Source organism: Actinomadura chokoriensis (assembly GCF_039529475.1).
Lineage (GTDB): Bacteria > Actinomycetota > Actinomycetes > Streptosporangiales > Streptosporangiaceae > Spirillospora > Spirillospora bangladeshensis.
The window spans coordinates 56,879-113,551 of sequence record NZ_BAAAMW010000012.1 but is presented as its reverse complement, the minus strand read 5'-3'; the positions used below and the strand labels follow the sequence as shown (position 1 = coordinate 113,551).

Annotated in this window: 56 protein-coding genes (2 of these 56 only partly in view); 31 read left to right on the top strand and 25 right to left on the bottom strand. The window is 72.1% G+C overall.

The genetic code is table 11. From position 1 onward, the window contains the following. Together galK and galE are read right to left on the bottom strand one after the other, a co-directional pair. On the bottom strand, positions 1-947 hold the 5' portion of the coding sequence (gene galK / locus ABFX46_RS24970; RefSeq protein ID WP_346045681.1) for a galactokinase. It extends 190 nt beyond the left edge of the window; only the first 947 of its 1,137 coding nucleotides appear in the window; its start codon is at positions 945-947; its stop codon lies beyond the left edge, outside the window. Further along, entirely contained in the window at positions 944-1,897 is a 954-nt protein-coding gene (gene galE, locus ABFX46_RS24965) for a UDP-glucose 4-epimerase GalE (RefSeq protein ID WP_346045679.1), read from the bottom strand. The genes galK and galE overlap by 4 nt, the downstream gene beginning before the upstream one ends. A 109-nt stretch (positions 1,898-2,006) precedes the next feature. Between galE and ABFX46_RS24960 the strand changes: the two genes are divergently transcribed. From ABFX46_RS24960 to ABFX46_RS24945, 4 genes are all read left to right on the top strand, one after another. Then, positions 2,007-2,999, top strand: coding sequence for a hemolysin family protein (locus ABFX46_RS24960; RefSeq protein WP_346045677.1), 993 nt, complete (start codon positions 2,007-2,009; stop codon positions 2,997-2,999). Positions 3,000-3,019: 20 nt separating this feature from the next. Beyond that, positions 3,020-4,087 carry a tryptophan--tRNA ligase gene (gene trpS / locus ABFX46_RS24955; protein WP_346045676.1) on the top strand — a complete coding sequence of 356 codons (1,068 nt, stop codon included), beginning with the start codon at positions 3,020-3,022 and terminating at the stop codon, positions 4,085-4,087. Next, positions 4,077-4,730: a 2'-5' RNA ligase family protein gene (locus ABFX46_RS24950; RefSeq protein ID WP_346045674.1), complete on the top strand. Its 654-nt coding sequence runs from the start codon at positions 4,077-4,079 to the stop codon at positions 4,728-4,730. The genes trpS and ABFX46_RS24950 overlap by 11 nt, the downstream gene beginning before the upstream one ends. A 196-nt stretch (positions 4,731-4,926) precedes the next feature. Then, positions 4,927-5,982 carry a YihY/virulence factor BrkB family protein gene (locus ABFX46_RS24945; RefSeq protein ID WP_346045673.1) on the top strand — a complete coding sequence of 352 codons (1,056 nt, stop codon included), beginning with the start codon at positions 4,927-4,929 and terminating at the stop codon, positions 5,980-5,982. A gap of 18 nt (positions 5,983-6,000) precedes the next feature. Here ABFX46_RS24945 and ABFX46_RS24940 read toward each other — a convergent pair whose 3' ends face one another. Further along, a complete protein-coding gene (locus ABFX46_RS24940; RefSeq protein ID WP_346045671.1) occupies positions 6,001-7,281 on the bottom strand; it encodes a D-alanyl-D-alanine carboxypeptidase family protein in 1,281 nt (426 codons plus the stop codon). Between the two features lie 482 nt (positions 7,282-7,763). On the opposite strand from ABFX46_RS24940, the gene ABFX46_RS24935 reads away from it, so the two are divergent. The 8 genes from ABFX46_RS24935 to ABFX46_RS24900 all read left to right on the top strand — a co-directional run bounded on the left by ABFX46_RS24935 (position 7,764) and on the right by ABFX46_RS24900 (position 18,037). Beyond that, positions 7,764-8,930 carry a glutamate--cysteine ligase gene (locus ABFX46_RS24935; protein ID WP_346045669.1) on the top strand — a complete coding sequence of 389 codons (1,167 nt, stop codon included), beginning with the start codon at positions 7,764-7,766 and terminating at the stop codon, positions 8,928-8,930. Positions 8,931-9,264: 334 nt separating this feature from the next. Then, complete coding sequence (locus ABFX46_RS24930; protein ID WP_346045880.1) at positions 9,265-10,554, top strand: M20 family metallopeptidase; 1,290 nt, start codon at positions 9,265-9,267, stop codon at positions 10,552-10,554. A 278-nt stretch (positions 10,555-10,832) separates the two neighbouring features. Further along, positions 10,833-11,894, top strand: coding sequence for a BMP family lipoprotein (locus ABFX46_RS24925; protein ID WP_346045666.1), 1,062 nt, complete (start codon positions 10,833-10,835; stop codon positions 11,892-11,894). Positions 11,895-12,104: 210 nt separating this feature from the next. After that, entirely contained in the window at positions 12,105-13,643 is a 1,539-nt protein-coding gene (locus ABFX46_RS24920) for an ABC transporter ATP-binding protein (RefSeq protein WP_346045664.1), read from the top strand. Then, positions 13,640-14,998, top strand: a complete 1,359-nt coding sequence (locus ABFX46_RS24915; protein ID WP_346045662.1) for an ABC transporter permease subunit — start codon at positions 13,640-13,642, stop codon at positions 14,996-14,998. The genes ABFX46_RS24920 and ABFX46_RS24915 overlap by 4 nt, the downstream gene beginning before the upstream one ends. Beyond that, positions 14,995-16,350: an ABC transporter permease gene (locus ABFX46_RS24910; RefSeq protein ID WP_346045660.1), complete on the top strand. Its 1,356-nt coding sequence runs from the start codon at positions 14,995-14,997 to the stop codon at positions 16,348-16,350. Before ABFX46_RS24915 ends, ABFX46_RS24910 begins: the two co-directional genes overlap by 4 nt. 4 nt (positions 16,351-16,354) lie before the next feature. Beyond that, positions 16,355-16,759 (top strand): cytidine deaminase, encoded by a 405-nt coding sequence (locus tag ABFX46_RS24905; protein ID WP_346045658.1) that lies wholly within the window; start codon positions 16,355-16,357, stop codon positions 16,757-16,759. Positions 16,760-16,762: 3 nt separating this feature from the next. Next, a complete protein-coding gene (locus ABFX46_RS24900; RefSeq protein WP_346045656.1) occupies positions 16,763-18,037 on the top strand; it encodes a thymidine phosphorylase in 1,275 nt (424 codons plus the stop codon). Positions 18,038-18,074: 37 nt separating this feature from the next. Here the strand turns inward: ABFX46_RS24900 and ABFX46_RS24895 are convergent, their stop codons facing one another. Further along, positions 18,075-18,242: a hypothetical protein gene (locus ABFX46_RS24895; protein WP_346045654.1), complete on the bottom strand. Its 168-nt coding sequence runs from the start codon at positions 18,240-18,242 to the stop codon at positions 18,075-18,077. Positions 18,243-18,632: 390 nt separating this feature from the next. Here ABFX46_RS24895 and ABFX46_RS24890 point away from each other — a divergent pair, with 390 nt between their 5' ends. Next, complete coding sequence (locus ABFX46_RS24890; RefSeq protein ID WP_346045652.1) at positions 18,633-19,238, top strand: hypothetical protein; 606 nt, start codon at positions 18,633-18,635, stop codon at positions 19,236-19,238. 45 nt (positions 19,239-19,283) lie between these two features. On the opposite strand, the gene ABFX46_RS24885 is transcribed toward ABFX46_RS24890, so the two are convergent. Together ABFX46_RS24885 and ABFX46_RS24880 are read right to left on the bottom strand one after the other, a co-directional pair. Continuing rightward, the gene (locus ABFX46_RS24885; protein ID WP_346045651.1) at positions 19,284-20,033 is read right to left on the bottom strand and encodes an alpha/beta hydrolase family protein; all 750 of its coding nucleotides are present in this window, start codon (positions 20,031-20,033) and stop codon (positions 19,284-19,286) included. Positions 20,034-20,254: 221 nt separating this feature from the next. Continuing rightward, the gene (locus tag ABFX46_RS24880; protein ID WP_346045649.1) at positions 20,255-21,256 is read right to left on the bottom strand and encodes a zinc-binding dehydrogenase; all 1,002 of its coding nucleotides are present in this window, start codon (positions 21,254-21,256) and stop codon (positions 20,255-20,257) included. Positions 21,257-21,350: 94 nt separating this feature from the next. On the opposite strand from ABFX46_RS24880, the gene ABFX46_RS24875 reads away from it, so the two are divergent. Continuing rightward, positions 21,351-22,004, top strand: coding sequence for a maleylpyruvate isomerase N-terminal domain-containing protein (locus tag ABFX46_RS24875; protein ID WP_346045648.1), 654 nt, complete (start codon positions 21,351-21,353; stop codon positions 22,002-22,004). A 238-nt stretch (positions 22,005-22,242) separates the two neighbouring features. On the opposite strand, the gene ABFX46_RS24870 is transcribed toward ABFX46_RS24875, so the two are convergent. Then, positions 22,243-23,160, bottom strand: a complete 918-nt coding sequence (locus ABFX46_RS24870) for a LysR family transcriptional regulator (protein ID WP_346045647.1) — start codon at positions 23,158-23,160, stop codon at positions 22,243-22,245. Positions 23,161-23,448: 288 nt separating this feature from the next. On the opposite strand from ABFX46_RS24870, the gene ABFX46_RS24865 reads away from it, so the two are divergent. Next, positions 23,449-23,922, top strand: a complete 474-nt coding sequence (locus tag ABFX46_RS24865) for a hypothetical protein (protein WP_346045646.1) — start codon at positions 23,449-23,451, stop codon at positions 23,920-23,922. A gap of 30 nt (positions 23,923-23,952) precedes the next feature. Here ABFX46_RS24865 and ABFX46_RS24860 read toward each other — a convergent pair whose 3' ends face one another. From ABFX46_RS24860 to ABFX46_RS24850, 3 genes are all read right to left on the bottom strand, one after another. After that, positions 23,953-24,438, bottom strand: a complete 486-nt coding sequence (locus ABFX46_RS24860; RefSeq protein WP_346045645.1) for a DinB family protein — start codon at positions 24,436-24,438, stop codon at positions 23,953-23,955. A 22-nt stretch (positions 24,439-24,460) separates the two neighbouring features. Beyond that, a complete protein-coding gene (locus ABFX46_RS24855) occupies positions 24,461-25,264 on the bottom strand; it encodes an ArsR/SmtB family transcription factor (protein WP_346045643.1) in 804 nt (267 codons plus the stop codon). A gap of 76 nt (positions 25,265-25,340) precedes the next feature. Continuing rightward, positions 25,341-26,003 carry a maltokinase N-terminal cap-like domain-containing protein gene (locus tag ABFX46_RS24850; protein WP_346045642.1) on the bottom strand — a complete coding sequence of 221 codons (663 nt, stop codon included), beginning with the start codon at positions 26,001-26,003 and terminating at the stop codon, positions 25,341-25,343. Between the two features lie 72 nt (positions 26,004-26,075). On the opposite strand from ABFX46_RS24850, the gene ABFX46_RS24845 reads away from it, so the two are divergent. Continuing rightward, positions 26,076-26,528 carry a TIGR03618 family F420-dependent PPOX class oxidoreductase gene (locus tag ABFX46_RS24845; protein ID WP_346045641.1) on the top strand — a complete coding sequence of 151 codons (453 nt, stop codon included), beginning with the start codon at positions 26,076-26,078 and terminating at the stop codon, positions 26,526-26,528. A 1,006-nt stretch (positions 26,529-27,534) separates the two neighbouring features. Next, a complete protein-coding gene (locus ABFX46_RS24840) occupies positions 27,535-29,037 on the top strand; it encodes an acyl-CoA dehydrogenase family protein (protein ID WP_346045640.1) in 1,503 nt (500 codons plus the stop codon). 42 nt (positions 29,038-29,079) lie between these two features. Here ABFX46_RS24840 and ABFX46_RS24835 read toward each other — a convergent pair whose 3' ends face one another. The 7 genes from ABFX46_RS24835 to ABFX46_RS24805 form a co-directional block, all read right to left on the bottom strand. Then, the gene (locus tag ABFX46_RS24835; RefSeq protein ID WP_346045638.1) at positions 29,080-29,661 is read right to left on the bottom strand and encodes a GAF domain-containing protein; all 582 of its coding nucleotides are present in this window, start codon (positions 29,659-29,661) and stop codon (positions 29,080-29,082) included. 28 nt (positions 29,662-29,689) lie between these two features. Next, the gene (locus ABFX46_RS24830; protein ID WP_346045637.1) at positions 29,690-30,271 is read right to left on the bottom strand and encodes a GTP-binding protein; all 582 of its coding nucleotides are present in this window, start codon (positions 30,269-30,271) and stop codon (positions 29,690-29,692) included. Next, positions 30,252-30,617 (bottom strand): DUF742 domain-containing protein, encoded by a 366-nt coding sequence (locus tag ABFX46_RS24825; RefSeq protein WP_346045636.1) that lies wholly within the window; start codon positions 30,615-30,617, stop codon positions 30,252-30,254. The genes ABFX46_RS24830 and ABFX46_RS24825 overlap by 20 nt, the downstream gene beginning before the upstream one ends. Then, a complete protein-coding gene (locus tag ABFX46_RS24820) occupies positions 30,614-31,048 on the bottom strand; it encodes a roadblock/LC7 domain-containing protein (RefSeq protein ID WP_346045635.1) in 435 nt (144 codons plus the stop codon). The genes ABFX46_RS24825 and ABFX46_RS24820 overlap by 4 nt, the downstream gene beginning before the upstream one ends. A 30-nt stretch (positions 31,049-31,078) precedes the next feature. Continuing rightward, entirely contained in the window at positions 31,079-32,704 is a 1,626-nt protein-coding gene (locus ABFX46_RS24815; protein ID WP_346045633.1) for a sensor histidine kinase, read from the bottom strand. A gap of 307 nt (positions 32,705-33,011) precedes the next feature. Beyond that, on the bottom strand, positions 33,012-33,605 hold the full coding sequence (locus ABFX46_RS24810) for an MOSC domain-containing protein (protein ID WP_346045632.1): 594 nt from the start codon (positions 33,603-33,605) through the stop codon (positions 33,012-33,014). 117 nt (positions 33,606-33,722) lie between these two features. Continuing rightward, positions 33,723-34,472, bottom strand: a complete 750-nt coding sequence (locus tag ABFX46_RS24805; protein ID WP_346045631.1) for a TetR/AcrR family transcriptional regulator — start codon at positions 34,470-34,472, stop codon at positions 33,723-33,725. Between the two features lie 133 nt (positions 34,473-34,605). Here ABFX46_RS24805 and ABFX46_RS24800 point away from each other — a divergent pair, with 133 nt between their 5' ends. From ABFX46_RS24800 to ABFX46_RS24750, 11 genes are all read left to right on the top strand, one after another. Further along, entirely contained in the window at positions 34,606-35,571 is a 966-nt protein-coding gene (locus ABFX46_RS24800) for an ATP-binding cassette domain-containing protein (protein ID WP_346045630.1), read from the top strand. Continuing rightward, entirely contained in the window at positions 35,568-36,362 is a 795-nt protein-coding gene (locus ABFX46_RS24795) for an ABC transporter permease (RefSeq protein ID WP_346045628.1), read from the top strand. The genes ABFX46_RS24800 and ABFX46_RS24795 overlap by 4 nt, the downstream gene beginning before the upstream one ends. Positions 36,363-36,534: 172 nt before the next feature. Further along, entirely contained in the window at positions 36,535-37,107 is a 573-nt protein-coding gene (locus tag ABFX46_RS24790) for a hypothetical protein (RefSeq protein ID WP_346045627.1), read from the top strand. A 94-nt stretch (positions 37,108-37,201) separates the two neighbouring features. After that, entirely contained in the window at positions 37,202-37,816 is a 615-nt protein-coding gene (locus ABFX46_RS24785) for a class F sortase (RefSeq protein WP_346045626.1), read from the top strand. A 45-nt stretch (positions 37,817-37,861) separates the two neighbouring features. Next, complete coding sequence (locus ABFX46_RS24780; RefSeq protein WP_346045624.1) at positions 37,862-39,013, top strand: SAM-dependent methyltransferase; 1,152 nt, start codon at positions 37,862-37,864, stop codon at positions 39,011-39,013. 74 nt (positions 39,014-39,087) lie between these two features. Beyond that, positions 39,088-39,444, top strand: a complete 357-nt coding sequence (locus ABFX46_RS24775; protein ID WP_346045622.1) for a cupin domain-containing protein — start codon at positions 39,088-39,090, stop codon at positions 39,442-39,444. 97 nt (positions 39,445-39,541) lie between these two features. After that, positions 39,542-40,348 carry an SAM-dependent methyltransferase gene (locus ABFX46_RS24770; protein WP_346045620.1) on the top strand — a complete coding sequence of 269 codons (807 nt, stop codon included), beginning with the start codon at positions 39,542-39,544 and terminating at the stop codon, positions 40,346-40,348. Positions 40,349-40,422: 74 nt separating this feature from the next. Continuing rightward, on the top strand, positions 40,423-40,767 hold the full coding sequence (locus ABFX46_RS24765) for an effector-associated constant component EACC1 (RefSeq protein WP_346045618.1): 345 nt from the start codon (positions 40,423-40,425) through the stop codon (positions 40,765-40,767). After that, the gene (locus ABFX46_RS24760; protein ID WP_346045616.1) at positions 40,764-42,986 is read left to right on the top strand and encodes a caspase, EACC1-associated type; all 2,223 of its coding nucleotides are present in this window, start codon (positions 40,764-40,766) and stop codon (positions 42,984-42,986) included. Before ABFX46_RS24765 ends, ABFX46_RS24760 begins: the two co-directional genes overlap by 4 nt. Before the next feature lie 66 nt (positions 42,987-43,052). Then, positions 43,053-44,144 carry an adenosine deaminase gene (locus ABFX46_RS24755; protein ID WP_346045614.1) on the top strand — a complete coding sequence of 364 codons (1,092 nt, stop codon included), beginning with the start codon at positions 43,053-43,055 and terminating at the stop codon, positions 44,142-44,144. A 7-nt stretch (positions 44,145-44,151) separates the two neighbouring features. After that, on the top strand, positions 44,152-44,796 hold the full coding sequence (locus ABFX46_RS24750) for a PH domain-containing protein (protein ID WP_346045612.1): 645 nt from the start codon (positions 44,152-44,154) through the stop codon (positions 44,794-44,796). 78 nt (positions 44,797-44,874) lie between these two features. On the opposite strand, the gene ABFX46_RS24745 is transcribed toward ABFX46_RS24750, so the two are convergent. The 3 genes from ABFX46_RS24745 to ABFX46_RS24735 are packed head-to-tail and all read right to left on the bottom strand — an operon-like array spanning position 44,875 to position 47,837. After that, positions 44,875-46,551: a phospho-sugar mutase gene (locus ABFX46_RS24745; RefSeq protein ID WP_346045610.1), complete on the bottom strand. Its 1,677-nt coding sequence runs from the start codon at positions 46,549-46,551 to the stop codon at positions 44,875-44,877. Then, a complete protein-coding gene (locus ABFX46_RS24740; protein ID WP_346045608.1) occupies positions 46,548-47,348 on the bottom strand; it encodes a purine-nucleoside phosphorylase in 801 nt (266 codons plus the stop codon). Before ABFX46_RS24740 ends, ABFX46_RS24745 begins: the two co-directional genes overlap by 4 nt. Before the next feature lie 36 nt (positions 47,349-47,384). Then, positions 47,385-47,837, bottom strand: coding sequence for a gamma-glutamylcyclotransferase family protein (locus tag ABFX46_RS24735; protein ID WP_346045606.1), 453 nt, complete (start codon positions 47,835-47,837; stop codon positions 47,385-47,387). A 207-nt stretch (positions 47,838-48,044) separates the two neighbouring features. On the opposite strand from ABFX46_RS24735, the gene ABFX46_RS24730 reads away from it, so the two are divergent. Next, the gene (locus tag ABFX46_RS24730; protein ID WP_346045604.1) at positions 48,045-49,430 is read left to right on the top strand and encodes an NAD(P)H-quinone dehydrogenase; all 1,386 of its coding nucleotides are present in this window, start codon (positions 48,045-48,047) and stop codon (positions 49,428-49,430) included. Between the two features lie 49 nt (positions 49,431-49,479). Here ABFX46_RS24730 and ABFX46_RS24725 read toward each other — a convergent pair whose 3' ends face one another. After that, positions 49,480-50,763 (bottom strand): ArsB/NhaD family transporter, encoded by a 1,284-nt coding sequence (locus tag ABFX46_RS24725; RefSeq protein ID WP_346045603.1) that lies wholly within the window; start codon positions 50,761-50,763, stop codon positions 49,480-49,482. 43 nt (positions 50,764-50,806) lie between these two features. After that, positions 50,807-51,265: a CBS domain-containing protein gene (locus ABFX46_RS24720; protein ID WP_346045602.1), complete on the bottom strand. Its 459-nt coding sequence runs from the start codon at positions 51,263-51,265 to the stop codon at positions 50,807-50,809. Positions 51,266-51,570: 305 nt separating this feature from the next. On the opposite strand from ABFX46_RS24720, the gene ABFX46_RS24715 reads away from it, so the two are divergent. After that, positions 51,571-52,230: a response regulator gene (locus ABFX46_RS24715; RefSeq protein ID WP_163064317.1), complete on the top strand. Its 660-nt coding sequence runs from the start codon at positions 51,571-51,573 to the stop codon at positions 52,228-52,230. Here the strand turns inward: ABFX46_RS24715 and ABFX46_RS24710 are convergent. Further along, a complete protein-coding gene (locus ABFX46_RS24710) occupies positions 52,227-53,246 on the bottom strand; it encodes a HAMP domain-containing sensor histidine kinase (protein ID WP_346045600.1) in 1,020 nt (339 codons plus the stop codon). The two genes, ABFX46_RS24715 and ABFX46_RS24710, sit on opposite strands and share 4 nt — an antisense overlap. Positions 53,247-53,402: 156 nt before the next feature. Here ABFX46_RS24710 and ABFX46_RS24705 point away from each other — a divergent pair, with 156 nt between their 5' ends. Next, a complete protein-coding gene (locus ABFX46_RS24705) occupies positions 53,403-54,002 on the top strand; it encodes an SPFH domain-containing protein (protein WP_346045599.1) in 600 nt (199 codons plus the stop codon). Positions 54,003-54,028: 26 nt separating this feature from the next. Here ABFX46_RS24705 and ABFX46_RS24700 read toward each other — a convergent pair whose 3' ends face one another. Then, positions 54,029-55,483, bottom strand: coding sequence for a hypothetical protein (locus tag ABFX46_RS24700; RefSeq protein WP_346045597.1), 1,455 nt, complete (start codon positions 55,481-55,483; stop codon positions 54,029-54,031). 129 nt (positions 55,484-55,612) lie between these two features. After that, positions 55,613-56,673, bottom strand: the 3' portion of a protein-coding gene (locus ABFX46_RS24695; RefSeq protein ID WP_346045595.1) for an acetyl/propionyl/methylcrotonyl-CoA carboxylase subunit alpha. Its footprint extends 706 nt past the window's final position; the window shows 1,061 of its 1,767 coding nt (coding positions 707-1,767); the start codon falls outside the window, past its right edge — the gene reads right to left on this strand; the stop codon is at positions 55,613-55,615.

The following is a 56,673-nucleotide window of genomic DNA, read 5'->3' as shown; positions in this document are numbered from 1 at the left end:
GCCACGTCGACGGTGGTGTCGGCCTCCGGCCACGACACCTCGAACTGGTCGCGCAGCGACAGGTGGGACGCGTTCAGCATCGCGCCGAACTCCGGCAGGGCACCGGCGCGCAGCAGGCCGACACCGGCCTCCACCCGGTGGTTCTCGGTGACGACGTGCTGGACGCGCCGCCGCAGCGCGGGATCGCGCAGCGACCCGAGCGCGGCGGCCAGGTCCTTGACGTCGCGGAGCGCGTCCACGCCCAGCAGGGACGCGGCCTCCTCGCACTCGGCGCGGCGGCGGCCGTACTCGCCGCCGGTCAGCGCGTGGGAGGCGCGCGTGTCGACGATCAGCAGCGTCAGTCCGGCGGCGGCAGGGTCGAACGGGACCTGGGACGACAGCCCGCTGCGGCAGTCCAGCATGAGCGCGTGCCCGGCCGTGCACAGCAGGGACGCCGACTGGTCCATCAGCCCGCACGGCATGCCGACCTGCTCGTTCTCCGCGCGCTGCGCCAGCCGCGCCAGAGCGGGACGGTCGATCTCGACGCCGTGCAGGTCGCAGAGCGCCAGCGCCGTCGCGCATTCCAGCGCGGCGGACGACGACAGCCCCGCGCCCTGCGGAAGGTCGGCGTCGATCAGCAGCGACGCGCCGCCCGTCCCGTGCTCGCGCAGCACCCGTGCGACGCCGACCGGGTACGCGGCCCAGGCCCGCTCGGCGGGCCACCCCTCGGAGACGACCGGCGGGCCGACCACGGGTGCGGTCACGGCGGTCGGAGCCTGGCGCGACCGCACCTCGACCATGCCGTCGTCGCGGCGTGCGGCGGCCACGGAGACCCCGCGCGACAGCGCGAACGGCAGGACGAACCCGTCGTTGTAGTCGGTGTGCTCGCCGATCAGGTTGACCCGGCCGGGTGCGCGCCACACCCCGTCCGGCGCGCGCCCGAACGCGGCGGTGAAGTCGTCGATCATCGGGACCGCAGGAAGGTCCAGGCGTCGTCCACCATGGTGCGCAGGTCGCGCTCGGGCTTCCAGCCGAGCCGCGACTGGATCTTGTCCGACGAGGCGATCAGCACGGCCGGGTCGCCGGCCCGGCGCGGCGCCACCTCGGCGGCGATATCGCGCCCGGTGACCTCGCGGCACACCTCCACGACCTCCCGGACGGAGTAGCCGGTGCCGCTGCCCAGGTTGAAGACCTGGTGCGCGCCCGGCTCGCAGGCGTCCAGCGCCAGCAGGTGGGCGCGGCCGAGGTCGATGACGTGGATGTAGTCGCGGACGCAGGTGCCGTCCGGCGTCGGGTAGTCGTCGCCGAACATCTGGACCGCCCCGCCGTCGCCCTGCGCGATCTTCAGCACGTTCGGGATCAGGTGGGTCTCGACGGTGTGCCGCTCGCCCTGCCGCCCGTAGGCGCCCGCCACGTTGAAGTACCGCAGCGACACGCCGCCGATGCCGTGCAGCCGCGCGTACTCGGCGAGGGCCGTGTCGATCGCCAGCTTGGACGCGCCGTAGGGGTTGGTCGGACGGGTCGGGTCGGTCTCCAGGATCGGCGTCGACTCCGGCTCCCCGTACGTCGCGGCCGTCGAGGAGAACACGATCCGGGGGACGCCGGCGGTGCGCATCGCGTCCAGCAGCGCCAGCGACTCGCCGAGGTTCTTGTCCCAGTACAGGCCGGGCTTCTCCACCGACTCGCCGACGAGGGACCGGGCCGCGAAGTGCAGCACGGCCTCGAACCCGGCCCCGGCGAGGAGGTCGGCGGCCGTGTCGCGCAGCGTGCCGCGCACCAGCCGGGCGCCCTCGGGGACCGCGTCCTCGTGCCCGGTGGACAGGTCGTCCAGCACGACGACCTCGTGCCCCGCCTCCAGGAGCAGAGCGGAGACGACGCTGCCGACGTAGCCGGCGCCTCCGGTGACGAGCAGCTTCACTGACGGACCTCCACGATGATCGCGAACACCGGGGAGTCGGGCACGGCCGATTCGGGACCCCGGAGCCCGTCCAGGCTATCCGGAAGGCCGATCGGGGAAGGCTGAACCCATGGACCGGACGCCGCCCCGGCCGCCCGCGGGCCCCGTGCGCCCGCTGGTGTGGCTGCTGTCGCGCTCGGCGGGCCTCGTGGTCCGGCTGTCGGGCGGCGACCCGGCCGCGCTGCGCGAGGAGATCACCGCCGAGCGGATGCGGGCGCTGATCGCCGAGAACACCCAGCTCACCGCGGAGGAGCGGGCGCTGATCGGGGAGGTGTTCGCGGCGGGGGAGCGGCCGCTGCGCGAGGTCCTCGTGCCGCGCACCGAGGTGGTGTTCCTGGACGCGGCCCTCCCGCTGCGCGACGCCGCCCGGCTCGCCGCGCGCAGCCCGCACTCCCGCTTCCCGGTCTGCCGCGAGTCCCACGACGAGGTGGTCGGATTCGTCCACATCCGGGACCTGCTGGCCCCCGACGCGCCGGAGCAGGACGGTCCCGTAGGCGGTCTTGTCCGTCCGGTGAAGTTCCTGCCCCCCTCGAAACGGGTACTGCCGGCGCTGTCGGAGATGCGCCGTGAGGGCTGCCACCTGGCGATCGTCACCGACGAGTACGGCGGTGTGGCCGGGATCGTCACCCTGGAGGACCTGCTGGAGGAACTGATCGGCGACATCCGCGACGAATATGATGTGCAGGACGCGCAGGCACGGCGCCTGCACGGCGGGGTTGTCGAGGTCGACGGCCTGCTCAACCTGGACGACTTCGCCGCCGAGACCGGCATCCGGCTGCCGGACGGGCCGTACGAGACGGTCGCGGGGCACATCATGGCGGTGCTGCGCCGGGTCCCCGCCGAGGGCGACTCGGTGGAGGCCGGCGGCCGCCGCCTCGCGGTGGCCCGGATGGACGGCCGGCGGGTGGCCCGCGTGCGCGTCATGCCGCGGGCGACGCCGCAGGCCGCACCGGTGCCGCCCGGCACGCCGTCCGCGACCCCGCGGGCGGTGCCCGGCGACGCCGCCGGCCCGCTCACCGCCCCGCCCGGCGGCCGGAGCACCGGCGGCGAAGTCCCCACGTGACACCTGAGAGAATCGTGCCCATGTCCGAAGCGCCCAGCCAGCCAGCGTCCGGAACCACCGCGGCCAAGCCGCGCGTGTTCTCCGGCATCCAGCCCACCGCCGACTCGTTCCACCTCGGCAACTACCTGGGCGCGCTCCGGCAGTGGGTCGCGATGCAGGACACGCACGAGGCGTTCTACTGCGTCGTCGACCTGCACGCGATCACCATCGAGCACGACCCGGCGCTGCTGCGCCGCCGCACGAAGGTCGCCGCCGCGCAGCTGTTCGCGATGGGCCTCGACCCCGACCGCGCCACCGTGTTCGTGCAGAGCCACGTCCCCGAGCACGCCGAGCTGGAGTGGATCCTCGGCTGCCTCACCGGGTTCGGCGAGGCGGGCCGGATGACCCAGTTCAAGGACAAGTCGTCCAAGCAGGGCACGAGCGGCACCAGCGTCGGGCTGTTCACCTACCCGGTCCTGCAGGCCGCCGACATCCTGCTCTACACCCCGGACCCGGCCGCCGGGCGGGCGCTGCGCGTCCCCGTCGGCGAGGACCAGCGGCAGCACCTGGAGCTGACCCGCACCCTCGCGGGACGGTTCAACCACCGGTTCGGCGAGACGTTCGTGCTGCCGGACGCGCACATCCCCGAGGGCGCCGCGAAGATCACCGACCTGCAGGAGCCGGGCGCGAAGATGAGCAAGTCGGCGTCCTCGCCGCAGGGCATCATCGACGTGCTGGAGGAGCCCGGCCCGATGCGCAAGAAGATCATGCGCGCGGTCACCGACACCGGCTCCGAGGTCGTCTACGACGAGGAGAAGAAGGCCGGCGTCACCAACCTGCTGCGGATCTTCTCCGCGCTGGAGGGCACGTCCGTCCCCGACCTGGAGGCCCGCTACGCGGGCTCCGGCTACGGGCAGTTCAAGAAGGACCTCGCGCAGGTCGTCCTCGACACCTTCACCCCCATCAGGGAGCGCACGCTCAAGCTGCTGGACGACGAGGAGCACCTCGACCGCCTCCTCGCCCAGGGCGCCGAGCGCGCCTCCGACGTCGCCGTGCGGAATATGGAGACCGTGCGCGAACGGGTGGGATTCGTGGGACGTGGTCGCTGACCGCGAACCGCGCGACGCCGCCGCGGCGGGCCAGGGGGAGGCCCGCTCCGCGGCCCATACCACGATGGTCGGCGGCATTCCGGCGGTGAGCGCGCCCGGCCGCCGCGCGATCGGCGTCGCCATCCCCATCCCCGACCCGCACGGGTCCTACCTGCAGGCCAGGCGCGCCTCGTTCGGCGACCCGCTCGCCCACGCCATCCCGACGCACATCACGCTGCTCCCGCCGACGGAGGTGGACGAGGCCGCGCTGGACGGCATCCACGCCCACCTGCTGAGGGTCGCGCACACCGAGCGGGCCTTCCCGATCAGATTGCGCGGCAGCGGAACGTTCCGGCCGGTGTCCCCGGTCGTGTTCGTGGCGCTCGCCGAGGGGATCGGCGGCTGCGAACGCGTCCAGGAGAAGGTTCTGTCGGGCCCGCTGGCGCGTCCGCTGCCCTTCCCGTACCACCCGCACGTGACCATCGCCCACCACCTGCCCGACGACGTCATGGACCGCGCGTTCAAGGAGCTCGCCGGCTACGGCGCCGACTTCCACGCCTGGGGGTTCTCGCTCTACGAGCACGGCCTGGACGGCGTCTGGCGCCGCCACTGCGACTACATCTTCGGCGACGGCGCCGTCCCCGCCCCCGGATCCATCACGTAGGAGCCCGGGCCCCGGCGGGTGAAGCTCGGCCGGCGGTTACGGGACGGGCACGCGGAGGGCGCCCCAGCGCCCGGAGCGGGCATGCCCGGCGCGCCGCGTCCCCGCAGCGGAGCGCTAGCGGAGCGAGGAGACCCGTGCCGCGCAGCCGGGGGGTGCGGGGGGTCGTCCCCCCGGTAAAAACGGGTACGTTCCGTGCATGCGGCAGGTGATCAACGGGGTGCAGGGGCGGATCGAGTCCCTGTTCGGTAAAGGGAAGGGCCTGCTGCGCGACGCGCGGGAGCGGTGGGGGTGGCTCGACCACCAGGCCCGCGCGTTCGAGCGGTACCAGGACCGGCGCGGCGACCGGCTCGCCGCCGCGCTCACCTGCTATGCGTTCCTGTCGTTCTTCCCGCTGCTGGCGCTGGCGTACTCGCTGCTCGGGTACCTCGTCGGGGTCAGCGCGCAGGCCCGCGACTACTTCGTCCGGGCGGTCAACTCGCAGCTGCCGGGCCTCGCGGGCCAGCTCCAGGTCGAGCAGATCGCCCAGTCGAAGACGACGGTCGGGATCGTCGGCCTGGTCGCGCTGCTGTTCACCGGGCTCGGCTGGGTGCAGGTGCTGCGCGAGTCCCTGCGCGACATCTGGGGCAACGAGCCGGGCGGCGGCGGCAACTTCGTCCTCAAGCGGGTCTGGGACGCGGCCGTGCTGGCGTTCCTCGGCGTGATCCTCATCTGCGGCATGGCGGTCACGACCGTCACGACGTCCGCCACGCACACCGTCCTCGGCTGGCTCGGCTGGGACCACGTGGCCGGGGCCGGGACGGGGCTGCGGCTGCTGGCGCTGGCCATGGCGGTCCTGTTCGACACCGTGGTGTTCCTGGTGCTGTTCAGCCGGCTGTCGGGCACCCGCGCGCCCTGGCGGCGGATCATCCGGGGCGCGCTGCTCGGCGCCGTCGGGTTCGAGATCCTGAAGCAGGGCGCGGCGATCCTGCTCGCGCGGACGACGCAGAACCCCGTGTACGGGACGTTCGCCGTCCTGGTCGGGCTGATGGTGTGGATCAACATCGCGTCCCGGTTCGCGCTGTTCGCCGCCGCGTGGACGGCCACCCGCCGCGTCGTCCTCACCGCCGACGCCGAGAACCCGGAGAACTGCGCGGACAAGGCCGAGGTCGAGGCCCTCCGCCACCGGGCCGACGCCGACGCCGACGCCGACGCCGGAACCGACGCCGACACCGACGCGGACGGCGAGCCCTCGTCCGCGCGCTCCGCGCGGTGAGCCGCCGGCCGGTGTGAGCTACCGGCGGGGGTCGCGGCCGATGGAGCCGGAGCGGGCCGCCTCCAGGCGGCGACGGCGCCGCAGGACGACGAACAGCACGGCGACCGCCAGCAGGGCGCCGGCCGCGCCGCCGCCCACGAGGAGCCACCTGCGGGACGCGTCGTCCGAGGCGAGCGGGGCGTCGGGCAGCACGCCGCCCGCGTGGCCGTCCTTCTTGGCCTGCTCCACCTCACCGGGCGGGACGAGCGCGCCGACCGGCCGCACCTTGCCGCGGGCGGCGAAGCCCCAGTCGAGCAGCTTGGCCGCGTACGGGGACGGCGGCCGGTCCGCGTGCATCAGCGAGATCACGATGGTGTGGCCGCCGCGCCGCGCCTCGGCGACGAACGTCTGCTTGGCGGCGATCGTGTAGCCGTTCTTGCCGCCGACCATGCCCGCGTAGGCCTCGCGCTCGCCCGCCAGCATGTGGTTGTGCGTGTGGATCGGGTACCCGCCGACCTTCTTGCCCTTCTTGCGCTCCTTCTTGGTGGGCGGCGCGGGGAAGGGGAAGTCGATCGCCTGCATGTAGGCGCGGTACTGCGGGTTCTTCATGCCCTCGCGCAGGATCAGCGCCAGGTCGTAGGCCGAGGTGTGCTGGGTGCGGACGTCCAGCCCGAGGTCCTTGTCGAGCCCGTTCGGGGACCCGGCGAGGGTGTCGCGGGCGTTGATCCGCTTCGCCTCGGCGTTCATGTCGGCGAGGGTCTTGCGCACCCCGCCGTCCGCCTCGGCGAGCGTGTACGCCGCGTCGTTGGCCGACATCATCAGCATCGCGTGGAACAGGTCGGAGACCTTGTACTGCATCTTGGGGGTCAGCCCGACCTTGGTGCCCTCGACGTCGCACGCCTTCTGCGAGGGGCGGACGAGCCGGTTCGGGTCCAGCTTGGGGATCAGCGTCAGCGCGGTCAGCGTCTTGATCGTGCTGGCCGGGAGGTAGCGGCCGTGCGGGTCCCGGGCGGCGAGGACCTCGCCGGTGTCGGCGTCCGCGATCAGCCAGGAGGAGGCTTTGATCTTCGGCACCGCCGGGACGCCGGGCGCCGCGTTGACGACGACGCCGCGGCCGGCCAGTTGCGGCCCGCCGACGACCTCGGCCCGCGGCGGGGCCGCGGTGGCGGGCACGGTGGCGGGCACGGTCAGGGGCGCCGCCGCGGTGGCGGGCGCCGCGACCAGCGCGGGCGCGGCGGCGACGGAGGCCACCGCGACCGGAATCGTGACCCTCGTCAGGGCGCGGCGGACGCCGGCCGGCCCTCGTCGCTCGGCTCGCAAGCTCTCGACGCTCCTCTTTCCCGTGGAAGCGGAACCGCTTCCGACGCGCAGGCGCCCAACGCCCATGACTCCCCCGAAGACTAGGCGACACATCCGGCGAAGGGGTACCCGACCGTGAAGACGGCAAGCACGGGACGGACGCGACGCATGACTCAGACGTGATATGACGGTACGTAAGGGACACTCGGCCCTGGTCACGTTCCGTCACGCCAGGTATTTTGGGACGGGCTGACTAGTTCGATCTAGTGGTGCCCCGAACAAGATCGATGACCGAAAAGTAGGACCCCCGGACGTCCGCCCCCGCCCGCATGAGTCAAATGATCCGCAAAGGGCATGGACAACCGGCAGGGTGGCGGGCACGAGCGCCATCATGGAGCGAACACGTGACCTGGACCGGCGTTTGTCCAGGCTTAGGGACCCGCTGGCTGAATTGCGCCACGTGCCACGCAACGACCTGCAAGGATTGTGGACGGAGGTTGGCCGTGGCCATTGACTTCAACGCATCGAACGGCGCGACGCTCGGCGTCGAGTGGGAGCTCCAGCTCGTCGATGCGGAGACCAGGCACCTGCGGCAGGACGCGCGCGAGGTGCTCGCCGACCTGCCCTCGCTCAGCCTGGACGGCGACAACCCGCGCATCCGCCACGAGCTCATGGAGTCGATGGTCGAGATCGTGACCGGCATCTGCAGCACCGTCGGGGAGGCCAAGACCGACCTGGCCGGCACGCTCGGCGCGCTGCGGGGCGCCGCCGCCGACCGCGGCATCGCGCTGGCCTGCACGGGCACCCACCCGATCAGCGACTGGCGGGACGCCGTGACGGCCCCGATGGGCCGCTACGCCCAGCTCGTCGAGGAGATGCAGTGGCTGGCCCGGCGCATCCAGACGTTCGGCGTTCACGTGCACGTCGGCATCTCCGACGGCGCCAAGGCGATCCCGATCGTCAACGCGCTCTCGTCCTACCTTCCGCACTTCCTGGCGCTCACCGCGTCCAGCCCGTTCTGGAGCGCCGGTGACACCGGCCTCGCGTCCTGCAGGGCGATCGTCTTCGGCCAGATGCCGACGGCCGGACCACCCCACCTGTTGGACGACTGGGCCGCCTTCGAGGATTACATGGACACGCTGATGCGTTCGGGAACCATAAGGAGCATCAAGGACGTCTGGTGGGACATCCGCCCGCATCCCGACTTCGGGACGATCGAGATCAGGATGTTCGACGGCATTCCCACCCTGCGTGAGGTGGGGATGGCCGCCGCGCTGTGCCAGAGCCTGGTCACGCTGTTCGAGCAGCAGCTCGACCGGGGCTACACGCTGCCGAGGCCGGCCGCGTGGGTCGTGCGCGACAACAAGTGGCGCGCCACCAGGTACGGGCTCGACGCCATCGTCATCACCGACGACAGCGGCAACACCGCACCGCTCCGCGACGACCTGTACGAGCTGATCCGGGAGCTGGAGCCGGTGGCCGACCGGCTGGGCTGCGCCGAGGAGCTCAAGGTGGCCGGCGAGGTACTCGAGCACGGGGCCCCGTACGAGCGGCAGCGCGCGATCCGCGCCGAGGGCGGGACGCTGGAGAACATCGTCGACGCGGCGATCACCGAGCTCGCGGAGGACCGGTTCGTCACACTGGGGGAGGTCGTACATGCCGGAGCCTGACAGGCCGCAGCGGACGGCCCGCCCCGGGGAGCGGGCCCGGGCGGTGGACCGGTCGGGCGCGGCGACCCCGGCCGGGCCCGTGAACGCACGGCCGCCCAAGAGCGAACAAGTAGCAGACAACGTTCCCGAGATCGAGAACACCACCGGGCGGACGCCGTTCGGCTCCGCCGTCGCGCAGGGGGCGCAGATGACACATCCGGGACCCGGGGTGATGCCCGGCCTTGAACCACCCACCGCCGCGGACCCCGCGGAGCAGGGCGCCGGCGGTGACGCCGCCCGCCTGAACGGGGCCGCGGCATCCGGCGGGGCCGCGTCCGAGGCCATGCCCCCGCCGATGTCCGCGCCCGTGCCCGCCGCCGGGACCTCCCGTCCGGCCGTGCCGCTCGGCGGCGCCGTCCTGCAGCCGCAGCTCGACGCGTTCCTGGCCGCGCACGAGGACGAGCTGATCGCCTTCCGCCGCGACCTGCACGCGCACCCCGAGCTCGGCTACGCCGAGCACCGGACCACCGCCAAGATCGCCGAGCGGCTGCGCGCCGCTGGCCTCGACCCGGTGATCCTGCCCAAGGGCACCGGCCTGTTCTGCGACATCGGCCCCGCCGACGGCACCACGGTCGCGCTGCGCGCCGACATCGACGCGCTCCCGCTGCAGGACGAGAAGGAGAACGCCCCCTACCGGTCGACGGTCCCGGGCGTCGCGCACGCGTGCGGCCACGACGTCCACACCACGATGGTGCTGGGCGCGGGCCTGTTCCTCGCCCAGCAGGCCGAGGCGGGGCTGCTGCCGGGACGGGTCCGGCTGCTGTTCCAGCCCGCCGAGGAGACCCCGGGCGGCGCCCTGGACGTGATGGCCGCCGGCGGCATCGCCGGCGTCGACCGCGCGTTCGCGCTGCACTGCGACCCGCGCATCGAGGTCGGCCAGCTCGGGCTGCGCTCCGGCCCGATCACCGCGGCCTGCGACAAGGTGTACGTGAAGGTCACCGGGCCCGGCGGGCACACCGCCCGGCCGCACCTGACCGCCGACCTCGTGTACGCGCTCGCCAAGATCGTCACCGAGCTGCCGTCCGCGCTGTCCCGGCGCGTCGACCCGCGCTCCAGCCTGTCGCTGGTGTGGGGCCGCGTCTCCGCCGGGTCCGTCGCCAACGCGATCCCGGACGACGGGATCGCCGAGGGCACCGTCCGCTGCCTGGACGACGAGGCGTGGCACCGCGCGCCCGAGATGATGAAGGCGCTGCTGCAGTCGGTCGCCGCCGCCTACGACGTGGAGGCGTCGCTGGAGTACATCCGGGGCGTTCCGCCGACCGTGAACGAGGCGGCCAGCGTGCAGATGTTCCGCGACGCCGCCGCGCAGGTCATCGACGAGGAGGGCGTCGTCCCGACCCCGCAGAGCCTCGGCGGCGAGGACTTCGGCTGGTACCTGGAGTCGATCCCCGGCGCGCTCGCCCGGCTCGGCGTCCGCACCCCGGGCTCGTCCGGCGAGTACGACCTGCACCGCGGCGACTTCGACGTCGACGAGCGGTGCATCGCGGTCGGCCTGCGGGTGCTCAGCGCCACCGCGCTGACCGCGCTCTGGGAGGGCGGCCGTCCCGGCGACGCCGAGTCCATCGAGGGCGCGGCCCTGGCCTAGCCCTTCCGGCCGCGTGATCCGGCGAGATCAGGCGGCTTGATCACGCAGCGTGATCTTCTGTCTCCCGCCCATGCCCGCGGGACAGGGGCGCTCGGCGATGCCCGCTCGGGCCGTCGTCTCGCCGCTGACCTGTGGCGATATGCGTACGCATTGGTAACGGACCTGTTGCGAATCGGTGCAGGCGGGAAGTTTGCCCTCTTTCGCGAGGTAGCGTCCGATCGATTTCGGTGACCGAAGCGGTCGCCGACCCGTGGGTGGGGAACGGAAGGAGCGCTACCTTGCGCCGTGGACTGAAGACGACGCTCGTCGCCGTGGCGGGTGCGGCACTGACGCTGAGCGGTGCCTCCGCGTGCGGCGGCAAGAAGGCGGACACCGGCGGCGGTGACGAGGGCGCCAAGAAGACCCTCAAGGTCGGCCTCGCCTTCGACATCGGCGGGCGCGGCGACCAGTCCTTCAACGACTCGGCCGCCGCCGGCCTGGACAAGGCCAAGAAGGACCTGAACCTCCAGACGGAGGAGATCTCCGCCAAGCCGGACGAGCCCGACTCCGACAAGGAGTCGCGCCTTCGGCTGATGGCCAACAAGGGCTACAACCCGATCATCGGGGTCGGGTTCGCCTACACCGCCTCGGTCAACAAGGTCGCCAAGGACTTCCCGGACACCAAGTTCCTCGTCGTCGACGCCGACCAGTGCAAGGTCGAGGGCGCGAACGTCAGCGGCTCGTGCTTCGCCGAGGAGCAGGGCTCCTTCCTGGTCGGGGCGGCCGCGGCGCTGAAGTCGAAGTCCGGCACGATCGGGTTCATCGGCGGCGTCAACGTGCCGCTGATCCAGAAGTTCCAGGCCGGTTACGAGGCGGGCGCGAAGGCGGCCAAGCCGGGCATCAAGATCCTGCCGGCGAAGTACCTGACGCAGCCGCCGAACTTCAACGGCTTCAAGGACACCAGCCTCGGCAACGAGGCCGCCAAGGGCCAGCTCGACCAGGGCGCGGACGTCATCTACCACGCCGCGGGCGGCGCCGGCATCGGTGTCATCAAGACCGTCGGCGCGGCCGGCAAGTGGGCCATCGGCGTCGACTCCGACCAGTACAACCAGCCCGCGGTCGCCGGGGTGAAGGAGCACATCCTCACCTCCATGGTGAAGCACGTGGACGTGTCGGTGTTCGACTTCGTGGAGAGCGTCGCCGACGGCTCGTTCAAGGCCGGCACCAAGACCTACGACCTCAGCAACGACGGCGTCGGCTACTCGACGTCCGGCGGCAACGTCGACGACATCAAGGCCAAGCTGGACGAGCTGAAGGCCAAGATCGTCAGCGGCGAGATCAAGGTCCCGACGAAGCCCTGACCGGCCGACCGGGAGTGCGGGGGGACGTCCCCGCACGGTGACGTGGGGCCGTTTCGCCCGGCCGTAACCGCGCACCGGGAGTCACCCGCCGGGTGGCTTCCGGTGCGGCGGCGCGTTCACCCCCGGGACGTTCGTCCGGGACGTTCATTGCGAGACGCGGCGACGTCCACCGCCCAAGACAGCGCGTTCGAGGCAGGAGGAGGGGCACTCGTGCCTGACCAGGTGCCGGCCGTGCGGCTGACATCGATCACCAAGCGGTTCCCCGGAGTGGTGGCCAACCGCGACATCAACCTCACCATCGAGCGCGGCGAGGTGCACGCGCTCTGCGGTGAGAACGGCGCCGGCAAGTCCACGCTGATGAAGATCCTGTACGGGATGCAGAAGCCGGACGAGGGCACCATCGAGGTCGACGGCGAGCAGGTCTCGTTCCGGACCCCGGCCGACGCGATCGGCCGCGGCATCGGCATGGTCCACCAGCACTTCAAGCTGGCCGACAACCTGACCGTGCTGGAGAACGTCGTCCTCGGCGCCGAGCCCCGCGGCAAGGGCCGGCGGCGCGGCCGCATCGACTTCGCCGCGGCCCGCGCCAAGATCAAGGAGATGTCGCAGGCGTACGGGCTGCGCGTCGACCCCGACACGCTGGTGGAGGACCTCGGCGTCGGCGAGCGGCAGCGCGTGGAGATCCTCAAGGTGCTGTACCGGGGCGCCCGCGTGCTGATCCTGGACGAGCCGACCGCGGTGCTCGTCCCGCAGGAGGTCGACGAGCTGTTCGGCAACCTGCGGGAGCTGCGCGCCGAGGGCCTCACCGTGCTGTTCATCTCGCACAAGCTGGACGAGGTGCTGACCGTCGCCGACACGATCTCGGTGATCCGGCGCGGCACCACCGTCGCGACCCGGCTCGACCCCCGCGAGGTCACCTCGCGGAGGCTGGCCGAGCTGATGGTCGGGTCGGAGCTGCCGACGCCGGAGCTGCGCGAGTCGACCGTCACCTCCGACGTCCAGCTGGACATCGGCGGGCTGACCGTGCTCACCGGCGAGGGCCGCCCCGTGGTGGACGAGGTGTCGCTGCGCATCCGCCGCGGCGAGATCGTCGGGCTGGCGGGCGTCGAGGGCAACGGGCAGAGCGAGCTCATCGAGGCGATCATGGGCATCCGCGGCGCGGACGCCGGGACGATCGTCTACGGCGGCGAGGAGATCACCCACTGGGCGACCCGGCGGCGCCGCGAGGCCGGCATCGCCTACATCCCCGAGGACCGGCACCGGCACGGGCTCGTCCTCGAAGGCTCGCTCTGGGAGAACCGGATGCTGGGCCACCAGACGCAGAAGCCGAACGTCCGCGGCCCGTGGGTGGACCGGCGGGGCGCCCGCCGCGACACGACCCGGATCGTCCGGGAGTACGACGTCCGGACGCCCGGGATCGACGTGCCCGCCGCCGCGCTGTCGGGCGGCAACCAGCAGAAGCTGATCGTCGGGCGGGAGATGTCCGGCGACCCGCGGCTGCTGATCGCCGCGCACCCGACGCGCGGCATCGACGTCGGCGCCCAGGCCGCCATCTGGGACTACCTGCGGCAGGCCCGCGCGGACGGGCTGGCCGTGCTGCTGATCAGCGCAGACCTTGAGGAACTCATCGGAATGTCCGACACCCTGCACGTGATCCTGCGGGGCCGGCTGGTCGCGGAGGTCGATCCGCGGACCGTCACCCCCGAGGAACTCGGCTCCGCCATGACCGGTGCGGGCGGCGCCTCATGAGCGACCCGAAGGACCCGACGCCGCCGGGCGGCGAACCGGAGGGACGCGAGCCGTCCGTACCGGAGCAGCGCGAACCCGACCCCTCGGAGACCACGTCCGCCGAGCCGCCCGAGCCTGCGCCGGGGGCTGACTCCGGCGGGCCGCCCGCGTCCGGCGGGACCGCGACCACGCCCGGCGCGGCGGAGATCGCCGCGGTGCCGGCCTGGAAGGCGGTCATCAAGGGGATGGGCCCGACCGGGCTCGGCCTGAAGATCGGCGCGCCGGTGCTGGCGCTGCTGATCTCGCTCGGCATCACGATGGTCCTGCTGCGGATCACCGGCGCCGACCCGATCAGCTCGATCCAGAGCATGATCGACTACGGCACCACCGAGAACTCGATCGTCGACATCGTCAACCGCGCGACCCGCTACTACCTGTCGGCGGTCGCGGTGGCGATCGGGTTCCGGATGGCGCTGCTGAACATCGGCGTGGACGGCCAGTACCGCATCGCCGCGTTCCTCGCCGCCGCGCTCGGCGGCGCGCTCACCCTGCCCGCTCCGTTCGGGCAGCTGCTGGTGATCGTCGCCGCGATGGTCGTGGGCGGGCTGTGGGCCGCGATCGCGGGCGTGCTGAAGGTGACCCGCGGGGTCAGCGAGGTGCTGTCCACGATCATGCTGAACGCGATCGCGACCGGCGTCATCGCCTACCTGCTGAACGACAAGCGGCTCGCCGAGGTGCGGCCGGGCAGCAACAACGTCGCGACCGCGCAGATCCCCGAGTCGGGACGGGTCGGCGGGCTGAACGGCTTCCTGGCCTCGATCGGCATCGACCTGCCCGGCGACGTGTACGGGCTGCTGCCCCTCGCGATCCTCGTCGGGATCGTGTTCTGGGTCGTCATCAACTACACCCGGTTCGGGTTCGACCTGAAGATCTCGGGGCTGTCGGCGTCCGCCGCGCAGGCCAGCGGCGTCAACGCCCGGCGCATGATCGTCTACACGATGATCGCGTCCGGTGTGGTGGCCGGCCTGATCGGCATGCCGGAGCTGCTCGGCGCGTCGTACGAGTACTCGCTGAACTTCCCGGCCGGGCTCGGCTTCACCGGCATCACGGTGGCGCTGCTCGGCCGCAACCATCCGGCCGGCATCGCGCTCGCCGCGCTGCTGTTCGCGTTCCTCGACCAGACCTCCGACGTGCTGCAGGAGGTCGACGTGCCGAAGGAGATCGTCGGGGTCATGCAGGGCGTGGTCGTGCTGACCGTCGTCATCGTGTACGAGCTCGTCCGGCGCTGGGAGATCCGGCTCCAGCAGCGGGCCGTCGCCGCCGAGCTGGCCACCGGCCACGACCTGGCCCGCGAGGCCGCTGGGAGCGCCTCATGAGCGCCGCGACCGAGACGGTGGCCGCCGTGAAGGCCGGGTCCCGCAAGATCCAGCTGCGCTGGCCGCACTACGCGCTGATCATCGCCGGGCTGCTGGTGCTGCTGTCGCTGGTCCGCGTGATCGACGACGCCGACCCGGTGACGTCCAGCGGGACGGTCAGCGCCTCGCTGCGCCTCGCCGTGCCGATCTTCCTCGCCGGCCTCGGCGGGCTCTGGTCGGAGCGCTCCGGCGTGATCAACATCGGCCTCGAGGGCATGATGATCCTCGGCACCTGGACGGGTGCGTGGGCCGGCTACCAGTGGGGCCCGTGGATCGGCGTCCTCGCCGGGATCATCGGCGGCGCGCTCGGCGGCCTGCTGCACGCCATCGCGACGGTGTCGTTCGGCGTCGACCACATCGTGTCCGGCGTCGCGATCAACATCCTCGGGCTGGGGCTGACGCAGTTCCTCGCCGGGCTGATCTTCGACACCGGCGCGGCGAAGGCGCTCGGCGGCGGGCCGCGGCAGTCGCCACCGGTCGATCCGATCATGACGTTGACGCTGCCGGTGCTGTCCGGCGGCAAGATCGGCGGCTGGCAGAGCCCCGACTGGCTCGGCTCGCTGGAGGGCCACCACTGGTTCCTGCTCTCCGATGTCGCCGGCATCGTCCGCGGGCTGACCAGCGACATGTCGCTGCTGACGCTCGTGTCGCTGCTGCTCGTCCCGCTGAGCTTCCTGATCCTGTGGCGGACCCCGTTCGGCCTGCGCATCCGCTCCTGCGGCGAGGACCCGTACGCGGCCGAGTCGCTCGGCGTGCAGGTGTACCGGATGAAGTACGCCGCGGTGGTCATCTCCGGCGCGTTCTCCGGCCTGGCCGGCGCGTTCCTCGTCACCGTCGCCGCCCCGCTCTACCAGGACGGCCAGACCAACGGCCGCGGCTTCATCGGCCTCGCCGCCATGATCTTCGGCAACTGGCGTCCGGGCGGGCTCACCGCGGGCTCGCTGCTGTTCGGGTACACCGACGCGATGAACGTGCGCGGCGGCGGGCAGTCCGTCCACGCGCTGCTGCTGTTCGTGGCGGTCCTGCTGGTCGCCGTCGCGGTGTGGCAGGGGATCCGCGCGAACCGGCTGCGGGGCGAGCTCACCAGCGACCTGAACCGCCGCGAGATGCGCAACGCCTACCTCGGCGCGGTGCTGGCGCTGGTGTCGGCCGCCGGGCTGCTCGCCTGGTTCCTGATGAGCGAGATCGTCCCCGGCGAGCTGGTCTCCTTCACGCCGCACCTGACGACCCTGCTCGTCCTGGCCCTGGCCAGCCAGCGGCTCCGCATGCCCGCCGCCAACGGGATCCAGTACCGCCGCGGTGAGGCACGATAAGGGCATGGAGATCGACTGGCCGGCCCTGCGCGACGCCGCGCGGGAGGCGATGACGCGCGCGTACTGCCCGTACTCCGGTTTCCCGGTCGGCGCCGCCGCCCTGACCGACGACGGCCGGGTCATCACCGGGTGCAACGTGGAGAACGCCTCGTACGGGGTCGGGCTCTGCGCGGAATGCTCGCTCGTGTCGGCGCTGCACGGCCCCGGCAAGCCGGAGCGGCCCCGGCTCGTCGCCGTCGCGGTCGTCGACAAGCACGGCGACCCCGTGATGCCCTGCGGGCGCTGCCGCCAGCTCCTCTGGGAGCACGGCGGCGCCCCGATGCTGCTGGAGACCGTCCGCGGCATCCTGCCCATGTCGGACGTCCTGCCGGACGCGTTCGGCCCCGACGACCTGATCGAGAGAGCGTGATCCGTGGACGCCATTGACGTCATCCGCGCCAAGCGCGACGGGGGCGAGCTGACCCCCGCGCAGATCGACTGGGCGGTCGACGCCTACACGCGGGGCGCGATCGCCGAGGAGCAGATGTCGGCGCTGGCGATGGCGGTCCTGCTGAACGGCATGACCCGTCCCGAGGTGGCCCGCTGGACGGAGGCGATGATCCGGTCGGGCGAGCGGATGGACTGGTCGTCCCTCGACCGCCCGACCACCGACAAGCACTCGACGGGCGGCGTCGGCGACAAGATCACCCTGCCGCTGGCGCCGCTGGTAGCGGCGTGCGGCGCCGCCGTCCCGCAGTTGTCGGGCCGCGGCCTCGGCCACACCGGCGGGACGCTCGACAAGCTGGAGTCGATCCCGGGCTGGAAGGCGTCGCTGTCGAACGCGGAGATGCTGGACGTCCTGCGGTCCGCGGGCGCGGTGATCTGCGCGGCGGGCAGCGGCCTGGCCCCGGCCGACCGCAAGCTGTACGCGCTCCGCGACGTGACGGGCACGGTCGAGTCGATCCCGCTGATCGCCTCCTCGATCATGTCGAAGAAGATCGCCGAGGGCACGGGCGCCCTGGTGCTCGACGTGAAGGTCGGCTCCGGCGCCTTCATGAAGACGGTCGACAACGCCCGCGAACTGGCCGAGACGATGGTCGCGATCGGCACCGACCACGGCCTCCGCACGATCGCCCTGCTGACCGCCATGGACCGTCCGCTCGGCAACGCGGTGGGCAACGCCGTCGAGGTCGCGGAATCCGTCGAGGTCCTCGCCGGCGGCGGCCCGTCCGACGTGGTCGAGCTGACCCTGACCCTGGCCCGCGAGATGCTCGCCGCCGCCGGCCTGACCTCGAAGGACCCGGCGGACGCGCTGAAGGACGGCTCCGCCATGGACGTCTGGCGCCGCATGATCACCGCCCAGGGCGGTGACCCGGACGCGCCGCTGCCGTCCGCCCGCGAGACGCACACGGTCACGGCCCCGTCCTCCGGCGTCCTGACGAAGCTGGACGCCTACGGAGTCGGCGTGGCGGCCTGGCGCCTCGGCGCGGGCCGCGCCCGCAAGGAGGACCCGGTCTCGTTCGGCGCAGGCGTGACCTGCCACGCCAAGCCGGGCGACACGGTCAAGGAGGGACAACCCCTCCTGACCCTCCACACCGACGACGAGACCCGTTTCGCGCGCGCCCTGGAGTCCCTGGACGGCGCCTACGAGATCGAGCCCGGCGGGACCCCGTCCCTCCACCCCTTGATCATCGACCGAATCGCCTGACCCGCATCCCGCGTTCCCCCGGCGGCCGCGTCGGCGGTCAGCCGGGGTAGCGGATGTCCTCGTCGAGTTCGAAGCGGCCCGAGTCCGCGATGACCTGAGGCTTGGGCGGCGTCTCCTGGACGGCCACCGTGTCCTCCAGCCGCATATGCGGCGGAAGCTCACGCCACCGGCCGGCCGTGTCCCCGTGCCGCTGATCATCGCTCATACCACCATGATGCCGTTCCGAGTGCATCGTGGAAATGCCTGCAGGCGCTGTGAGGTAGAGCTCCCAGTCCTCCGGTTCGGTGTCGAGTTCGCTGCCCGGGTCCTTCGGTGTCCGCTTCCGGACCGCACATTCCGCGTTTTCCCGGTGGCCGAAACAGGTCCCCAGCTGCTGAAGTCGGTAGTCGGGCCCCGTCCCCGGAGGGGAGGGGACACGGCGCCACGCGGTTGGACTTCTACCAGGACCTCCTTGGGACCACCAGCACGGTGAATCCGGCCGCCGCCCGTCGAAGAGTGACCGGATCGTCCGCCTCCACCGGCCGGGAGGCACCGTGGCCCACGCGGGCACGCTGACCAAAGGCCGGGATCTCACCGCGTAAAGGAGCTGTTCAACGTGCGCCCTGTCATCCTCCCCACCCTGGCGACTGCATTCGCCGTGGCGATGCTCGCGGCCTGCGGGACGGGCGAGGAGGGGAAGGCCGGGGCCGCCGAATCCGGCCCCGCCCAGCCGCCCGCGTCGTCCGCGTCGTCCGCCCCGGCCGCTCAGGAGAAGACCCTTCAGGTATCCGAGACCCCTGTCGGTAAGTGGAGCGGGAAGGGGAGCATCTGCAAGATCATCCCGGTGGAGACGGTCGGGAAGGTGCTCGGCGTCCCCACGCCGACCGGCGCCGAGTTCGACCGGAACGACATGCCCGCCAACCGCGGCCTCGACACCTGCACCTACAGCCTCGCGGACGGGACGAACGTCACGCTCGCGCTCAAGGAGACCTCTGCCGAGGGCTGGGCGACGGCGCGGAAGGAGATCGAGGCCGCCGGCGGCTACGAGAAGGTCGCCATCGAGGGCACCGACGGAGGTTACGTCGGGCACCTCAACCGCGTCCTCGCCCTCCAGGCGGTCATCAAGAAGGGCGATCTGCTGGCGAGCGGGCTGAACGACAGCGAAGGCGCGACCAACGACGGACTCGCGAAGCTCACCGCCCTCGTCCTCCTGGCGGCATAGCCGGTATCGGCGTCCGCGTTCTGGTGGACGCCGATACCGGTCAGGTCAGGCCGCGGCGCCGCTCAGGTGGCGGGCGAAGAAGCGCACGGCGCTGTCGGACTCGAATCTGGGCACCTCTTTGTGCGTGCCCGCGTTCGCGTGCAGCGTCTTCTCCTTCGAGGCGAAGGCGTCGAACAGCGCGAGGCCGGATTGGCGCGGGATGTGCTGGTCGTCCCACTGGAGCGCGAACTCGACCGGGACGGTGATGCGGCTCGCCACCTCGGCCAGGTACTCGTTGTGCCAGAAGATGCCGAAAGCGGCGGCGGTGATCCGGGGGTCGGCCGCCGTCAGCGGCATCCCGATCGCGGTCCCCATGTTGAGGCCGTAGTAGCCGACCGGGCCTTCGTCGCCGATCTCGGGCAGTTGCTGGAGGGCGTCCAGGGTCGCCTGCCATTCCGGTACGGCGCGCTCCGCCAGATGCAGGTTGTAGGGGACGACGATCGGCCCGACCGGTTCCCCCGAGGCCATCGCCGCCTGCATCGCGGCGATTTCACGGTCGTCGATGTCGGTGCGCGGACGGTCGCCGTGGCCGGGCGCGTCGATGGCCGCGACGTTGAAGCCGCAGCGGGTGACGAGGAGGTGGGCGCGGCCGGCCGTCGGCGGGGCCTTGCTGTCACGGCCGCCGCCGTGCCCCAGCAGGACGAGCGGGGCGCGGTCGCCGCCGGAGGCGGGCGTCCAGAGCATGCCGGGGATGTCGCCCACGGAGAATTCGCGTGCGAGGACACCGTCGGACGATGTCTCCGCACTGAAACGCACGGATTGGACGGGTACAGAGCGCATGGGTTCTGCCTTTCGGGAGTGCCTTGCCTGCTGCGGCGCTCCCGGCGACCCCTACGTCGATCGCCCTACCGTGAACGACGAGGGAGCACCCACATCGATACAGCGTTCATGGGTCTCACCTCCTCGCGTGATGTCACGGCCTCCGGCACGTTAACACCCGGACGCCGTCCGTCCAACCCTTTTTCCACCGGCCTGGGTCAATGCCGGACGCGGACGACGAGTTTGCCGGTGGCGCGGTTGTGCTCCATGTCGTCGTGGGCCTGCGGCACCTGCTCCAGGCCGTCGTAGACGCGGTCCACGGGGAAGGCCAGCCGTCCGGCCGCGACCGCGTCGAGGATTTCCTGGAGTGCCTCCCGGGACAGGTCGGCGGCGTCACCGAAGTAGCCCGCCAGCCGGACGCCCCTCGGGATGTACTCGTTGGGGGAGAAGTCCCGGACCGTCCACTGGTTGGAGAGGCTCCCGCCGAAGCAGGCCGTGCCGTGGACGCGCACCGTCCGCAGGGTGTCGGGCAGGGTCGGCGTGCCGACGAGGTCGAGGGCGGCGTCGACGCCGTCCGGGAACAGTTCGCGGACCGCGGGCGCGACCTCGCCGGTGTCGAGCAGCGGGTGGTCTACGCCGCGCTCCTTCAGGAAGGCGAGGCGGTCGGCCCGCCGGGTCGTGGACAGCACCGTGGCGCCGCGCCATCCGGCGAGCGCGGCGGCGGCCAGGCCGACCGAGGACGTCCCACCGCGGATCAGCAGCGACTGGCCTGGCCGCAGGTCGAGGCCGACGGTGAGCGAGCCGTGGGCGGTCTGCACCATCTCCGGCAGGGCGCCCAGCACCTCCCAGGGCAGGTCGCTCTCGATGGGGATGACCTGGGACAGCGGCACCGAGGTGTACTCGGCGTAGCCGCCGTCGTAGGTGCGCCCCATGTCGCCCATCATCGCGACGACCTTCTGCCCCCGCTCCAGCCCGCTGCCAGGCGGTGCCGCATCGACCGTCCCGGCGGCCTCGATGCCCGGCACCCGGGGGAAGGTGACGCCGACGCTCACCCCGAGCCGGAGTTTCAACTCCGAGCGGTTGAGGCCGAACGCCTCGACGCGGATGCGCACCCAGCCGTCCCGTTCCGGCGGGAGCGGAAGCGTGGTCAGCCGCAGGTTCTCCACCGGGCCCGGACCGGAGAGCTGGACGGCGTGCATGGCGGTCGGCGAGGGCGTCATGAGCCCGCCTTCTTCCCGGGAGTAGGGGAATCGGACGACGATGGTCAACATGAAGCCGCACCGGCTTCATTCCCGCGGCACTAGCTTTGCCGGAATGGACCTGTTCTCACGCTCTTGGACGGCGTTGCGCGCGGCGGTCGGCGAACTCTCCGGCGACGACTTCGAGCGGCCGTCCGGGTGTTCCGGCTGGCTCGTCCGCGACCTGGTGTGCCATCTGGTCATCGACGCGCAGGACGTACTGATCACCCTGGTCACGCCCGCCGACGCGGAACCGACCGCGGACTCGGTCACCTACTGGAAGCTCGTCGAGCCCCCGACCGGCGACGACCCGCTGGACGCGCTGATCCCGCGGCTGGCCGCCGCCTACGGCGACCCGAGCCTGCTGAAGTTCCACCTCGACGACGTCGGCGCCGCCGCCGGCCGCGCCGCCGGACTCGCCGACCCGGCCCTCCGCGTCGGCACCCAGGACATGGTGCTGACCGCCGGCGACTACCTGTCCGCGTACGTCATGGAATGGACGCTGCACCACCTCGACCTGATCGCGCACCTGCCTGCGGCCACCGACCCGCCCGCCGAAACCCTGGCCGCCGCACGCGCGATGCTGGAGAAGATCGCCGGAACACCGTTCCCGGCCGCGCTCTCCGACCGGGACGCGCTGCTCGTCGGCACCGGCCGCCGTCCCCCGACGGACGCGGAGAAAGCTGCTCTGGGCGACCTCGCTGCGAGGCTCCCCTTCGTCCTCGGCTGAACGCGCGCCCCGCCGTTCCGTCCGGTCAGTCCGGGAGCGCCAAGCGCGCGACTGCGGGCTGAGGGTCGCCTTCACTTCGGTCGGCCAATCCCGTGCCCCCGCGCGTTCCAGGTCGGCGCGGATTCGCTGGGGAGCACCGCGTCGGTGCCGATAGTTTCCGGTCTCGGTGGCGGCCGGAAGAAAGGTGTCCCTGGTTCGGGTGCTTGATGAGTGGTGGGTTGCGGCCCGCGCGATTCCGCTATCCGTGGGAGACGGACGATCCGGTGTAGTGGCGGGGCTGGTCGGCGGCGACGAGGGCGGCGAATTCGGTGGCGAGGGGGCTCAGCGCGTCCCATTGGCGGGCGGCCCAGCCGACCGTGATGGGGGAGAGCGCGGGGATCGGGACGGTCCGCACCGCACTGGACGGTGCGAGCCCCAGCCTGGGCAGGGACGGCAGGATGGCGTGGCCGATGTCGAGTTCGGCGAGCAGGACCGCCGTGTCCCAGTCGGCGACGCCCACGGTCTCCGCGGGTGTGCAGCCGAGGCGGACGAAGTTCTCCTCAAGGCGCCGGTGTGACGCGGAGTTCGCCGGATGGGCGATGTAGCGGATCGCGCGCAGGTCGGCGGGGGCGATGCTCTGCCGGGCGGCCAGCGGGTCGGCGGCGTTGACCACGAGGACCCACGGCAGGTCGATGACCGGGCGCTGCTGGATGTCGGGCACCGGCCCGTCGAGCGTGATCCACGCCAGGTCCGCCTGCCCGCTGCGCAGAAGGTCCAGGCAGCGGCGGGTGGAGTGGGCGGACTGGAGGCTCAGGGTCGCCTCCGGATGCCGGGTGCGGAACGCGGTGATGGCGTCCGGCATGAAGTGCCGCACCGTCACACCGCCCGTGGTGATCTTCAGGGTGCCGCCGTTGCCGTCGCGGAGTTCCCGGAGTTGGCGCAGCGCGGCGTCGAGCGAGGCGATGCCGGTCAGTGCCGCCTGGTAGAGGATCTGGCCCGCGTCCGTCGGCGCGACCCCGCGCGGCCGGCGTTCGATCAGCGCCAGGCCGATCTCGCGTTCGAGCCGTTTCACGTGCTGGCTGACCGCCGGCTGGCTGCAGGAGAGGGTGCGGGCGACCGCGCTGAGGTTGCGGCTCTCGCACACGGCCAGGAAGACCCGCAGGTCGTCTAGCGTCACCTATCAAAGGTATCCCTTAGAGATATCCAAGGAAATCCAAGAATTGACTGGAGTGCGCGGCCGCTCCAAGCTACCTCCTACGGAACCGGACGGTTTCCGCAAGCGGCGGCAACCCGTCCGCGCAACCCCGCGCAGTGCGCCGATGGCCCGGGACATACGGCCGGACGGCGACGGGGCGAGCGGGCGGGTGCCGACCTTGGCGAAGGAGACCGGCATGCACACCGATTACGGGGTTTTGTCATCCTTGAGGCGACTCATCGGGTGGATCGGCGGGGGACCATGGCGTCGGTGATCGTTCTGCTGCTCGGCATCCTGGCCGGGCTGGTCATCACCCCTGTCCTCTTTGTCCGGGGCCTCGTCCTGGGTGTTTCGCGGAAGCGGCGCTCCCCGGGCGTCCCGTGGAAGGCCGCCGCGCTCCTGGCCGGAGCCGCCGCGATCGGCGTGTACCTCTGGGGGATGTTGCTCGTGCTCTCCGACGTCATGTACGCGGAGGACGGCGGGGCCGACTCGTCACCGCTGCTGCCCTGCCGTTCCGCCGGCATGGCCAAAGCGATACACGTCGTCGACTACGGAATCGACTTCGTCCCGCTTCGCTTCGAATGCCGTCTCAACGGCGGCGGAAGCTACGCCACCTCCTCGGTACCCGCCTACATCACCCCTGCGGCCGCCGTCCTCGGCCTGGCGGGAATCGGACTCCGCGTCCGATACGCGGTCGTGGCAGATCGTCCGTCCCCGAACCGGCGTGCCGAGCCCACCCGGTAAGGGTTTCGGCGGCCTGCGGCAAATATTCGGCTAGTCGGACGCGGACAGGGCCAACAGCTGCTGGGTGTGCCCCGGGAGTTCCGCCTCCGCGAGGCCGGTGACGAGGTCTCGCAGCGGCAGGAACTCGTCCACCAGGACCTGGTCCTTGGACAGCAGCAGGGTGGGCACGGGCGTGTTGAGCTCGGCCTCGCTGCATGACATCGCGAGCGCGCACAGGGCGTCCGCCTGGTGACGGATGCGGTCCCGCAACTCCGCGCCGCGGCCGGTGAGCGTGATGACGTGGTCGATGGTCCACGCGTCCTGCGCCAGGCGGTTGTCGTAGGTCGCGACCGTGCCCGTCGCGGCGGAGGAGACGGCCGTGATGGTGGCGCCGCCGATCAGCACGGTGTGCGCCAGGATCTGGTCGGCGTCCCATTCGCCGGGCGGTGGGACGGGGCCGGGATCGGAGCCGGCCACGGTGGCGGCGGCGTCCAGCAACTCGCGATAGGCGTCCCGGAGCGGTGCGGTGTCCAACATGGTCTTCCTCCTGTCGGCTGGGTCAGGCGTGTGCGTCGGTCATCTCCCAGGGTGCCTGCGGAAGGACGTCGCCGGTCTCCAGCAGCGACTTGAGATTTGCCAGCACGGCCGGCCAGCCGCTCGAAATGCCGGCGCGCATCTCCTGATCGGGCAGGTTCTCGTGCGTCACCGTGAGGCGGACGATGTCCTGGTGCGGCTCGACGCGGAAGGTGACGACCGACGGGTCCCGCGGCGGCTGGACGTCCGGGGTGTCCTCGAAGGTGATGACCAGCCGCGTCGGGGGCTCGGCCTCCAGGACCCGTCCGACGACGTCGACGGCGCCCGACCCGTCGGTGCGCCGGTGCTCCCAAGCGGAGCCCGGCCGCCAGTCCGAGACGTTGGCGTGCCCCCAGTAGCGCGCGGTGAGGTCCGCGTCGGTGAGGGCCTTCCACACCTGGTCGGCGCTGGCGCGGATGTAGGTGACATAGACGTAGTCCGGCACGGTCGTGTCGCTCATGGCGTACTCCTCCGCCTGGTTCTTGATGGCACTGAGCGCCCGCAGGCGCGGTCGGTCGAACACGGAGATCCAGCGCTCCTCGATCTCGTGGATCGGCGCCGGGTTGAGGTAGTGCAGTCGTTCCCGTCCGCGCCGGACCACGGTCACGAGCCCGGCCCCGACGAGGACGTCGAGATGCTGCGTCGCCGACTGGCGCGCCATGTCGAGGCGTTCGCACAGCTCGCGCAGCGTCTGGCCGTTCTGCTCGCGCAGCCGGTCGAGCAGCAGGCGCCGCGTCGGATCGGCCAGCGCCTTGAAGACGGGATCCATCGTGTTCGCTTCGAGGCTCACCCCGCCATTATGCAGGTATTCACCTGCCTATCGTCAATGGCCATGTCATCGCGCCTGGTCAGAGCGGTTCTGAGCGTTACCGGGACGTGTGGATGACGGCGAAGGATGCCCGTGCCTCGGCTCCGCCCGGCGGCTGCCAGACGGCGGTGACGCGGCCTTCGGCCTCGCCGCCGTCCTCGTCCCCGATCGGCCGCAGGACGCGCGAAACGGTGACGGTCAGGGCCCCGCCGTCCTCGGTCGCCAGCACGATGCCGGTGCCGTCCCGTCCCTCCTCGACCGCAGTGATCGCGGCCATGGCCGGGAGATCGGCTCCGGCGCAATGCGTCGAGACGGACGACTCGGGCGTGTCGCTCTTGCTCTGGTGCTGGGCCTCGGCACGTCCCTGGACGAGGGCGAGGAGCTGCGCGACCAGCACCGGGTCGTGGGCGCCGTCGTACACCCACCGCCGTCCGAGGACGCCGTGCTCGGCCGTGCCGATGAGCGCCCCGCCGGCCCCGTCCAGCGGCGCCCCGCGGTAGGTCAGCGGCACCTGGTACGAGACGGGGCGGTCGCCGGACGTGTCCGTGACCACCATGAACTCGATGCCGACCTCCCCGGCCGGGTCGTCGAGCCGGAAACCGCCCGCCCTGGCCAGTTCGGGCTCGCGCCCTGCTCCGGCGTACCACGGCCGACCGGGAAGCCACGCGGCGAGCAACTCCAGCTTGCCGGGCGTCATCGTCGTCTTGTGAATGACTGCCATCCGGCCTTCCTACAGCACGACCGGCGCGCCGGACGCCGCGGCCTGCCCGGGTGAGCGTGAGAGGCTGGCGGCATGGGGATCGATCTCGCGGCCTTCGCCGAACTCGTACCTCTCGACCACGGGCTGTGCGTCGTCAGCACGCTCCGGGGCGATGGAAGCGTCCAGTCGTCCGTGGTCAACGCGGGGGTTCTGGAGCATCCGCTGCGGGACGGCCGGGTCGTCGGCCTGGTCGCCCAGGGCGGGTCGCGCAAACTGCGCAACCTGCGCGCCGACCCCCGGGTCACGATCGTCGCGCGCGCGGGCTGGCGCTGGGCGGCCGTGGAGGGCGACGCCGAGATCATCGGCCCGGACGACCCGCACCCCGACGTCGACGGCGAAGCGCTGCGGCGGCTGCTCCGGGACGTCTTCCGGGCCGCCGGCGGCACCCACGACGACTGGGACACCTACGACCGCGTGATGGCGGAGGAGCGGCGGGCCGCCGTGCTCATCACCCCGCACCGCGTCTACTCCAACCCGCAGTCGTAACTCGCCGCCAATCCGGGCGCGGGACCGTCAGACGGCTTTGAGGGCAGCGACACGTTCGGCCGCCCGGGGACCACGCCGGCTGGAACTGGAACCGGACGTTCTGCGCGCGCAGCCGCCGCGGCACCCCCGCGCCGACTCAGTCCGGCCGGTGTCGCGGTGTGAGGCCGGCGGGACGTTCGGTGACGGCCCGCAGTGCAAACGGCGCCGGTGCATCAGGGAGGCCGCCGATTCCATTGGCGTCGCCGATTTATTCTTTGTTATCGTCAATTTTCTGTCGGCAGGGGTACCAATGTCGGCCATGGAACGCAGCGTTTCAGTGCTTGACCGATCTCATTACCGGTCCACCGAAAATCATTACTGTGAAGGCATCGATATCGGGAAGATGTCCGCAATCACGCGGGCGCTAGGGATTTGTAGCGGGCGGGGGAGGTGTGCACGCGGCTCGGTGGCCAGCGCTCCGCGGGATCGAACCATTCGTGATCGAGAACTTCGACCGCGGCCTTTGCGCGGGTCGTGGCGCGGTTGTCAACAATCCGTCACCCAGTGTCTGCGGGGCACGCGGCCGGCACCGGATACGAGGGTCGCTAGCTGCACATACCTCGTGAAGCGGACTTATCTCCAACCGCCGGGCGCCCGCCCTGACCCGGCGCGGCCGGGCGGTCGGCCCGACCGCCCGTAACGGTGTGCAATATTGCCCCTTTTGTCACATCCGCAGCTGCGTGCACATTAAACTCGGGAATCTCATGCTGATCATGGGGGCGCTGGAGGCACGGCCGGAACACGGCCGGCAGGCTCGACCACCCGGTGGCTGATTACGGTCAGATAGGACCGCCTTGCGTCCGGTGATCGTTCGTTCCAGTATGGCGCGTGAGAGTTGCACGCGAGCGATGGGTGAGGAGGTTCGCGCGGTCGGCTTGACGGTCGATCGGGCAGGTGTGCGTTTCTGATCACTGGAATCTCGCGACTTCCCCCAGCACTGACATGCCGACCCGTGAGAGCTGACACCATGACGAATGCTCTGCCGTCCCTGCCGACCAATGACTTCATCGCCGGTATCGAGGCCGTCGCCTCCCGATTCGACACCGCCCACTACCCGCAGCAGAACCTCCCGGCCGACGACTGGACGCTGCTGACCCGGGCCGGGGTGCTGCTGCCGACGCTGCCGAGGGAGTACGGCGGCCGCGACAGCCACGTCGAGATGTGCAGGGTCGTGGAGGCCGTCTCCGAGTGGAACCTGCCGCTCGGCATGTACGTCACCGTCATCACGGGCGTCGCCCTGCGGCCCATCGCGCTGTGGGCGAGCGAGGAGGCCAAGCGGGAGGTGCTGCCGCAGTACGCCGGCGGCGACCCGATGGTCGCCGGGTTCGCCTCCACCGAGCCCGGCTGCGGCTCGGCGATGTCGGGCATGACCACCACGTTCGACGAGGTCGAGGACGGCTACCGGATCCGCGGCCGCAAGCACTGGCAGGCGTTCAGCTCCAGCGCGCACTGGTGGCTGGTCAGCGCGAAGAACGACGACCGGGGCCGCGAGTACGGCTACTTCATCGTCAAGCGCAGCGAGGGCTTCCGCACCCTGCAGCCGTACGAGCCGCTCGGCCTGAAGGTGATCGACTACGGGCTCAACGAGATCGACGCCGTCGTCCCGCCGCACCGCCGGATCCACGCGGACGGCCGCAACCTGAAGCCCATGGTGGAGATGCTCATGGCGTCGCGGGCGATGATGGCGGCGATGGGCTGCGGGTTCCTGCGCCGGCTCAGCCGCGAGGCGCACGCCTACGCCGACCGCCGCAAGATCGGACCGGGGCCGCAGTCGGCGATCCGGTTCGTCCGCTACCGGCTGGCGGCGATCGACACGTCCTACACCGTCTGCGCGGCGCTCAACGACTACCTGCAGACCTCGCTGGACATGAAGTCGGAGATGCTCGGCGCGTTCCCCGCCGTCCAGGCGATCAAGACGGTCGCCACCGAGCGGATGCTCAGCGCGGCGCACCACTACCAGCAGCTCGCCGGCGGCGAGGGGTACCGCTGCGGATCGCCGACCAACATCTCCGGTCAGGCGTTCCTGGACGCCCGCGTCTACACCATCTTCGACGGCACCAACGACCTGCTCAGCCAGCAGCTCACCGAGTACTGCCTCGCCCGGACGGGCGGGCTGCCGCTCAGCAAGTTCCTCGCCGAATGGCCGCTCACGGCGTCCGCGATCACCTCCCAGGGCATCGACCTCGGCTTCCTCGACCGGGACCTCCGCCAGGAGCACCTCGTGCTCGCCGGCCGCGCCATCGCCTACGCGTTCGCGATCGGCCAGGTCATGCGGTGGTCCGCCAAGGCCGGCCCGGACGCCGGCCGCCGCGCGCGGGCGGCGATCGAGTTCCTCAAGGCCGACATCGCCGGCGTCGCCACCGAGTTCGGCCTGCTGTCGTCCGGGGTGCTCGGCATCGAGGACGGCGCCGTCCCGCCCCCGGCCGGCGTGCGGTTCTCGCGGTCGGTGCCCGTCCCCGCCGAGGCGTGAGGGCCCCCGACCCGGACGCCCGCCCGCCCGGCGACCGGGCCGTCAGCCGAGCAGTTCCTCGCGCCGCCGGATCAGCTGGACGAGTTCCGCGGCCCGGTCCTTGATGAGGTTCAGCCCCGGATGGCCCCACGGGCGCGGCTCGCGGTCGATGATGCAGATCGTGCCGAGCGCCGTGCCGGTCCGGTCGATCAGCGGCGCGCCGACGTAGGTCCGGATGCCGAGCTTGTCGACGACCGGGTTGCCGGCGAAGCGCGGGTAGTCGCACACGTCGTCCAGGACGAGCGCCTTGCGCCGGACGACGACGTGCGGGCAGTAGCCGTGGTCGAGCGGCACCTCGCGGCCCAGCTCGACGGCGCCGCCCGCGTCCGCCCCGGGGTCCTCGGGGGCGTACAGCCCGGCGAGGAACTGGTGGTCGGTGACGAAGTTGACCATCGCGAACGGCGGGACGCCGGTGCCGACGAGGCGCCGGGCGGTCTCGGCGAGGTCGCGGGCGAACGCGTCGAACTCGGGGTCGGGCGACTGGCCGAGGCCGAGTTCGCGCAGCCGCGCGACGCGCTGCGGGACGTCCTTGTCGACGGGGGTCAGCAGGTGGCCGGCGGGCTCGTACAGGGGCTCGTGATTCACGGGACACTCCATTGGCGGCGGGTTCGGGTCATGCGGAGGGTGCGGGAACGGTGGCGATCAGATGCCGGATGAGGGCGCGCAGCACCGACGTGGCGGAGCGGCCGTCGCGCGCGTCGCACAGCACGATCGGGACGCGCGGGTCGAGTTCGAGGGCGGACCGCACCTCGTCGGGGTCGTAGCGGAACGCGCCGTCGAACTCGTTCACCGCGACGAGGAACCGGGTGCCGCGGTTCTCGAAGAAGTCGACGGCCTCGAAGCACGCCTCCAGCCGGCGGGTGTCGGCGAGCACGACGGCGCCGAGCGCGCCCGCGCACAGCTCGTCCCACATGAACCAGAAGCGCTGCTGCCCGGGGGTGCCGAACAGGTACAGGACGATGTTGTGCTGGTCGATCGTGATCCGGCCGAAGTCGAGCGCCACGGTGGTCGTGGCCTTCTCCTCCACCCCGCCGAGGTCGTCGATCCCGACGCTGGCCGTCGTGATGAGCTCCTCGGTGCTGAGCGGTTCGATCTCGCTCGCCGCGCCGACGAACGTCGTCTTCCCCACGCCGAACCCGCCCGCGATCAGGATCTTGACCTGAGTGGGGAACACCTCAGGCTCGTTGTAGGCCATCGAGCAGCTTCTCCAATAGGTCTCGGTCGGTGAGTTCGGCCGCGGGACGCGGCGCCCGCGTGGTCATGGCGCGCCAGTGCACCAGGTCGGCGAGCAGGACCTTGGTGACCGCCACGGGCAGCCGCAGGTGCGCCGCGACCTCGGCGACGGAGGTCGGCGCGCGGCACAGTTCGAGCGCCATGCCGTGCTCGGGGTCGAGGTTGGCGGGGACCTGGCCGGTCGCCACCACCAGGGACAGCATGTCCAGGTGGACGGCCGGGCGGGTGCGCCCGGCGGTCACGGTGTACGGGCGCACCAGCGGCCCGGCGTCGTCGTCGAGCCATACCTCGTTCTCGCCGGCCGTCATAGCGAGGGATGGGGATCGCTCGTACCGGCCGCCGACCGCGCCGCCGTGCCGAGGAACGGCCGCACGGACTTGATCAGCCGGGCCATCTCGAAACCGACGACGGACGGATCGGCGTCCGCCCCGGCCAGCACCGCGAGGACGGAGTTGTAACCGGCCCACGCGATGAACAACTGGCTGGACTTCAGCTCCGTCACGACCTGCCGGACCTCGTTGCTGCCGTCGAACTTCGTCCCGGCGCTGCGCGCGATGGAGAAAAGGCCGGAGGCGAGCGCGGCGAGCTGCTCGGCGCTGGCGCGGTCGAAGCCGTCGGAGGCCTTCAGCATGCCGTCCGAGGTCAGCAGCACGCTGCCGCGGATGACGGGAACCTCCTCGCCCAGCCCCCGCAGCAGCCAAGCAAGATCTTGAGCCTGGTTCGGGGAGACAGCACTCAATGGACGCTCCTTATCGCTCGTGAAGTTTCGTCAGCCCGCGCTGCCCGGGTCATCGGCAAAGCCGCCGTCCGCATCGCCGCCATCCTCCTCGGCGCCGCGCACACCCCGCTGGAACGCCGCCATGAGACCGGGATTGGGCTCGATTTCGTCGTCGTCCTGCTGCTGCGGCGCGGGGGCGGTGAGCAGTTCGGGCGCCATGTTCGCCTGGACGCGGCGGCGCGGCAGCGAGGGCCGCTCGCCGCCGTCCGCCGGAGGCCCGCCGGACGCGGCGAGCGGCTGGGACACGGGGGCGGCGGGCCGCGCGGCGGCCGCCTGGACGGTCGTCTGCTGCTGGACGGCCGCGGGCTGCTGGACGGGCCGGTGCGCGGCGTGCGCACCGGTGGCGGCGGGCACGGCTGCCGCGGCGGTGGCGGCCGGCACCGGTACGCGCTCGGAGTCGTCCGGCGGCTCCGGCGCCTGGGCCGGGGCCTGCGCCGAAGCCCGGGTCTGGGCCTCCAGCGCCTGCTGGCCGACCATCTCCTTGGGCACGATCACGACGGCCTGGGTGCCGCCGTACAGGTTGTCCTGGAGCTGGACGCGGACACCGTGCCGGCGGGCCAGGGCCGACACCACCAGGAGCCCGATGCGCCCCTCCTGCAGCAGCTCCCCGGCACCGGTCCGGTCGGGGTCGGCGAGCAGCTCGTTCAGCCGCCGCTGCGTCTCGCGCGGGATCCCGAGCCCGCGGTCCTCGACCTCGACGGCGAGGCCCGCGCTGACCGTGTCCACGCGGATCAGCACCTGCGTGTGCGGGGGAGCGAACTTGGTGGCGTTCTCGATCAGCTCGGCGAGCAGGTGCACGACGTCCGCGACCGCGCCGCCGTGCAGGGTCCCCTCGACGGGCGGCACCACCTTGACCCGGTTGTAGTGCTCCACCTCCGCGATGGCCGAGCGCAGCACCTCGTAGACGGTCACCGGCCGGCTCCACTGGCGGCGGGACGCGGCGCCGCCGATCACGGCGAGGCTCTCCGCCTGGCGGCGCATGCGGGTGCTGAGGTGGTCGACCCGGAACAGGCCCTTGAGGAGGTCGGGGTCCTCGACCTGGTTCTCCAGCTCGTCCAGGCCGCGGATGGCCCGGTGGGCCAGCGACTGCATCCGCCGGGCGAGGTTGACGAAGACGTCCACCCGCTGGTCGGTGCCGCCGGTCTCGCGGGCCGCGGTGTCCAGCACGGCGTTCCACGCCTCGCCCTGCGCCTGCCGCAGCTCGTAGGCGAGCCGGATGAACGGGTCGCCGGAGTCGGTGGCCGGGACGTCCTCGCTGCGCGGCGCGGTCTCCCCCGCATGGACGCGCTCGACCAGCTCCCGCAGGCCCTGCCGACCGCGCGCGATCGAGAACCACAGCTCGCCGAGCCGCCGCTGGACGTCGTCGTGGCCGCGCACCGACAGCCGGGCCTGGAGCCGGTCGACCCGCCGGGTCGCCGCGTCCGCCGCGTACACGGCCGCGCCCAGCGTGAGCACGACGCCCACGGCGATCACGACCAACACCACCTGCGTCCGGCGCGTGACGGCGTCGTCGCCGTAGAGCATCGCCGCGGCGCCGGCGCCGAGCACCCCCACCACGGCCGCGGGCAGGACGGAAATGCACAGGTGGAAGGACCGTACGTTGCTGTGGCGACGCATGCCGCGGGCCGGGGTCCTGCCGTGACGCCGGACATCCTGGCGCTCGCTGTCGGCAGCGGGTTCGGAGAAAACAGACATCGGCGTCCTCAGTGCGATCGGCGGCTCAGCAGGACTCGCATGACCGAGTAAGGCGTGCTCTTACGGGCACACTCCGTATCTAGGCTGACACAACGTACGTTCGGGCAAGCGCAGATCGCCGAGATTCCAGAGATATCGAACCACTTTCAGCAACCCTGTCCCGCCATGCCCATTTCGCCCGAAATTGCCTATATGTACGCAGCCGCTATGTATGTGTCGCTTCACTTCTTCAGCGGCCGGAGCGCTTTCGGGCCACGTCGCGCACGTAGTACGGCAGTTCCTCGATCGGGATCAGCAGCGGCAGCAGACCGGGCTCGGCAGTGAGCGCGCGAAAGGCGACGGCCACGGTCACATCATGGCCGGGCCGCCGCACGAGTCCGACCGTGTCGCCCGCGCGGATCTCACCGGCCTCGATGACGCGCAGATAGGCCCCCGGCCTCGCCGCCCGCGTGAACCGCTTGATCCATCCGGTCTCGCCCAGCCAACCCTGAAAGGTGCCACAGGGAATCCGGGGGCAGCTCACCTCCAGCAGAACGCCCCGCCCGACGCGCCACCGGTCGCCGATCAGCGCGCCGTTGACGTCGATTCCGGCGGTGGTGAGGTTCTCGCCGAAGACGCCGTCGGGGAGCGGCCTGCCCAGTTCGTCCTGCCACCGGTCGAGGTCCTCGCGCGCGTAGGCGTAGACGGCCTGGTCCGGCCCGCCGTGGCCTCGGACGTCATAGGCGCGGTCGCCTGCCAGGCCGACCTCGCCCGTCCCCTCGGAGGCCGGTGCGGTGACCTGCACCGGGCCGTCGACTGGTCGCTTGTCGATGCCGGTCAGCATGTTCTTCTTCCACGGACTGGCGCGGGGGCGGCCGACATTGACCGAGATCAGCTGCATTGGACGACGGTACGAAGCCGGCCACCGAGCGGCGACTTCTTTTCTGGGTGGTGCGCGGGGTCAGGGGGTGATGATGGAGGTGGCGAAGCCGTCGTGGAGGCGGGTCAGGCCGAACTCGAAGAGTTGTTCGTAGGAGAAGTCGAAGGTGTTGTCGGCCATGTTCGCCATCGTGGGGTAGTCGCCGCTGCTCATGGCCTTGATGAGAGTCGGTTCCTGGGCGGCCCAGAACTGCTCGTTGCTGACGCCGGTGCGGGCCTCGGCGCGGCGTTCGTTGACGTAGCGGCGGGCGACGCCCTCCACGTAGTCGTTCTGGGCGCTGATCATCATGAGCAGGGTGCGGTCGTCCACGCCCGTGGGGCGGAGCAGGGCGACGAGGCGGTCGAGGCCGCGCATGGCGTTGGGGCCGAGGAGCGGGCGGCTCTGGTCGACGAACGCGTACCAGGGATGGTCGAGGCACAGCCGCCAGTGGTGCCGGGCGTCGGCCTCCAGGATCTCGCGCCAGCCGCCCTCCGCGTCCTCGCCGGGGACGTCGATGACGTGGTCGAGCATGAGGTCGAGCAGTTCGGCCTTGCCGGGGACGTAGCGGTAGAGCGACATCGTCCCGACGCCGAGGCGGGTCGCGATGGAGCGCATCGACAGCGCTTCGAGGCCCTCCGTGCGGGCGAGCTCGTCGGCGACCTCGACGGCGGCGGCGACGATCCGGTCGAGGCTGAGCGCGGGCGGGCGCCCGCGCGGTGGCCGGGTCGTGTCGCCCCACAGCAGCTTCAGGCTCCGCCCGAGGTCGCGGCCGTCGCCGTGCTCCGTCGTCATCGTCCGTCCTGGTCATCGGTGCCCGCCTGCGTACCGGACACGACGCTACCGCGTCGCGGCCGGGGCGGCCCGCGACACTTCGAGTATGCTGTACGCTAATTTGCGTATGGCATACGCGAAATAGGGAGGCGGCATGCCGGAGCACGCGATCCTCGCCGCGGGGATCCGCAAGGACTACGGGACGAAACGGGCGCTGGACGGCTTCGACCTCGCGGCCCCGCCGGGCATGGTCTACGGCCTGCTCGGCCCGAACGGCGCGGGGAAGACGACCGCCGTGCGCATCCTCGCCACGCTCGTCCGGCTGGACGGCGGCCGGGCCGAGGTCGCCGGGGTGGACGTCGCCGCGCGGCCTCAACAGGTGCGCCGCCGGATCGGCTTCGCCGGGCAGCACGCCGCGCTCGACGAGGTGCTGACGGGACGGCAGAACCTGCGCATGTTCGGCCGCCTGTTCCACCTCGGCCGGCGCGGCGCGGCGGCCCGCGCCGAGGAGCTGCTGGAGCAGTTCGGCCTGGTGGAGGCCGCGGACAAGGGCGTGAAGGAGTACAGCGGCGGGATGCGCCGCCGGCTCGACCTGGCGGCCGCCATGATCCTCGCCCCGGACGTGCTGTTCCTGGACGAGCCGACCACCGGGCTCGACCCGCGCGGCCGCAACGAGGTGTGGCGCGCTGTCCGGTCGCTGGTCGCGCGGGGCACGACCGTGCTGCTGACGACGCAGTACCTCGACGAGGCCGACCAGCTCGCCGGGCGCATCGCCGTCCTCGACCGGGGCCGCGTCATCGCGGACGGCACGCCGCGGTCGCTGAAGCGGCTGATCGGCGCGGACCGGGTCGAGGTGGTGGTCCGCGATCCCGCCGACCTGTCCGCGGCGGCGGCCGTGGTGGCCCGGGTCGCGTCCGCCGATCCGCGGGTCGACACGGGCGCGGCGCGGGTGCACGCGCCGGTCGCCGACCGGGTGGCCGCGCTGACCGAGGTCGCCCGCACCCTCCAGGACGGCGGCATCGCCGTGGACGACATCGGGCTCCGCCGCCCCACGCTGGACGAGGTGTTCCTGCGCCTCACCGGGCACCGGGCCGAGGAGAGGGAAGGGGTGGACGCGTGACCGCGCGGCTGTACTGGGCCGTCGCGGACAGCTGGACGATCGTCCTGCGCGGCCTGACCCACTACGTCCGGCAGCCGGCCGGCATCGCCTGGCAGCTCGGGTTCCCGATCGTCTCGGTGCTGCTGTTCGGGTACGTGTTCGGCAGCGCGATGTCGGTTCCGGGCGGCGGCGACTACCGCGAGTTCCTGATGCCCGGCATGTTCGGCATGACCATGGCCATGGGCTTCATGAACACCGCGTACGCCGTCGTCCACGACAGCGGACGCGGCGTCACCGACCGGTTCCGGTCGATGCCGATGGCGTCGTCGGCCGTCGTCACGGGACGCGGGGTCGGCGATCTGATCGGCGCGACCCTCGACCTCCTCGTCCTGGCGCTGACGGCCCTGGCGATCGGCTGGCGCTCGGACGGGGGCGTGCTCGGCACGCTCGGCGCCTTCGGGCTGTTCCTGCTGCTGCGCTTCGCGCTGATCTGGGTCGGGGTTCTGCTGGGCCTGCTCGTGCCGAACGAGGAGGCGGCGGGGAGCCTGTTCGCGGTGGCGTTCCCGTTCGCGATGATCTCCAGCGCGTTCGTGGCGCCGTCCCTCATGCCGGACTGGCTGGGCGCGGTCGCGCGGTGGAACCCGGTGTCGTCGACGGTGACGGCGTCCCGGGAGCTGTTCGGCAACCCGGCCGCGGTCGGCGGCTCCTGGGTCGAGCAGCACGCCCTGCTCATGGCGCTCGTCTGGCCGGTCGCCATCACGGCGGTCTTCCTGCCGCTCGCCGTCCGCCGCTACCGCCGCCTGAGCCGCTGAACGGCGGAATGTGACGGCTATCACGCCGACTTCCAGGCTCAGGAATTGCGATCATGAAGGCGAAAAAAGGGCCTCGAACCAATCGCGTGCGCGCTTCATCGTATGAGGGCATAAGGGGGCACGGTGCGAGGCCGAAAGTCGAAGTAAGCCGCCGTGTCGTAGTGGGGGAGAGATGCGACTCGGAAAGGCGGCCGTTTTCGGCCTCGTCCTCGGCGGCATGACGGTCGGCCTGGCCGCGCCCGCGCTGGCCGAGGGCGGTGACGTGGTCGTGCAGCCCGGCCAGGCGCGGCCCGGCGACCAGATCACCGTCGTCGGCAAGAAGTGCGCGGTGGACGGCGAGGCCGGTTCGCTGGCCTTCGTGGGCGGCGCCGTCCCGCTGAACGGCGCCGAGGAGGTCGACGGCCGAGCGGGCCTCGCGACCATCAAGCCGGACACCTCCCCGGGCGACTACACGGTGCAGGTGCGCTGCGGGACGCACCGGTCGATCGGATACCTCAAGGTCCTGGACGCCAAGACCCCGCCGACGACGCACCGGCCCACCCCGCGGCAGACGCCCGCCGGCTCGGCGCGCCCGACGCCGCTGGGCAGCGCGCACCCGACCCCGAGCGGCGGCGCCAAGACCGGCTTCGGCGGCGGCTCCGGCGGCGCGAACCTCGTGCTGCTGGCGGGCGGCGGAGTCCTCATGGCGGGCGCGGTCGGCGCCGGCGGCCTGGCCGCCCGCCGCCGGAGCGGCTCCGACTCCTGACGGCACGGACTCACGGCCGATGGCGGCCGCCTTTCCCGGAGGCGGCCGATTCCTTTTCCGAGATCCTTCATTCTCACCGGACGGGTGAACGGCAATGGCGCGAAAGGCCGGTCTGTGGGCGGCCGCGGTCGTCCTGATGGCGGCCGGCCTGACATTCGCGGGTCTCGGGCTGCGCGGCCCGGGAGGCCCGCCGCGGCCGCCCGCGTGGGCCGCGACCACCCGGCCGGCCGACCACCGGGCGGCGGCGCTGCCCCGCTCGGTGCCGGTCCGGGTCGCCGTCCCGTCGATCGGGGTTCGCGCACCGCTGATCGGGCTGGGCCTCGACGCCGACGGCTCGGTGCAGGTCCCGTCCGGGGACCGTCCCGGCGAGGCCGGCTGGTACGACCGCGGGCCCACCCCCGGTGAACTCGGCGCGGCCGTGCTGCTGGGCCACGTCGATTCCGCGAAGGGCGCCGCGGTCTTCTACGACCTCGGCCGGGTGCGGCCCGGCCACCGCGTCGAGGTGACCCGCGCGGACGGCCGGGTCGCCGTGTTCACCGTCGAGTCCGTGGAACGCGTCGCCAAGGACGAGTTCCCCACCGGCCGCGTCTACGGCCCGCTCGACCACGCCGGCCTCCGGCTCGTGACCTGCGGCGGCGCGTTCGACCGGACGGAACGCAGCTACCGCGACAACATCATCGTCTACGCCGCCCTGACGTCCGTCCGGTAGCGGCTGGGGCCGCGCCCGACGCGCGCCGCGAACTACCGTTGCCGGATGGACGAGTATGCGGTGCCCATCCTGCCGAGCCGCGACCTCAACGAGACCCTCGACTTCTACGCCCGGCTGGGCTTCGAGCTGCGCGGCGACCCGCCGGACCGGTACGACTACCTCATCATCGGACGCGGCGGCGTGGAGCTGCAGTTCTTCCACGACCCAGAGGTGGACCCGCTGACCACCGCGGCCGGCTGCTATGTCCGCGTCCCGGACGCCGACGCCCTCCACCGCGCATGGTCGGACGCCGGCGTGCCGGCCGACCCGGCCACGGGCAGCCGCCTCCAGCCGCCCGAGGACCGCGAGTACGGGATGCGCGAGTTCGCGCTCGTCGACCGCAGCGGCAACCTCCTGCGCGTCGGCTCGCCGCTGCCGGACGCCCCGGGCTTCGACACCTCCGTCGCGCACCCCGCCCGGGTCTACGACTACTGGCTCGGCGGGACCGACAACTTCGCCGCCGACCGGGAACTCGGGGACGCGATGATCCGCGCCATCCCGACGCTCCCCGCCATGGCGCGGGCCAACCGGTCGTTCATGGAGCGGGCGACGCGGCACCTGGTGGAGTCGGGCGTCACCCAGTTCCTCGACATCGGCAGCGGCATCCCCACGTCCCCGAACCTGCACGAGATCGCGCAGGGCGCCGACCCGTCCGCCCGCGTCGTGTACGTCGACAACGACCCGCTGGTCACCGAGCAGGCGCGGGAGATGATCGCGGACGTCCCCGGCGTCGCCTACCTGCACGGCGACCTCACCCGGCCGGAGACGATCGGCGCCGACCCGCTCCTCGCCGGGACGCTCGACCTCACCCGCCCGGTCGCGCTGATGGTCGTCGCGCTCCTGATGTACTACCCCGCCGAGCGCCGCCCGGAGCGGTGGGTGGCGACGCTGCTCGACGCGCTCCCGTCCGGCAGCACGCTGGCGATCTCGCACCCGACCGCCGACTTCGACCCCGAGGCCGTCGCCGCCGCCAACGCCGCGGCGAACGCGGCCGGCATCCCGCTGGTCTCCCGCACCCGCGACGAGTTCGCCGCGCTGTTCGGTTCGGCGGCCCTCCTCGACCCCGGCGTGGTGCCGATCGCGGCCTGGCGTCCGGACACGCCCCCGGCCGACCCGCAGGAGGCCTACTACTACGCGGCGCTCGCCCGTAAGACGTGACCTCGATCCCCGTCTTGACGCAGGTCAGAGGCAGTGCAAGCGTGGAAGGTGATGGTGGATAAGGGGGACCCATCATGACCGAGATCAAGAGCATTGAGAAGCCGGACGACCGGCGCGACTTCCCCCGGGGGCACCTGGAGGTCGTCAACCTCACCGGACTCGTCTTCGGGAAGGCGACGTTCGAGCCCGGCTGGCGCTGGACCGAGTCCGTCAAGGACATCGCGGGCACCGACCTGTGCGAAGTCCACCACAACGGCTACGTCGTCGAGGGACGCATGCGCATCCGGACCAAGGACGGATCCGAAGGCGAGGTCGGCCCCGGGGACGTGTTCGTCGTGGAGCCGGGCCACGACGCCTGGGTCATCGGCGACGAGCCCTGCGTGATGTTCGACTTCGCCGGCAACATCGGCGACTACGCCAAGGCTCGCTGACCGGCACATCCACTGACCGATTGCGGCCGGGGGGCGCGATGAGACGTCCCCCGGCCGCAGACTGTGCGGACAAGTGATCGCCGTGGAGGAGGGCCGCGTGGCCGAACCGGACGAGGTCCCCGCCGGGGTGAACACCGCCGTGCCGAACGGAGCCCGGATCTACGACTACCTGCTGGGCGGGAAGGACAACTACGAGGCCGACCGGCGCGCCGCCGAGCAGATGATCGCCGCGAACCCGGCGGCCCCGCTGACCGCCCGCGCCAACCGCGACTTCCTCGGCCGCGCCGTCCGGTTCCTCGCCGCCGAACGCGGCGTCCGGCAGTTCATCGACATCGGGGCGGGGCTGCCGACGCAGCAGAACGTCCACGAGGTCGCGCAGGCCGCCGCGCCCGGCAGCCGCGTCGTCTACGCCGACTACGACCCGGTCGTGGTCGCCCACGCCGACGCCCTCCTCGCCACCACCGGCGACGTGACCGTGATCCGGGGCGACCTGAAACGCCCCCGGGAGATCCTTGATGACGCCGGGACGCGGGCGCTGCTCGACTTCGACGAGCCCATCGCGGTGCTGCTCGTGGCGATCCTGCACTTCGTCGGCCCCGGCGAGGACCCGTGGGGGATCGTCGCCGGGCTGCGCGACGCGCTGCCGTCCGGGAGCCACCTGGTCGTCTCGCACACGGCGAGCGAGTCGCCGGACGGCGTGATGGCCGCCGCGCAGCGCGGGTTCCGCGCGTCGGGCGCGCCCCTGACGGCGCGGACGCGGGCCGAGATCGAGCGGTTCTTCGACGGCTTCGACCTGGTCGAGCCGGGGCTGGTCGACGTCCGGGCCTGGCGCTCCGGCGACTCGGCGGGCGACCTTCCCGAACTGCCGTGGACGATGGTCGGCGGTGTGGGCCGCCGGCCGTGAACCTCAGGCGTGCCGTGCCCGTCGGTGATGTAGTGGACGTGGAGAGAGGGGCGGGAGTGGAGGCTTTACTCAGCGTGGCGGATTCGTCCGACGGGACGGAGATCGCATCCCTGTACCGGTGGCTGGCGCAGGACCCGGACGTCCGCCAGGACGCGAAGGTGACGATCGTCCCGGCGCCGCCGCGGCCGGGCGACATGGGCGGCTCGCTTGAGGTCGTGAACGTCGTGCTGAGCAACGCCATCGCGTTCAGCAGCCTGGTCGTCGCGGTGGCCGCCTGGATCGGGTCGCGGAGATCGTCTTCTGGTCCCGTCGTACGGATCGAGCGCGAAGGCGCGGCGGTCACGATCAGCGCCGACTCGCCGGAGGCGATCCAGGACGTTCTCCGGGCGCTGGACGGCGAGGCGGGCGGGGCCGAGTGACCGGGCTGCCGGACGCCGAAGGCTCCCGAGCCGTCCTGATCGGCGTCCACCGGTACGACACGCTGGACGATCTACCGGCGGTGGAGCAGAACCTCACCGGCCTCCGCGACGTGTTCACCGACCCTGCGCTGTGGGGGCTGGCCGAACGGAACTGCCTGCTCGTCAGGCAGCCGGCCTCGGCCCGGACGATCCTCGACACCCTGCGGAAGGCCGCCGCCGAGGCCACCGACGCACTGATCGTCTACTTCGCCGGGCACGGCCTGACCGACCCCTACACGGATGAGCTGTGCCTGGCGCTGCCCGACACCGATCCCGAGCACTCCTACACCGCCCTCCGGTACGAGGACGTACGCCGCGTGGTGATGCACGCGGGCGGCGGAGCCCATCGCAAAGTGGTCATCCTGGACTGCTGCTACAGCGGCCGGGCCCTGGTCGGCGGCATGAGCGCGACCGAGCAGGTCGCCGACCAGGCGGTGGTGGACGGCACGTACCTGCTGACCGCGTCCGCCGAGACCCGCAAGGCGCTGGCCCCGCCCGGCGAGCCGTACACGGCGTTCACCGGCGAACTGATCCACACGCTCGCCGAAGGCGTCCCCGGCGGGCCCGCCCTGCTGGACATGGAGACCGTGTACCGGCGGCTGCACGTCCGGCTGACCGCGCGGTCGCGGCCGATACCGCAGCAACGCAACCGCAACGCGGGCGGCGCCATCGCCCTCGTCCGCAACACCGCCGCCCCCGAACTCTCACCGCCACCGCCTCGTGCTGCGCGCCGGTCCCGGCATCCGCTGGACGACGTGCACGAAGGCGTCATGCAACTCGCATTCCAGATCGCCCGCACGCTCGGCCCCACCGGCGGCCTGGCCCGATACACGGCGCCGGACGGCACCCGCCGCACCACCGCGGACCCGGCCGTTCTCTGCCAGGCCACAGCCGAGCCCCGCACGGACGCCGAACTGGGCGCCGATCTCATCCGCCGGCTGGTGCGCCGGATGCGCACCGAGCACTCGGACGGCGCCGCCACCGCCGCCGTGATGGCCCAGGCGATGATCAGCACCGCGCTCGACATGGTGCGCCATGACGTCATATCCCCGGCCCGCCTCCGCACGGAGCTGGCCGAGTCCGGTGAGTGGGCCGTCCGGCTGCTGCGCGGCAGGGCCGTCGAGATCGCGCGTAAGGAGCAGCTCCAGCAGGTCCTGACCGCCGCCACCGGCGACCCGGACGGCGCCGCGGCCCTCGCGGAGGCGGCGGACAAGATCGGCAAGGAGGGCGTGATCTTCCTGGAGGAGCGCGAACGACCGGGGCTGGAGTTGGAGCTTCACGAAGGAATGTTCCTGCCCGCCAACCCCGGCGACCCCGGCCCTCCTTCGGCCTTCACGCTCACCGAGCCGTATCTCGTTGTGCTGACCGAGCCGTCGCCCGACGCCGTCCGGCAGCGGCTCGGCGAGCAGGAGCGGCCCGTGGTCGTGCTCACTCCCGCCGACGACGCCCCAGCGGTCCTTGTACAGGCCTTCGGCGAGCACCGCTGGGAGCAGCTCCTGCCGAGCGCCAATCCGCTCGGCACCCTCGACGACCTCGCCCTGTTGATCGGCACGAACCTTCGGCGGGGAGATCCCGTGGTCGTCCCGGAGATCACGGTCGACGCGTCCGGGGTGCGCATCCACCACGAGTACCGCGGTGACATGGACGGGATCCATCGCCGCATCAACGACTTGCGCGCCGCGGCGTCGGCCGCGCCCACCGCTGCCCAGCGTGTCGGCATCAAGCTGCGCATGGCGCAGATCGCCGGGGGAGTCGCCATCATCCGGATGGGCCCTGCCCTCGGCGAGCCGGAGGAGGATTTCCGGACGCGCATGGACGTCCTCGTCCGCGCCAGGGAGGCAATGCCCGCCCTCATCGACGAGGGATTCGTGGACGGCGGGGGAAGCGCCCTGCGCGCGGTGGCAGGAGACCTTGCCGGCGCGCCGCCGCCGGGTCTGGCGCCGATGGTGCTCGGCGTGGGATTGTCAACGCCCCTCATCCGGTTGGGAACCGACTGCGGCCTCAACCCCGGCCAGGTGCAAGAGGCGATCGGCGGAGCGTCCGGCGCGACTGGGCTGGACGTCCGGACGGGACGCCCGGTCGCGATGGCCGAAGCAGGGATCATCGACTCCGTCGCCGTCCTCGCCGGTGCCGTCACGGCCGCGATTGCGACGACGCGGGAGTTCCTCGCGCTCGCCTGACGTGCGCGGCGCCGATTGGCGGAAGTTGACGACGTGGGAGGCGGCGGGTCCGGGTAGGTTCGAGAGATGAACGAGCGGCCGACTCTTGAGGACATTCGCCGGGCGCCGAAGGTGCTGCTGCACGACCACCTGGACGGTGGCGTGCGCCCCGCGACCATCGTGGAGCTGGCGCGGGAGACCGGGTACGCGGACCTGCCCACCACCGACGCCGACAACCTGCGGACGTGGTTCGAGGAGGCGTCCAACTCGGGGTCGCTGGAGCGGTACCTGGAGACGTTCTCGCACACGGTCGGCGTGATGCAGACCGTCGAGGCGCTCACCCGCGTCGCCTACGAGTGCGCGGAGGACCTCGCGAACGACGGCGTCGTGTACGCGGAGGTCCGGTACGCGCCGGAGCAGCACCTCGGCATGGGGCTGACGCTGGAGCAGGTCGTCGAGGCCGTCCTCGACGGGTTCGCGCGGGGCCGCAGGGACTTCGGCATCCGGGTCGGGACGCTGGTCACGGCGATGCGGCACCAGGCGCGCAGCATGGAGATCGCGGAGCTGGCCGTCCGCTACCGGGACCTCGGCGTCGTCGGGTTCGACATCGCGGGCGCCGAGGCCGGCTACCCGCCGACCCGGCACCTGGACGCGTTCGAGTACCTGCAGCGGGAGAACGCGCACTTCACCATCCACGCCGGGGAGGGGTTCGGGCTGCCGTCGATCTGGCAGGCGATCCAGTGGTGCGGCGCGGACCGGCTCGGGCACGGCGTCCGGATCATCGACGACATCGAGGTGGACGGCGACGACGCGCGCCTCGGCCGGCTCGCCGGGTACGTCCGGGACAAGCGGATCCCGCTGGAGATGTGCCCGACGTCCAACATCCAGACGGGCGCGGCGAAGTCGATCGCCGAGCATCCGATCGGGCTGCTGCGGCGCCTCAGCTTCCGCGTCACCGTCAACACCGACAACCGGCTGATGAGCGGCACGACGCTGTCGCAGGAGTTCGCGAAGCTCTCCGAGGCGTTCGGCTACGGATGGGACGACCTGCAGTGGTTCACGGTGAACGCGATGAAGTCGGCGTTCGTCCCGTTCAACGAGCGGCTCGAACTGATCAACGGGGTCATCAAGCCGGGCTTCGCCCAGCTCAAGTGGAGCGGGGCCAGGCCGCTGGCATGATCGAGCCATGACCATTCGCTCCACCGGCGGGCAGGTCGCCGCTTACGCGTGGCTCGTGTTCGCCCTGCTCAACTTCGTGGACCTGTTCGTCGGCATCACCGGTGACCCCGACTACTCGCTGACGACGTTCACCATCGCGTTCCTGCTGCTGCTCGGCTGCGGGATCGCCTACACGGTCGGGCTGCGTCCCGCGATCATCGCGGACGAGGAGGCGCTGAGCGTCCGCAACCCTCTCCGGGAGGCCAGCGCGCCCTGGGCGGCGGTCCGGCGCATCGAGGGCAAGAACGCGGTGACGGTCCGCTTCGCGGGCCCGGACGGGACCGACCTGGAGACCCGCGCCTGGGTGCACCAGACATCGCCCCGCGCGCAGGCCAAGGCTGAGGCGCGGGCGCAGAAGCAGGCGCGCAAGAACCAGGGCCCGGCCGTCGACCTGCGCGGACGGACGGCCACGGGCTTCGCCGCCCAGCAGCTCAACGAGATGCGCGACCGCCACCGCCCGAAGGCGAAGTCGGGCGCCCCCGGCAAGGCCGCCGCGGCGAAGACCGAGGCCACCGCCACGGGCACGGTCGAATGGTCGCTCCCGGCGGTCGCCTCCCTGGCCGTCCCCCTCGCCGCCGTGATCGCCTGCCTGATCGTCTCCATCTTCAACTGACCGCGCCACGTCGTTGATCTGCGGCGTGTTGTTGTTTTGGACGCGCTCATAACAACAACACGCCGCAGGTCAACGAATTCAGGCGAGGACGGTCGCGAGGGCTTGGCGTAGGGCGTTCAGTTCGGTGGCGGCTTGGGCGCGGACGTCGGTGATGTCGTCGTCCCCGACGGGCAGGACGACCTCCAGGTAGCACTTGAGCTTCGGTTCCGTGCCCGATGGGCGGATGACCACGCGGGAGCCGCCGGCGAGGCGGAAGCGCAGGCCGTCGGTGGGCGGCAGGCCGCCGGACGGCTGCGACAGGTCGTCGAACGCCTCGACGGCCCGGCCGGCCAGGTCCTGCGGGGGAGCGGCGCGCAGGCGGGCCATGGCGGCGGTGATCAGGGACAGGTCGTCCACCCGGATGGAGAGCTGCGATGTGGCGTGCAGGCCGTACTTGCGGGCCTGCGCGTCCAGGAGGTCGAGCAGCGTGCGGCCGTCGCGCTTCGCGTCGGCGGCGAGGGCCGCGACCGCGAGGGCGGCGCCGATGCCGTCCTTGTCGTTGACGAGGACGCCGCGGTCGTCGCCGACGCTGTACCCGAGCGCCTCCTCGTACCCGAACACGAGCCGGTCGGGTGCTCGGCGGGGGGACGACCCCGCACGCCCCCCGGTACGGCCGGGCGCCCCGCCCGCCTTCATGATCCATTTGAAGCCGGTGAGCGACTCGGCGAACCGGACCCGGTGCGCGGCGGCGATCGCGCGGAGCAGGGACGACGACACGATCGTGGTGACGGCCAGCCGGTCGTCGCCGGCGGTGTGCCGCAGGACGTGCTCGGCGAGCAGCCCGCCGACCTCGTCCCCGGTCAGCGTCCGCCAGCCGGACGGGGACGGGACGGCGACGGCGCAGCGGTCCGCGTCCGGGTCGTTGGCGATCACCAGGTCGGCGCCGCGGGCCTCGGCGAGGGCGAGCGCCAGGTCCAGTGCGCCCGGCTCCTCCGGGTTCGGGAAGGCGACGGTCGGGAAGTCCGGGTCCGGGTCGGCCTGCTCGGGGACGACGATCGGCGCCGGGAACCCGGCGCGGTCGAACGCCGCCAGCAGGACGTCGCGGCCGACGCCGTGCATCGGCGTGTAGACGATCGAGATGTCGCGGTCGCCGCCGAGGCGCAGCGACGACACCGCGTCCAGGTACAGCCCGGTGTCGTCGTGGACGGGCCAGCCGGAGCCGAGCGGCAGCTCGTCCACGCGGCCGACGGCGTCGATCGCGGCGGAGATCTCGCCGTCCTGCGGCGGGACGATCTGCGCCCCGTCCGACCAGTACACCTTGTAGCCGTTGTCGCGCGGCGGGTTGTGGCTGGCCGTCACCATGACTCCGGCGACGATGTCGTCGAACGCCCGGGTGAAATGGGCCAGGACGGGCGTCGGGACGGGGTCGGCGAACACCTCGGGACGCAGGCCCGCCCCGCTCAGCACGGCCGCCGTGTCCGCGGCGAACCGCCGCGAGCCGTGCCGGGCGTCGAAACCGATGATCACCCGGCCGCCGGGGGGCAGGCAGGCGGCCAGGCCGGCGGCGGCGCGCATGACCGTCACCCGGTTCATGCGGTTCGGGCCGGCGCCGAGTTCGCCGCGCAGGCCGGCCGTCCCGAACTCCAGGCGGGAGCCGAACCGGGAGGCCAGGGCCTCGTCGTCGCCGGCGTCCAGGATCGCCCGGAGCTCGGCGCGGGTCCCGGCGTCCGGGTCCTGCGCCAGCCATTCCTCGGCGCGCGCGCGGAGGTCGCTCACAGCTTCGCCAGGACGGTGGCGAGCAGGGTGCCCATGCGGCCGGCGGACGCGCGTCCCGCGGCGAGGACCTCCTCGTGGTCGAGGGGCTCGTCCGACAGCCCGGCCGCGATGTTGGTGACCAGGGAGATCCCGAGGACGTCCGCGCCGCCGCGCCGCGCCTCGATCGTCTCCAGGACCGTCGACATGCCGATCATGTCGGCGCCGAGCGTGCGCAGCATCCGGATCTCGGCGGGCGTCTCGTAGGTCGGCCCGCGGAACGCCGCGTAGACGCCCTCCCGCAGGGTCGGATCGACCTCCTTGGCGAGGGCGCGCAGCCGTCCCGAGTACGCCTCGGTCAGGTCCAGGAACGTCGGGCCGGTGAGCGGGTTCGCGCCCGACAGGTTCAGGTGGTCGGCGATCAGCACCGGGTCGCCGACGCTCTGGTGCTCGGGCCGCAGCCCGCCCGCCGCGTTCGTCAGCACCGCCGTCGTCACCCCGGCGGCCAGCGCCGTCCGGACGGGATGCACCACCGCGTCGACGCCGTGCCCCTCGTACAGGTGCGTCCGGCCGAGGAACACCAGCGCCCGGCGCCCGCCGATCTCGACGACCCGGATCGTCCCGGCGTGCCCCTCCACGGCCGGGGGCGCGAAGCCGGGCAGTTCGGTGACCGTCAGCTCGGTGACGGGCTCGCCCAGCCTGTCGGCGGCCGGCACCCAGCCGGAGCCCATCACGAGGGCGACGTCGAAGGAGTCGATGGACGTGCGGTCGCGCAGCGCGTCCGCGGCCGCCCGTGCCAGTGCAAAAGCGTCGTTGCTCACAAGGCCGACACTACCGCCGGGCCCCTCGTGTCTCGATCAGTCGCCGAGCGACTTGCACGGACGCGTCCGCAGCTCCTTGACGTAGTCGTCGGGGGCGCCGGCCTTCTCGGCCGCGTCGGCGAGGATGCCGAGGTAGCGCGCGGACGGCAGCCCGCCCTCGTAGTCGTCCAGCACGTACATCCAGCACAGGGCGTCGCCGTCGAGCGTCTCCACCCGGACCCGAATCTTGCGGTAGACGTCGAGCGCGGCGCCCTCCCAGGCGTCGAGTTCCTTCTCGTCCCAGGCGGGCACGTCGTACATGACGACGAAGACCTGCTCGGAGCGGTCCTCGACGACGGTCGCGAGGGCACCGTCCCAGCTCTTGTCCTGCCCGCCGAAGGTCAGCCGCCAGCCGGCCAGCCAGCCGGTGCCGCGCATCGGGGAATGCGGAGCCCGGCTCGCCATCTGCTCGGGATCCATGTTGGAGGCGTACGCCGCGTACAGTGCCACGTTGGCCAAGGCTACGCCACGTTCGGAGCGGGGGTGTGGGGGTTGCCCCCCACGGGTGACTCGCCACGTTCGGAGCGGGGGTGTGGGGGTCGGCCCCCACAGTGACTCGCCACGTTCGAGGCGGGGGTGTGGGGGTTGCCCCCCATGCGCGTTGCAACGGCGCAGAACGGGACTTTTCACTGGCCGGCATAGGGAAGGATGGAAGATGTGACCCGCATCGTGATCATCGGAGGAGGACCGGGCGGTTACGAGGCCGCGCTCGTCGCGGCCCAGCTCGGCGCGGACGTGACCGTCATCGAACGGGACGGTCCCGGCGGCGCCTGCGTGCTCACCGACTGCGTGCCCTCCAAGACGCTCATCGCCACCTCGACCCGGATGGCGGTCATGTCGGAGTCGACGGGCCTCGGGCTGCGCTTCAACGGCGGCCCGGACGGCATCGTCGGCGCCCTGGAGGCCGACATGGCCGAGGTCAACAAGCGCGTGAAGGACCTCGCGCGGGCCCAGTCGTTCGACGTCGCCGAACGGCTCGCCTACGAGGAGGTCAAGATCGTCCGCGGTGAGGCGCGGCTGGTGGAGCCGCACGTCGTCGCGGTCGGCGACCGGCACATCCGGGCCGACATCGTGCTCATCGCGACGGGCGCGACGCCGCGCGTGCTGCCGGGCGCCGAGCCGGACGGCGAGCGCATCCTGAACTGGCGCCAGCTCTACGACCTGCCGGAGCTGCCCGAGGACCTGATCGTCGTCGGGTCCGGTGTGACGGGCGCGGAGCTGGCGGGGGCGTACCTGTCGCTCGGGTCCAACGTCACGCTGGTGTCCTCGCGCGACCGGATACTCCCGACCGAGGACGCCGACGCCGCCGCCGTCCTGCAGGAGGTGTTCCTGCGGCGCGGGATGAACGTCATGTCGCGGTCGCGGGCCGCGGGCGTCGAGCGGTCCGGCGACGGCGTGATCGTCACGCTGGAGGACGGCAAGAAGATCGAGGGCTCGCACTGCCTGATGACGGTCGGGATGGTGCCGAACACCACGGGCATCGGCCTGGAGGAGATCGGCGTCCGGTGCGACGCGCGCGGGTTCGTCGAGGTGGACAAGGTGTCGCGGACGTCCGTCCCGCACATCTACGCGTCCGGCGACTGCACGGGCGTGCTCATGCTCGCGTCCGTCGCGGGCATGCAGGGCCGCATCGCGATGTGGCACGCGCTGGGCGAGGCCGTGCAGCCGCTCAAGCTCGGCTGGGTCGCGTCCAACATCTTCACCGACCCGGAGGTCTCGTCGGTGGGCGTGACACAGCAGATGGTCGACTCCGGGGACGTCAACGCCCGGACGGTCATGCTGCCGCTGTTCACCAACGCGCGCGCCAAGATGCAGGGCTTCGAGGACGGTTTCGTGAAGCTGTTCTGCCGTCCGTCCACGGGGATCGTGCTCGGCGGCGTCATCGTGGCACCGCGGGCGAGCGAGCTGATCCTCGGCGTGTCGATCGCCGTGCAGCAGCACCTGACCGTCGACCAGGTCGCGCAGACGTTCGCGGTGTACCCGTCGCTGTCGGGCAGCATCACCGAGGCGTCCCGGCGGCTGATGGCCGAGCACGCCTACTGATGGCCGAGCACGCCCGCGCGGAGGCGCGCCCGGCCATCGGAGGACCGCGCTAGAAGTAGCGCAGCGCCACGTAGACCCACGCCATCAGCGTGCTCAGCACGGTGACGACGATCCCGTAGCGGGTGAACTGCCAGAAACTGATCGGGTTGCCGGTTCTGGCGGCGATGCCGATCGCGACGACGTTGGCGCTCGCCGCGACGGCCGTGCCGTTGCCGCCGAAGTCGGCGCCGAGCGCGAACGACCACCAGAGGGCCTCCGCGGTCGTCGGGTCGGGCGCCCCCGCCGCCATCCCCTCCACGATCGGCGCCATCGTCGCCGCGTAGGGGATGTTGTCGAAGAACGCGCCGAGCACCGCGGACCCGAACAGCAGGCTGGTCGCGGCGGCGAAGTAGTTGTCGCCGACGGCGTCCGCCGCCCAGGTCCCGATCGTCTCGATGACGCCGGTGTGCCCGAGGCCGGCGACCATGACGAACAGGCCGACGAAGAACACCAGCACCGGCCACTCGACCTCTTCGAGGACGTCGGAGACCTCCACCTGCGACACCAGCAGCATGACGCCCGCGCCGACGAGGGCCACGATCGACGGCTCCGCGTGCAGCACCGAGTGCAGCATGAAGCCGGCGATGACGAAGCCCAGCACGACCAGGCAGCGGACGAGCAGCTTCGGATCGGTGATCGCTTTGCGCTCGTCCAGCGACATCACCTCGGCGACGTACCGCTCGTCGTAGGTGAACGACTTGCGGAACATCACCCGCGCCAGCAGCACGAACGCGATGAAGATGACCACCACGATCGGCGCCATGTGGACGAGGAAGTCGTTGAACGTCAGCCCCGCCCGGCTGGCGATGATGATGTTCGGCGGGTCCCCGATGAGGGTCGAGGCGCCGCCGATGTTGGACGCCAGCACCTCGGCGATGAGGTACGGGTGCGCCGGGATCCGCAGCCGGTTGCAGACCACCACCGTCACCGGCGCCACCAGCATGATCGTGGTGACGTTGTCCAGGAACGGGGAGGCGACCGCGGTGATGACCATGAGCATCACCAGCAGCCGGTACGGCCGGCCCTTGGAGCGCTTGGCCGCCCAGATCGCCAGGTAGTCGAACAGTCCGGTGCCCTTGATGATCCCGACGATGATCATCATGCCGAGCAGCAGGAAGATGACGTTCCAGTCGATCCCGTCGTGCTCGGAGAAGAAGACCCCGGCGCCGGGAGTGAGCCCCAGCACCGTCATGGCCCCGGCCGCGATCAGCACGACCTTGACCTTGTCGGCCTTCTCCGTGGCGATGAAGAAGAACGCGGTGACGAAGATGGCGAGCGCCGCCGCCGCCGTCACCGCGCGGCCCCCCGTTCCGCGGCCGGGCCGAGGGGCGGGAGGGTCAGTCGTCGGGCCTGGTCAGCGCCAGGGCCGACAGCAGCCGGTCGAGGATGACCGCGCCGGTGAGGAGTCCGGCGTCGTCCACCACGGCGACCAGGGGGCTGCGCTGGCGGGCCATGAGGGTGGCGAGCTCCAGCAGGTTCGCGGACGATTTCACGATGACCGGGCGGGGAGTGTGCGTGCCGAGGCAGTCGCCCACTCTCATGTCGCGGATCTCGTGCCAGAAGACGTCCGCATGGGCCTCGTCCACGGCCCGGGACAGCGCCGAGTCCTCCTGGTAGGCGACGGGCACCGCCAGCTTCAGCACCTGCGTGCCGGGCAGGACCAGGCGGGGGCGCTGCTCCTCGTCCACGACGATCAGCCCCGGAAGCCGGCCGAGGGCCATGACCTGGATCGCGTGCGCGATCGAGTCGTGCCGCGTCACGGTCGGCACCTTTATGGCGATGTCCCGCGCTTGCATGTCGTCCTTTCGGCTTCCGGAAAGCCTGACTCTTCGAGTTGATAGATTCCTCCTCCTCACGCCGGGGGCGATCCCGTCGCAGGACGGCCTCCGCGGCGCCTTGGGCGGGAGGCGATGCCCGCCGCTCGTTCGCTGTGCCATGCGTCCGCCCCTTTCTGCGTACGGCGTCCAGTCTTTGCGGAGGCGGCCCGCACCTATATCGGGAGCGACCCCCATATCGGCGGTATGGATCATGTATCCGCTGGTGGCGGCGCCCCGATCCGCGCGCCCGCGCCTACGATGGGAGCGAGACCGGAGGTGATCGGGTGCACACGCGCGAGTCCGCCACCCGGATACTGCTGGCCGACGACCATGCGCTGGTGCGCCGCGGGCTGCGGCTGATCCTGGACGCCGAGCCCGACATGACCGTGGTCGCGGAGACGTCCGACGGGGCGGAGGCGATCGACGCGCTCGGCGCCGGCGGCGTCGACCTGGCGATCCTCGACATCGCGATGCCGCGGATGACCGGGCTGCAGGCGGCGCGGGAGATCTCCCGGCGCTTCCCGACCGTCCGGATGCTGATCCTGTCGATGTACGACAACGAGCAGTACCTGTTCGAGGCGCTGAAGGCGGGCGCGTCCGGGTACGTGCTGAAGTCCGTCGCCGACCGCGACCTGCTGCACGCCGTCCGCGCGGCGATGCGCGGCGAGCCGTTCCTGTACCCGGGGGCGGTGACCGCGCTGATCCGCGAGTACCTCGGCCGCGACCGGGACGGGGACGGCCCCGACAGCATCCTCACCCCGCGCGAGGAGGAGGTCATCAAGCTGATCGCGGAGGGGTACTCCTCCAAGCAGATCGCCGAGACCCTCACGATCAGCGTGAAGACCGTCGACCGGCACCGCGCCAACATCCTCGGCAAGCTCGGCATGCGGGACCGGCTGGAGCTGACCAAGTACGCGATCAGGGTCGGTCTCGTCGAGCCCTAGCCGCCGGTCCCGGACGGCGGCTGGGACTGGCCGTGGTTCGCGGCCGGGCGGGAGCCCGCCGGCGGGACCTCCAGCTTCACCTCGGTGCCGCCGCCGTTCGCCGGGCCGATCGTCAGCTGCGCGCCGATCAGCATCGCGCGCTCCCGCATGCCGTGGATGCCGGAGCCGACCTCGGTGGGCGGGCCGGAGCCGTCGTCCACGACCCGCAGGACGACACGTCCCTCCTCGTCCTGCGTGAGCGACAGCTCCGCGTTGCGGGCGCCCGAGTGCCGCCACACGTTGGTGAGGCCCTCCTGCGCGATCCGGTAGATGACGAGTTCGGCGTCCGGGCCGAGGCCCTCCAGCCCCGTCTGGACGCGGCGGGTCACCCGCGGGCCGCCGCCCGTCCCGGAGAAGTCCCCGGCGAGCGCGGTGAGCGCGCTGGTCAGGCCCAGGTCGTCCAGGACGCCGGGACGCAGCCGCCGGGCGACGCGCCGCACCTCGTCCAGGCTGGACCGGACGACCTCCTGGACGCCCCGCAGCTCCTCCGCCACCGCCTCCGGCGCCCGGTCCACGACCGACTTCAGCTCCAGCAGCACCACGGTGAGGGACTGCCCGATCTCGTCGTGCAGCTCCTGCGCGATGCGGCGCCGCTCGGCCTCCTGCGCCTCCAGCACCACGGCGGTGCTGATGCTGCGGTCGGCCTCCAGCCGGTCCAGCATCGCGTTGAACTGGTCGACGAGATGGAACAGGTCGCCGTTCCCGGACGTCGCCAGCCGGTCGCCGGAGCGCAGCGAGTCCAGTCGCGCCATCAGCGCGGTGAGCCGCTCCAGCGGCGACAGGCTGGCGCGCAGCAGCAGCGCGTTCGCCGCCATCATCACCACGAGCCCGATCACCAGCACGGGCAGCTCGCGCAGCAGGATCGGCGAGGATATGGTGACGGGCGCCACGGCGAGCAGCACGGTGCCGACCGCGAAGATCACCCCGTTGATGCCGAGGATGCGCCAGTACAGTGTCGAGGCGGGTGACCTGCTCATGGGTCCACGTCATCGCATGAGGGCGCCCCTTGTCCATGCAGGCCGCCGCGTGGCCCGCCTGCATGATGCCGCCCCTCCAGGATGGGCATCGGGCCCGATGGCGGCTCCTCGCCCCATCGCCGACGGTGGAGGGTGAGAACAGGTGGAGGTGGGCCGATGGTTGTCCTCGCCGCACGAGACGGCAGTCCGCTGCCCGCGTCCATCGCGTTCCTGATCGTCCTCGGACTGGTGCTCGCCGTGGTCGCGGTCTCGGGACTGCGCCGCGTCGGTGCGTCCGAGCGGCTCGTCGTCCGGCGCTTCGGCCGGACGCGCGGGGTCCGCGGGCCCGGACTGCGGTTCCTGCTGCCGCTCGCCGACACCGGCGTGCGCGTCCCGATGGGCGCGCGGCCGCACGACCTCTGGTTCCGGGCGACGACCAGGGACGGCGTGCCCGTGCGGGTCAAGGCGCACGCCCTGATGGGAGCCGACGACCCCATCAGGTATGCCGAGGCCGCCGATACGCCGTCCTCCGCCGCGCAGGCGGGCACCGAGTTCGTCCTGCGCGGCGCCATAGCGGACCGGGACCTGGCGGACCTTCCGTCCCTGCTGGCGGACGGGGGCGATCCGGAGCTGGTCCGGCGCGTCAACGAGGCGGTGCGGCCATGGGGAGTGGCGGCCAGCCTCGTGTGCATCACGGACGCGACGGTCCCGGTCCGCTCCGCCCCGCCCGGCGCGCCCGCCGCCGCGCACTGCGCGTGCGGGTCGCGTCCGGGCTGACCGGGTCGGTCGGAAGCCGCCGTCGGTCAGAAGCCGCCGAAGTCGCCGCCGCCCCCGCCCCAGTCGCCGCCGCCGAAGTCCCAGCCGCCGCCGATGTCGCCGCCGCCGTCGCCGAAGCCGTCCATGCCGCCGTAGCCCATGCCGCCCCAGCCGAGGCCGGGGCCCATCAGCGAGCCGAGCGCGGTGCCGATCAGCAGGCCGCCGAGCAGGTCGAACCCGCCGTAGCCGTAGTAGTAGCCGCCCGCGTAGGGCGCGTACGCCGGGCCCGCGTTCCAGTACGGCCGCCGCGCGCCCCGGTACGGGACCATCCGGATGTCCGGGTCCGTCCCGTGCAGGACGGCCTCCGCGTCGGCCGCGCACGCCGGGACCGACCGGGCGCTGCCGCCGGGCGGCGCCCACATGACGTCCTCGACGGACGGCCCGTGCTGCGGGTTGAAGAAGCACGGCGGGCGCCGCTCGGGCACCGGTTCGCCGGCGAGCCGGGCACGGGTGGCGGTCATGTAGTAGCGGCCGTCCTCCAGCGCGGTCGTCACCTGCTGCATGTCCTGCGGCCTCGCGGCGTGCTCCGTCGCCCGCTTGGCCTGGTCGTAGGAGTTGAGCGCGTGCTCGTAGTCGGCGCGGGTCGCGGGGTCGAGGCCCTTGTCCATGACGTCGAGGTCGAGGCGGGCGATGTCCTCGCCGAGGCGCGTCACATCCTCCTCCACGCCCTCCTTGAGGTCGTCCATCTCCTTGGCCTCGCGGGCCTGGCGCCGCTTGCGCGCGGTGAGGAACGCGCCCGCGACCAGCGCCGCCAGCACCACGAAGATGCCGAGGACGACGTAGCCGACCACGGCGCCGGACGCGGTGTTGTCGTCGACCTTCTTCTCGGCGCGGTTCCCGAAGTCGACCAGCCGCTGCTCCAGCGGCTGCCCGTTGGTGCGGGTGACGATCTGGTTGATCTCGCCGCGGTCGAGGGCCTTGGAGATCGCCGCCATGCGGCTGCCGTCGGCGGTGACGGCGACGAACGTCTCGCCATTGCCGACCCGCTCCGCGACGGCCGGCAGCAGCTGCCTGACCTGGCTCGCCGTGGCGCTGTTGCTGATCACCATGGCGCGGATGTCGGCGTCGCCGTCCCCGGTGAACGACTGCTCGATGTGGTTGCGCTGGGCGGCCGACAGCACGTTCCCGGCCTCGCTGGTCACGTAGAGCCGGGAGTTGATCAGCCCGTTGGCGATCTGTCCGACCGTGTCCGCCGCGGCGGCCTGCGGTGGGACGGCCTGCGGTGGGACGGCCTGCGGTGCGGCCGCTCGGGGGGCGGCCATGGCGGGAGCGGTCTGGGCCCGGGGCTGGACGGGTTGCGCCGCGGTGGCGTGCGCGGTGGTGGTCTGGGCCATGGCGTCCGCGGGGGCGGCCAGGGCGAACGCGGGCACGGCGACGGCGGCGATGATCGCCGAAGCGGCGCCGCGGCGTGCCGCCCGGATGGCCCGCTTCTCGGTGCTCATATCTACTATCTGCCCATGTGGACGGCCTGATGCCTCGTTCGCGAGACGGATTTGCGGTCGTCCTCGATGGGGAGCGGCACCCATGCGGGGGCCGGCCCCGCCCGGGCGGCCGGGCGGGGCGGTCCGCGGTCAGCTGTCCTTGATCTCGCAGATCGCGGCGCCGGCGGAGACGGTCTGCCCGACCTCGGCGGCCAGGCCGGTGATCGTCCCGGCCTTGTGCGCGGTGAGCGGCTGCTCCATCTTCATGGCCTCCAGGACCACGATCGTGTCGCCCGCCGCCACCGCCGTGCCGTCCTCGACGACGATCTTGACGATGGTGCCCTGCATCGGGCTGACCAGGGAGTCGCCGGACGCCTGCGCGCCGCCGCCCTTCTTGCCGCCGCGCCGCTTGGCGGGCTGCGCCTTCCCGGCGGCCGGGGCCGCGGAGGCGCCGAACCCGGCGGGCAGGACGACCTCGATGCGCTTCCCGCCGACCTCGACGGTGACGCGCTCGCGCTCGCCGTCCTCGGCCTCATCGGCCGGAACGTGCTCGAAGGGCGGGATCTGGTTGTCGAACTCGGTCTCGATCCACCGGGTGTGGACGGAGAACGGCGTCTCGTCGTCCGCCGGCACGAACGCCGGGTCGTCCAGCACGGCCCGGTGGAACGGCAGCACGGTCGGCATGCCGTCGATGACGAACTCGGCGAGCGCGCGGCGCGACCGCTCGACGGCCTGCCGCCGCGTCGCGCCCGTCACGATCAGCTTGGCGACCAGCGAGTCGAACGCCTGCGGGACGGTCTGCCCGGCCTCGTAGCCCGCGTCCAGCCGGACGCCCGGCCCGGTCGGCGGCTGCCACGCGGTCAGCGTGCCGACGGCCGGCAGGAACCCGCGGCCCGCGTCCTCGGCGTTCAGCCGGAACTCGATCGAGTGGCCGCGCAGCTCCGGGTCGCCGTAGCCGAGCTCCTCGCCGTCGGCGATGCGGAACATCTCCCGGACGAGGTCGATCCCGGCGACCTCCTCGCTGACCGGATGCTCGACCTGGAGGCGGGTGTTGACCTCCAGAAAGGAGATCGTGCCGTCCTGGCCGACGAGGAACTCGCACGTCCCCGCGCCGACGTACCCGGCCTCCTTCAGGATGGCCTTCGACGAGCTGTACAGCAGTTCGAGCTGCGCCTCCGACAGGTACGGCGCCGGGGCCTCCTCGACGAGCT

Bases quoted from the DNA above. Each gene is read 5' to 3' on its own strand.
- ABFX46_RS24960 (WP_346045677.1), top strand. From the start codon at position 2,007: ATGGACCGGACGCCGCCCCGGCCGCCCGCGGGCCCCGTGCGCCCGCTG.
- trpS (WP_346045676.1), top strand. From the start codon at position 3,020: ATGTCCGAAGCGCCCAGCCAGCCAGCGTCCGGAACCACCGCGGCCAAG.
- ABFX46_RS24945 (WP_346045673.1), top strand. From the start codon at position 4,927: ATGCGGCAGGTGATCAACGGGGTGCAGGGGCGGATCGAGTCCCTGTTC.
- ABFX46_RS24930 (WP_346045880.1), top strand. From the start codon at position 9,265: ATGTCCGCGCCCGTGCCCGCCGCCGGGACCTCCCGTCCGGCCGTGCCG.
- ABFX46_RS24915 (WP_346045662.1), top strand. From the start codon at position 13,640: ATGAGCGACCCGAAGGACCCGACGCCGCCGGGCGGCGAACCGGAGGGA.
- ABFX46_RS24910 (WP_346045660.1), top strand. From the start codon at position 14,995: ATGAGCGCCGCGACCGAGACGGTGGCCGCCGTGAAGGCCGGGTCCCGC.
- ABFX46_RS24905 (WP_346045658.1), top strand. From the start codon at position 16,355: ATGGAGATCGACTGGCCGGCCCTGCGCGACGCCGCGCGGGAGGCGATG.
- ABFX46_RS24895 (WP_346045654.1), bottom strand. From the start codon at position 18,242: ATGAGCGATGATCAGCGGCACGGGGACACGGCCGGCCGGTGGCGTGAG.
- ABFX46_RS24880 (WP_346045649.1), bottom strand. From the start codon at position 21,256: ATGACGCCCTCGCCGACCGCCATGCACGCCGTCCAGCTCTCCGGTCCG.
- ABFX46_RS24875 (WP_346045648.1), top strand. From the start codon at position 21,351: ATGGACCTGTTCTCACGCTCTTGGACGGCGTTGCGCGCGGCGGTCGGC.
- ABFX46_RS24860 (WP_346045645.1), bottom strand. From the start codon at position 24,438: ATGTTGGACACCGCACCGCTCCGGGACGCCTATCGCGAGTTGCTGGAC.
- ABFX46_RS24850 (WP_346045642.1), bottom strand. From the start codon at position 26,003: ATGGCAGTCATTCACAAGACGACGATGACGCCCGGCAAGCTGGAGTTG.
- ABFX46_RS24845 (WP_346045641.1), top strand. From the start codon at position 26,076: ATGGGGATCGATCTCGCGGCCTTCGCCGAACTCGTACCTCTCGACCAC.
- ABFX46_RS24840 (WP_346045640.1), top strand. From the start codon at position 27,535: ATGACGAATGCTCTGCCGTCCCTGCCGACCAATGACTTCATCGCCGGT.
- ABFX46_RS24830 (WP_346045637.1), bottom strand. From the start codon at position 30,271: ATGGCCTACAACGAGCCTGAGGTGTTCCCCACTCAGGTCAAGATCCTG.
- ABFX46_RS24825 (WP_346045636.1), bottom strand. From the start codon at position 30,617: ATGACGGCCGGCGAGAACGAGGTATGGCTCGACGACGACGCCGGGCCG.
- ABFX46_RS24815 (WP_346045633.1), bottom strand. From the start codon at position 32,704: ATGCGTCGCCACAGCAACGTACGGTCCTTCCACCTGTGCATTTCCGTC.
- ABFX46_RS24810 (WP_346045632.1), bottom strand. From the start codon at position 33,605: ATGCTGACCGGCATCGACAAGCGACCAGTCGACGGCCCGGTGCAGGTC.
- ABFX46_RS24805 (WP_346045631.1), bottom strand. From the start codon at position 34,472: ATGACGACGGAGCACGGCGACGGCCGCGACCTCGGGCGGAGCCTGAAG.
- ABFX46_RS24800 (WP_346045630.1), top strand. From the start codon at position 34,606: ATGCCGGAGCACGCGATCCTCGCCGCGGGGATCCGCAAGGACTACGGG.
- ABFX46_RS24790 (WP_346045627.1), top strand. From the start codon at position 36,535: ATGCGACTCGGAAAGGCGGCCGTTTTCGGCCTCGTCCTCGGCGGCATG.
- ABFX46_RS24785 (WP_346045626.1), top strand. From the start codon at position 37,202: ATGGCGCGAAAGGCCGGTCTGTGGGCGGCCGCGGTCGTCCTGATGGCG.
- ABFX46_RS24780 (WP_346045624.1), top strand. From the start codon at position 37,862: ATGGACGAGTATGCGGTGCCCATCCTGCCGAGCCGCGACCTCAACGAG.
- ABFX46_RS24775 (WP_346045622.1), top strand. From the start codon at position 39,088: ATGACCGAGATCAAGAGCATTGAGAAGCCGGACGACCGGCGCGACTTC.
- ABFX46_RS24755 (WP_346045614.1), top strand. From the start codon at position 43,053: ATGAACGAGCGGCCGACTCTTGAGGACATTCGCCGGGCGCCGAAGGTG.
- ABFX46_RS24750 (WP_346045612.1), top strand. From the start codon at position 44,152: ATGACCATTCGCTCCACCGGCGGGCAGGTCGCCGCTTACGCGTGGCTC.
- ABFX46_RS24720 (WP_346045602.1), bottom strand. From the start codon at position 51,265: ATGCAAGCGCGGGACATCGCCATAAAGGTGCCGACCGTGACGCGGCAC.
- ABFX46_RS24710 (WP_346045600.1), bottom strand. From the start codon at position 53,246: ATGAGCAGGTCACCCGCCTCGACACTGTACTGGCGCATCCTCGGCATC.
- ABFX46_RS24705 (WP_346045599.1), top strand. From the start codon at position 53,403: ATGGTTGTCCTCGCCGCACGAGACGGCAGTCCGCTGCCCGCGTCCATC.
- ABFX46_RS24700 (WP_346045597.1), bottom strand. From the start codon at position 55,483: ATGAGCACCGAGAAGCGGGCCATCCGGGCGGCACGCCGCGGCGCCGCT.